This is a genomic window from Actinocorallia aurea, assembly GCF_054783995.1.
This window is the reverse complement of record NZ_BAAGPQ010000011.1, coordinates 54,935-110,473: the sequence shown is the minus strand read 5'-3', so window position 1 is coordinate 110,473 and position 55,539 is coordinate 54,935. Positions and strand designations below refer to the sequence as shown.

55 protein-coding genes (2 of these 55 only partly in view) are annotated in these 55,539 nt (G+C 73.1%); 33 read left to right on the top strand and 22 right to left on the bottom strand.

Going from position 1 to position 55,539, the window contains the following annotated elements; translation table 11 throughout:
- Positions 1-398, top strand: partial view of a WD40 repeat domain-containing protein gene (locus ACYVOM_RS12175; protein ID WP_460303408.1) — the end only. Its footprint begins 1,612 nt before the window's first position; 398 of the gene's 2,010 nt are visible here — the last part of the coding sequence; its start codon lies beyond the left edge, outside the window; its stop codon occupies positions 396-398.
- Between the two features lie 3 nt (positions 399-401).
- On the opposite strand, the gene ACYVOM_RS12170 is transcribed toward ACYVOM_RS12175, so the two are convergent.
- Positions 402-893, bottom strand: coding sequence for an Lrp/AsnC family transcriptional regulator (locus ACYVOM_RS12170; RefSeq protein WP_460303407.1), 492 nt, complete (start codon positions 891-893; stop codon positions 402-404).
- Positions 894-999: 106 nt separating this feature from the next.
- Here ACYVOM_RS12170 and ACYVOM_RS12165 point away from each other — a divergent pair, with 106 nt between their 5' ends.
- Complete coding sequence (locus ACYVOM_RS12165; RefSeq protein ID WP_460303406.1) at positions 1,000-2,214, top strand: amino acid permease; 1,215 nt, start codon at positions 1,000-1,002, stop codon at positions 2,212-2,214.
- Here ACYVOM_RS12165 and ACYVOM_RS12160 read toward each other — a convergent pair.
- Both ACYVOM_RS12160 and ACYVOM_RS12155 read right to left on the bottom strand, forming a co-directional pair.
- A complete protein-coding gene (locus ACYVOM_RS12160; protein WP_460303405.1) occupies positions 2,198-2,632 on the bottom strand; it encodes a GNAT family N-acetyltransferase in 435 nt (144 codons plus the stop codon). The two genes, ACYVOM_RS12165 and ACYVOM_RS12160, sit on opposite strands and share 17 nt — an antisense overlap.
- Positions 2,633-2,817: 185 nt before the next feature.
- Positions 2,818-3,513, bottom strand: a complete 696-nt coding sequence (locus ACYVOM_RS12155) for an IclR family transcriptional regulator (protein ID WP_460303404.1) — start codon at positions 3,511-3,513, stop codon at positions 2,818-2,820.
- A 114-nt stretch (positions 3,514-3,627) separates the two neighbouring features.
- Between ACYVOM_RS12155 and ACYVOM_RS12150 the strand changes: the two genes are divergently transcribed.
- Together ACYVOM_RS12150 and ACYVOM_RS12145 are read left to right on the top strand one after the other, a co-directional pair.
- Complete coding sequence (locus tag ACYVOM_RS12150; RefSeq protein WP_460303403.1) at positions 3,628-4,335, top strand: ArsR/SmtB family transcription factor; 708 nt, start codon at positions 3,628-3,630, stop codon at positions 4,333-4,335.
- Positions 4,336-4,367: 32 nt separating this feature from the next.
- Positions 4,368-5,276: a DMT family transporter gene (locus ACYVOM_RS12145; RefSeq protein WP_460303402.1), complete on the top strand. Its 909-nt coding sequence runs from the start codon at positions 4,368-4,370 to the stop codon at positions 5,274-5,276.
- 105 nt (positions 5,277-5,381) lie between these two features.
- On the opposite strand, the gene ACYVOM_RS12140 is transcribed toward ACYVOM_RS12145, so the two are convergent.
- Positions 5,382-6,134 (bottom strand): SDR family NAD(P)-dependent oxidoreductase, encoded by a 753-nt coding sequence (locus ACYVOM_RS12140; protein ID WP_460303401.1) that lies wholly within the window; start codon positions 6,132-6,134, stop codon positions 5,382-5,384.
- Between the two features lie 84 nt (positions 6,135-6,218).
- Between ACYVOM_RS12140 and ACYVOM_RS12135 the strand changes: the two genes are divergently transcribed.
- On the top strand, positions 6,219-6,833 hold the full coding sequence (locus tag ACYVOM_RS12135) for a TetR/AcrR family transcriptional regulator (RefSeq protein ID WP_460303400.1): 615 nt from the start codon (positions 6,219-6,221) through the stop codon (positions 6,831-6,833).
- Here ACYVOM_RS12135 and ACYVOM_RS12130 read toward each other — a convergent pair.
- The 3 genes from ACYVOM_RS12130 to ACYVOM_RS12120 all read right to left on the bottom strand — a co-directional run bounded on the left by ACYVOM_RS12130 (position 6,815) and on the right by ACYVOM_RS12120 (position 12,222).
- Positions 6,815-9,472, bottom strand: coding sequence for an ABC transporter permease subunit (locus ACYVOM_RS12130; protein WP_460303399.1), 2,658 nt, complete (start codon positions 9,470-9,472; stop codon positions 6,815-6,817). The two genes, ACYVOM_RS12135 and ACYVOM_RS12130, sit on opposite strands and share 19 nt — an antisense overlap.
- Positions 9,473-9,530: 58 nt before the next feature.
- A complete protein-coding gene (locus ACYVOM_RS12125; protein ID WP_460303398.1) occupies positions 9,531-10,787 on the bottom strand; it encodes an ABC transporter substrate-binding protein in 1,257 nt (418 codons plus the stop codon).
- 205 nt (positions 10,788-10,992) lie between these two features.
- Entirely contained in the window at positions 10,993-12,222 is a 1,230-nt protein-coding gene (locus ACYVOM_RS12120; protein WP_460303397.1) for a beta-ketoacyl-[acyl-carrier-protein] synthase family protein, read from the bottom strand.
- Between the two features lie 129 nt (positions 12,223-12,351).
- On the opposite strand from ACYVOM_RS12120, the gene ACYVOM_RS12115 reads away from it, so the two are divergent.
- Positions 12,352-14,712, top strand: a complete 2,361-nt coding sequence (locus tag ACYVOM_RS12115; RefSeq protein WP_460303396.1) for a helix-turn-helix transcriptional regulator — start codon at positions 12,352-12,354, stop codon at positions 14,710-14,712.
- A 130-nt stretch (positions 14,713-14,842) separates the two neighbouring features.
- Here the strand turns inward: ACYVOM_RS12115 and ACYVOM_RS12110 are convergent, their stop codons facing one another.
- Positions 14,843-16,093 (bottom strand): MFS transporter, encoded by a 1,251-nt coding sequence (locus tag ACYVOM_RS12110; RefSeq protein ID WP_460303395.1) that lies wholly within the window; start codon positions 16,091-16,093, stop codon positions 14,843-14,845.
- A gap of 66 nt (positions 16,094-16,159) precedes the next feature.
- On the opposite strand from ACYVOM_RS12110, the gene ACYVOM_RS12105 reads away from it, so the two are divergent.
- The 6 genes from ACYVOM_RS12105 to ACYVOM_RS12080 all read left to right on the top strand — a co-directional run bounded on the left by ACYVOM_RS12105 (position 16,160) and on the right by ACYVOM_RS12080 (position 20,938).
- On the top strand, positions 16,160-16,738 hold the full coding sequence (locus tag ACYVOM_RS12105) for a TetR/AcrR family transcriptional regulator (protein WP_460303394.1): 579 nt from the start codon (positions 16,160-16,162) through the stop codon (positions 16,736-16,738).
- A 173-nt stretch (positions 16,739-16,911) separates the two neighbouring features.
- Complete coding sequence (locus ACYVOM_RS12100; protein WP_460303393.1) at positions 16,912-17,718, top strand: mycofactocin-coupled SDR family oxidoreductase; 807 nt, start codon at positions 16,912-16,914, stop codon at positions 17,716-17,718.
- A gap of 138 nt (positions 17,719-17,856) precedes the next feature.
- Positions 17,857-18,231, top strand: a complete 375-nt coding sequence (locus ACYVOM_RS12095; protein WP_460303392.1) for a DoxX family protein — start codon at positions 17,857-17,859, stop codon at positions 18,229-18,231.
- A gap of 19 nt (positions 18,232-18,250) precedes the next feature.
- On the top strand, positions 18,251-19,123 hold the full coding sequence (locus ACYVOM_RS12090; protein ID WP_460303391.1) for a dioxygenase family protein: 873 nt from the start codon (positions 18,251-18,253) through the stop codon (positions 19,121-19,123).
- Between the two features lie 239 nt (positions 19,124-19,362).
- Positions 19,363-19,941, top strand: a complete 579-nt coding sequence (locus ACYVOM_RS12085; RefSeq protein ID WP_460303390.1) for a hypothetical protein — start codon at positions 19,363-19,365, stop codon at positions 19,939-19,941.
- A gap of 82 nt (positions 19,942-20,023) precedes the next feature.
- Positions 20,024-20,938 (top strand): TIGR03564 family F420-dependent LLM class oxidoreductase, encoded by a 915-nt coding sequence (locus ACYVOM_RS12080; protein ID WP_460303389.1) that lies wholly within the window; start codon positions 20,024-20,026, stop codon positions 20,936-20,938.
- A gap of 65 nt (positions 20,939-21,003) precedes the next feature.
- Here the strand turns inward: ACYVOM_RS12080 and ACYVOM_RS12075 are convergent, their stop codons facing one another.
- Genes ACYVOM_RS12075 through ACYVOM_RS12065 form a run of 3 tightly spaced genes read right to left on the bottom strand, consistent with a single transcriptional unit; the run spans position 21,004 to position 24,528 of the window.
- A complete protein-coding gene (locus ACYVOM_RS12075) occupies positions 21,004-21,810 on the bottom strand; it encodes an NAD(P)-dependent oxidoreductase (protein ID WP_460303388.1) in 807 nt (268 codons plus the stop codon).
- Positions 21,811-21,868: 58 nt separating this feature from the next.
- A complete protein-coding gene (locus ACYVOM_RS12070) occupies positions 21,869-23,071 on the bottom strand; it encodes a CaiB/BaiF CoA transferase family protein (RefSeq protein WP_460303387.1) in 1,203 nt (400 codons plus the stop codon).
- Positions 23,068-24,528 carry an aldehyde dehydrogenase family protein gene (locus ACYVOM_RS12065; protein ID WP_460303386.1) on the bottom strand — a complete coding sequence of 487 codons (1,461 nt, stop codon included), beginning with the start codon at positions 24,526-24,528 and terminating at the stop codon, positions 23,068-23,070. The genes ACYVOM_RS12070 and ACYVOM_RS12065 overlap by 4 nt, the downstream gene beginning before the upstream one ends.
- 172 nt (positions 24,529-24,700) lie before the next feature.
- Here ACYVOM_RS12065 and ACYVOM_RS12060 point away from each other — a divergent pair, with 172 nt between their 5' ends.
- The 5 genes from ACYVOM_RS12060 (at position 24,701) to ACYVOM_RS12040 (ending at position 28,990) form a co-directional block, all read left to right on the top strand.
- Positions 24,701-25,420: an SDR family NAD(P)-dependent oxidoreductase gene (locus ACYVOM_RS12060; RefSeq protein WP_460303385.1), complete on the top strand. Its 720-nt coding sequence runs from the start codon at positions 24,701-24,703 to the stop codon at positions 25,418-25,420.
- Between the two features lie 193 nt (positions 25,421-25,613).
- Entirely contained in the window at positions 25,614-27,272 is a 1,659-nt protein-coding gene (locus ACYVOM_RS12055; protein ID WP_460303384.1) for a thiolase C-terminal domain-containing protein, read from the top strand.
- Positions 27,273-27,342: 70 nt separating this feature from the next.
- Complete coding sequence (locus ACYVOM_RS12050; protein WP_460303383.1) at positions 27,343-28,161, top strand: NAD(P)-dependent oxidoreductase; 819 nt, start codon at positions 27,343-27,345, stop codon at positions 28,159-28,161.
- Positions 28,162-28,180: 19 nt separating this feature from the next.
- The gene (locus tag ACYVOM_RS12045) at positions 28,181-28,492 is read left to right on the top strand and encodes a putative quinol monooxygenase (RefSeq protein WP_460303382.1); all 312 of its coding nucleotides are present in this window, start codon (positions 28,181-28,183) and stop codon (positions 28,490-28,492) included.
- 87 nt (positions 28,493-28,579) lie between these two features.
- Positions 28,580-28,990, top strand: a complete 411-nt coding sequence (locus tag ACYVOM_RS12040) for an SRPBCC family protein (protein WP_460303381.1) — start codon at positions 28,580-28,582, stop codon at positions 28,988-28,990.
- A gap of 13 nt (positions 28,991-29,003) precedes the next feature.
- On the opposite strand, the gene ACYVOM_RS12035 is transcribed toward ACYVOM_RS12040, so the two are convergent.
- Both ACYVOM_RS12035 and ACYVOM_RS12030 read right to left on the bottom strand, forming a co-directional pair.
- Positions 29,004-29,708: an alpha/beta hydrolase fold domain-containing protein gene (locus tag ACYVOM_RS12035; RefSeq protein WP_460303380.1), complete on the bottom strand. Its 705-nt coding sequence runs from the start codon at positions 29,706-29,708 to the stop codon at positions 29,004-29,006.
- Entirely contained in the window at positions 29,698-30,417 is a 720-nt protein-coding gene (locus ACYVOM_RS12030) for an enoyl-CoA hydratase/isomerase family protein (RefSeq protein ID WP_460303379.1), read from the bottom strand. The genes ACYVOM_RS12035 and ACYVOM_RS12030 overlap by 11 nt, the downstream gene beginning before the upstream one ends.
- Before the next feature lie 236 nt (positions 30,418-30,653).
- On the opposite strand from ACYVOM_RS12030, the gene ACYVOM_RS12025 reads away from it, so the two are divergent.
- The 7 genes from ACYVOM_RS12025 to ACYVOM_RS11995 all read left to right on the top strand — a co-directional run bounded on the left by ACYVOM_RS12025 (position 30,654) and on the right by ACYVOM_RS11995 (position 39,010).
- Positions 30,654-32,192, top strand: coding sequence for an AMP-binding protein (locus ACYVOM_RS12025; protein ID WP_460303378.1), 1,539 nt, complete (start codon positions 30,654-30,656; stop codon positions 32,190-32,192).
- 37 nt (positions 32,193-32,229) lie between these two features.
- On the top strand, positions 32,230-33,408 hold the full coding sequence (locus ACYVOM_RS12020) for an amidohydrolase family protein (protein WP_460303377.1): 1,179 nt from the start codon (positions 32,230-32,232) through the stop codon (positions 33,406-33,408).
- A complete protein-coding gene (locus tag ACYVOM_RS12015; protein WP_460303376.1) occupies positions 33,405-34,841 on the top strand; it encodes a FadD3 family acyl-CoA ligase in 1,437 nt (478 codons plus the stop codon). Before ACYVOM_RS12020 ends, ACYVOM_RS12015 begins: the two co-directional genes overlap by 4 nt.
- Positions 34,838-36,538: a methylmalonyl-CoA mutase family protein gene (locus tag ACYVOM_RS12010; RefSeq protein ID WP_460303375.1), complete on the top strand. Its 1,701-nt coding sequence runs from the start codon at positions 34,838-34,840 to the stop codon at positions 36,536-36,538. The genes ACYVOM_RS12015 and ACYVOM_RS12010 overlap by 4 nt, the downstream gene beginning before the upstream one ends.
- A gap of 21 nt (positions 36,539-36,559) precedes the next feature.
- Positions 36,560-36,955 carry a cobalamin B12-binding domain-containing protein gene (locus ACYVOM_RS12005; protein WP_460303374.1) on the top strand — a complete coding sequence of 132 codons (396 nt, stop codon included), beginning with the start codon at positions 36,560-36,562 and terminating at the stop codon, positions 36,953-36,955.
- A 64-nt stretch (positions 36,956-37,019) separates the two neighbouring features.
- On the top strand, positions 37,020-37,976 hold the full coding sequence (locus ACYVOM_RS12000; protein WP_460303373.1) for an LLM class F420-dependent oxidoreductase: 957 nt from the start codon (positions 37,020-37,022) through the stop codon (positions 37,974-37,976).
- Positions 37,973-39,010, top strand: coding sequence for a CaiB/BaiF CoA transferase family protein (locus ACYVOM_RS11995; protein WP_460303372.1), 1,038 nt, complete (start codon positions 37,973-37,975; stop codon positions 39,008-39,010). Before ACYVOM_RS12000 ends, ACYVOM_RS11995 begins: the two co-directional genes overlap by 4 nt.
- Before the next feature lie 77 nt (positions 39,011-39,087).
- Here the strand turns inward: ACYVOM_RS11995 and ACYVOM_RS11990 are convergent, their stop codons facing one another.
- Genes ACYVOM_RS11990 through ACYVOM_RS11980 form a run of 3 tightly spaced genes read right to left on the bottom strand, consistent with a single transcriptional unit; the run spans position 39,088 to position 43,143 of the window.
- Positions 39,088-41,514 carry a tetratricopeptide repeat protein gene (locus ACYVOM_RS11990; protein WP_460303371.1) on the bottom strand — a complete coding sequence of 809 codons (2,427 nt, stop codon included), beginning with the start codon at positions 41,512-41,514 and terminating at the stop codon, positions 39,088-39,090.
- Positions 41,511-41,921, bottom strand: coding sequence for a hypothetical protein (locus tag ACYVOM_RS11985; protein WP_460303370.1), 411 nt, complete (start codon positions 41,919-41,921; stop codon positions 41,511-41,513). Before ACYVOM_RS11985 ends, ACYVOM_RS11990 begins: the two co-directional genes overlap by 4 nt.
- Positions 41,922-41,979: 58 nt before the next feature.
- Complete coding sequence (locus tag ACYVOM_RS11980; protein ID WP_460303369.1) at positions 41,980-43,143, bottom strand: aminotransferase; 1,164 nt, start codon at positions 43,141-43,143, stop codon at positions 41,980-41,982.
- A gap of 92 nt (positions 43,144-43,235) precedes the next feature.
- Between ACYVOM_RS11980 and ACYVOM_RS11975 the strand changes: the two genes are divergently transcribed.
- Positions 43,236-43,424 carry a hypothetical protein gene (locus ACYVOM_RS11975; RefSeq protein ID WP_460303368.1) on the top strand — a complete coding sequence of 63 codons (189 nt, stop codon included), beginning with the start codon at positions 43,236-43,238 and terminating at the stop codon, positions 43,422-43,424.
- Between the two features lie 346 nt (positions 43,425-43,770).
- Here ACYVOM_RS11975 and ACYVOM_RS11970 read toward each other — a convergent pair whose 3' ends face one another.
- Both ACYVOM_RS11970 and ACYVOM_RS11965 read right to left on the bottom strand, forming a co-directional pair.
- Entirely contained in the window at positions 43,771-44,802 is a 1,032-nt protein-coding gene (locus tag ACYVOM_RS11970; RefSeq protein ID WP_460303367.1) for a zinc-dependent alcohol dehydrogenase family protein, read from the bottom strand.
- Positions 44,803-44,807: 5 nt separating this feature from the next.
- Entirely contained in the window at positions 44,808-45,230 is a 423-nt protein-coding gene (locus ACYVOM_RS11965; RefSeq protein WP_460303366.1) for a hypothetical protein, read from the bottom strand.
- Positions 45,231-45,348: 118 nt separating this feature from the next.
- Here ACYVOM_RS11965 and ACYVOM_RS11960 point away from each other — a divergent pair, with 118 nt between their 5' ends.
- The 4 genes from ACYVOM_RS11960 (at position 45,349) to ACYVOM_RS11945 (ending at position 48,571) form a co-directional block, all read left to right on the top strand.
- Positions 45,349-46,152 (top strand): helix-turn-helix domain-containing protein, encoded by an 804-nt coding sequence (locus ACYVOM_RS11960; RefSeq protein WP_460303365.1) that lies wholly within the window; start codon positions 45,349-45,351, stop codon positions 46,150-46,152.
- Between the two features lie 201 nt (positions 46,153-46,353).
- Positions 46,354-46,965, top strand: coding sequence for a dihydrofolate reductase family protein (locus ACYVOM_RS11955; protein WP_460303364.1), 612 nt, complete (start codon positions 46,354-46,356; stop codon positions 46,963-46,965).
- A 53-nt stretch (positions 46,966-47,018) separates the two neighbouring features.
- The gene (locus ACYVOM_RS11950; protein ID WP_460303363.1) at positions 47,019-47,342 is read left to right on the top strand and encodes a YciI family protein; all 324 of its coding nucleotides are present in this window, start codon (positions 47,019-47,021) and stop codon (positions 47,340-47,342) included.
- A complete protein-coding gene (locus ACYVOM_RS11945) occupies positions 47,339-48,571 on the top strand; it encodes an RNA polymerase sigma factor (protein ID WP_460303362.1) in 1,233 nt (410 codons plus the stop codon). The genes ACYVOM_RS11950 and ACYVOM_RS11945 overlap by 4 nt, the downstream gene beginning before the upstream one ends.
- A 112-nt stretch (positions 48,572-48,683) precedes the next feature.
- Here the strand turns inward: ACYVOM_RS11945 and ACYVOM_RS11940 are convergent, their stop codons facing one another.
- The 3 genes from ACYVOM_RS11940 to ACYVOM_RS11930 all read right to left on the bottom strand — a co-directional run bounded on the left by ACYVOM_RS11940 (position 48,684) and on the right by ACYVOM_RS11930 (position 51,076).
- A complete protein-coding gene (locus ACYVOM_RS11940; RefSeq protein ID WP_460303361.1) occupies positions 48,684-49,481 on the bottom strand; it encodes an endonuclease/exonuclease/phosphatase family protein in 798 nt (265 codons plus the stop codon).
- Positions 49,482-49,521: 40 nt separating this feature from the next.
- Complete coding sequence (locus ACYVOM_RS11935; RefSeq protein ID WP_460303360.1) at positions 49,522-50,016, bottom strand: NUDIX domain-containing protein; 495 nt, start codon at positions 50,014-50,016, stop codon at positions 49,522-49,524.
- Positions 50,017-50,086: 70 nt separating this feature from the next.
- Positions 50,087-51,076 carry a 2Fe-2S iron-sulfur cluster-binding protein gene (locus ACYVOM_RS11930; protein WP_460303359.1) on the bottom strand — a complete coding sequence of 330 codons (990 nt, stop codon included), beginning with the start codon at positions 51,074-51,076 and terminating at the stop codon, positions 50,087-50,089.
- A 113-nt stretch (positions 51,077-51,189) separates the two neighbouring features.
- Here ACYVOM_RS11930 and ACYVOM_RS11925 point away from each other — a divergent pair, with 113 nt between their 5' ends.
- The 4 genes from ACYVOM_RS11925 to ACYVOM_RS11910 are packed head-to-tail and all read left to right on the top strand — an operon-like array spanning position 51,190 to position 55,329.
- Positions 51,190-52,587: a class I adenylate-forming enzyme family protein gene (locus tag ACYVOM_RS11925; protein ID WP_460303358.1), complete on the top strand. Its 1,398-nt coding sequence runs from the start codon at positions 51,190-51,192 to the stop codon at positions 52,585-52,587.
- The gene (locus ACYVOM_RS11920; RefSeq protein ID WP_460303357.1) at positions 52,568-53,485 is read left to right on the top strand and encodes an acyl-CoA dehydrogenase family protein; all 918 of its coding nucleotides are present in this window, start codon (positions 52,568-52,570) and stop codon (positions 53,483-53,485) included. The genes ACYVOM_RS11925 and ACYVOM_RS11920 overlap by 20 nt, the downstream gene beginning before the upstream one ends.
- A complete protein-coding gene (locus ACYVOM_RS11915; RefSeq protein WP_460303356.1) occupies positions 53,472-54,560 on the top strand; it encodes an acyl-CoA dehydrogenase family protein in 1,089 nt (362 codons plus the stop codon). Before ACYVOM_RS11920 ends, ACYVOM_RS11915 begins: the two co-directional genes overlap by 14 nt.
- 1 nt (position 54,561) lies before the next feature.
- Positions 54,562-55,329: an enoyl-CoA hydratase/isomerase family protein gene (locus tag ACYVOM_RS11910; RefSeq protein WP_460303355.1), complete on the top strand. Its 768-nt coding sequence runs from the start codon at positions 54,562-54,564 to the stop codon at positions 55,327-55,329.
- A gap of 70 nt (positions 55,330-55,399) precedes the next feature.
- Here ACYVOM_RS11910 and ACYVOM_RS11905 read toward each other — a convergent pair whose 3' ends face one another.
- Positions 55,400-55,539 carry the final stretch of an SDR family NAD(P)-dependent oxidoreductase gene (locus ACYVOM_RS11905; protein WP_460303354.1) on the bottom strand. The gene runs 622 nt beyond the window's last position, so 140 of the gene's 762 nt are visible here — the last part of the coding sequence; the start codon falls outside the window, past its right edge — the gene reads right to left on this strand; it ends in the stop codon at positions 55,400-55,402.

The window sequence follows — 55,539 nt, the reverse complement described above, 5'->3', positions numbered from 1 at the left end:
GATGGCACCTGTTCCACAACGGCGAACCGGCCGTCCACCTCCCGCCGTTCGAGGCGGTCCTCCCGGAGATCGGCGCGGGCATCACCCGGGAGGAGGGCACCTGGAGCCTGCGCCCGTTCCTGGCGCCCGACCGGCCCCTGGCCTCCGGACTGACCGACGGCGGCCTCGCCGGGATCCACCGGGCCATGCACGTCGATCTCGCGCGGGGCCTCGCGCTGAGCCGGGACGCGACCGGGCACCGCCTGGCCGTCTGGCGTCTCGACGGCTCGGCGTTCCACCTCTACGACGCGCTGGGCGAGGCATGGTCCACCCGCTACGCCTTCGCCGATGACGGCACCCTGTGGTTCCACGCTTACAAGCGCGACAGCCTCTACCGGTTGATCCTCCCGGAGGGGTGAGCCTCAGCCGTGGCCGGCGCGCCAGTCCTCGACCGGCAGCGGCCCCCGCCGCAGCGGGCTGCGGATGCTGAACGCGCTGCGCGCCTCGCGCACCGGCCCGATCGCGAGGATGCCGTCCAGCAGCACCCGCTCGTAGGCCGCGAGGTCCGGCACCGCGACCTCCGCGAGGAAGTCGGCGTCGCCGGAGATCGCGTGGACGGCGATGACGGAGGGCAGCGCCATCAGCGCCTCCTCGATGTGCCGCGAGGTCTCGCGGGAGTGCTGGTCGACCTTGAGCGAGACGAACACCGTCAGCCCCAGGCCGAGCCGCTCGCGGTCCAGTTCGGCGCGGTACCCGGCCAGCACGCCGTCCTCCTCCAGCGCCTTGGTGCGCCGCAGGCAGGCCGACGGGGACAGCCGCACCCGCTCGGCGAGTTCGACGTTCTGGAGCCGCCCCTCGCGCTGGAGCACGGCAAGGATCTCTCGGTCCACCCGGTCGTACAAGGGCTTCGGCATGGAATGCACCGTATCGAGGGATCTGTCGCATGGGATGGTGTCAACCGCCATGCTCGGGCCGCACTTCGCCAGCGGATGCTCTGCGATGCGGCGTTTCATGGCTTCCATGACGACGCGTCCCGTATCTGCCGCCGCGGTCCCCGTTCCGTCCCTCTCGGTTCCGCATGCCGTCGCCCTGTACGTCGGCGCGCTGCTCGGCCCGAGCCTCCTCCTGCTGCCCGGCCTCGCCGCCCGCACCGCCGGACCCGCGTCTGTGCTCGCGTGGGCCGGGCTGCTCGTGCTGTCCGCCCTGATCGCCCGGGTCTTCGTCGCGCTGGCCGGACGGGCCGGCTCGGGCAGCGGGGTCGCCGGATACGTCGCCGCCGGCCTGGGCCCGGCCGCCGGGCGGATCACCGGGGCGGTCTTCGTCGCGGGCGTCATCGTGGGCGCCCCGGTCGTCTGCTGGATCGGGGGCGGCTACCTCGCCGACCCCGTCGGAGGAGAGGCCACCGCCACAGGGACCGCCGCCGCGGCACTCGTGCTGCTCGCCGTCGTCCTCCTGCTGCACGTGCTCGGCGCGCGCGTCGCCGGGACCGTCCAGCTCGCCGTCGTCGGCGTCCTGCTGCTGCTCGCGGGCGGTGCGGCGGCGATCTCGCTGGCCCGCGCCCCCGAACTGCTGCCCGCCGCGCACTGGACCCCCTTCGCCCCGCACGGCGCGGGCGGGCTGCTGCGCGCGGCGGCCCTGCTGATGATGGCGTTCGTCGGGTGGGAGGCCGCCGCGCCCCTCACCGAGCGGCTGCGCTCGCCACGCCGCTCGCTGCCCCGGGTCGTCGGCATCGCCTTCGCCGTCACCGCGGCGCTGTACCTGCTGCTGGCCATCGCCGCAGTCAGCGTGCTGGGCCCGGACGGGGGCGGTTCCGCCCCGCTCGCCGCGCTCGCCCGCGCCGCCGTCGGGCCCGCGGGCGGCATCGGCGCGGGCGTGCTCGCGATCGTCCTCACCCTCGCCGCCACCCAGGCCTACCTGCACGGGGCCCGCGCGATGACGGGCCGCCCCCACGCCGTCCCGCTCGCCGCCGCGGGCTGCGGGGTGCCGCTCCTGGCCGGCGCGGGCACCGGCCTGCTGCCCGCCGACCTGCTCGTCGCCCTGCCGACCGCCTGCTTCCTCACCGTCTACCTGCTGTGCACCGCGGCGGCGGTCCGGCTGCTGACCGGTTTCGACCGCGCCGCGGCGGCCGTGTGCTGCGCCGTCGTCGCGGTGCTCCTCGCCGGGCTGACGACCGGGCTGCTGCTCCCGGCGGCCGTCACCGCCATCGCCTTCGCGCGGATCAGGCGAGCGGCTTGACCAGGACGGAGAAGTCGAGATCCGGACGGCGCGGCACGCCGAAGCGCGTGTCGCCGTACGGGAAGGGCCGGATCTCGCCGGTGCGGCGGTAGCCGCGGCGCTCGTACCAGGCGATGAGCTCGGCGCGCAGCGTGATCACCGTCATCTGCATCTCGCGCGCGCCCCACTCCTCGGCGGCCGCGCGCTCGGCCTCGGCGAGCACCGCCCGCCCGACCCCCGCCCCCTGCTCACCCGGCCTGACCGCGAACATCCCGAAATAGGCGGACTCACCCCGCCGCTCCAGATGGCAGCAGGCCACGAGGACCCCGTCCCGCTCCGCCAGCAGCACCCGGCTCCCCGCGAACTCCAGCAGCTCCTCGACCGCCCCGGGATCCGTCCGCTGCCCGTCCAGCAGATCCGCCTCCGTCGTCCACCCCACCCGACTGGCCTCCCCCCGATAGGCCGCCTCCACCAACGCGACGATCCCCTCGACATCCCCCTGCACCGCATCCCGAAAGCGCACCTTCACCCCAGCCCCTGCACCGATGATCACTTCACCCTCTCCTCTCACCGCCCCCACCGTACGACCCTCCCACCCCGCCCCGGCCGCGATCACCCGAACCCTCAGCGGGGGCGGAGGAGGCGGGAGAGGGTGAGGGCCGCGGTGCGGAGGGCGGCGGTGACGCGGTCGGCGAGGGCGGCCAGGGCGTGGCCGTTCTGGTCCAGGACGGGGCAGGCGACGGTGCCGAAGCCGCGTTCGCGGCGTTCCACGGCCACGCCGGATTTGCGGACACCGGTCAGGCGCTGGGTGAGCAGGGAGCGGGGGACGCCTGCCGTGACGCCCGCGTCGATCGCGCCGGAGGAGAGTTCGGTGGGGGAGAAGGCGAGGATGGCCCGGCCCGAGGCGGTCGCGAGGGCGGGGCGGCGGTCGCCCGGGCGCGGGGTCGCGGGGGCGCCCGCGGCCTGGAGGCTGTCGGCGCAGACGACCTCCTGGCCGTCGAGGACCGCGAGCAGCACGCCGAGGCGGATCGCCTCGCGCAGATCGCCCATGAGCGGGGCTGCGGCGTCGCGCAGACCGCGCGGGGCCATCCGGCGGCCGAACTCCAGCATCAGCGCGCCGGGCCGCATCTGGCCCGCGAAGCGCTCCAGCAGCCCGGCGTCGGCGAGCTCGTGGGCCAGCCGGTGCGCGGTCGACTTCGCCAGCCCGGTGCGCCGGGCCAGCTCCGACGGGCCGAGCAGCTCGCCCGGACGGTCGAACGCCTCGAGGATCGCCGCGATCCTGGCGCCCTGGCCCGTGTCACCGCGCGTCCTGGCATGCATGCTGATCAACCTACCTGCCGTGCGGACGGCGCGGACCTGCCTTCGCCGCAGGCCCGGCGGCCCCGCGGCGACCGTTCGGCCGGCGCCGGAACGTCCATCGGGCAGACTGGGGAGATGGGCGACGGCGCGGGCGTGAGCGGCAGACTGGCGGCGCTGGCCGGGCTGCTCGCCGACGAGACGAGGGCCCGGATCTGCGTCCTGCTCCTCGACGGGCGGGCCTGGACGATGACGGAGCTCGGCAGGGCCACCGGGGTCGCGCCCTCGACGGTCAGCGAGCATCTGACGAAACTCGTCGAAGGCGGGCTGCTCGCCCAGGAGCGGCAGGGCAGGCACCGGTACGTCAGGCTCGCCGACGCGCGGGTGGCCCGGCTCGTCGAGGAGCTCGCCGCGCACGTCGCGCCGGAGGCCGCCGCGCCGTCCACCCTGCGGGAGGCGTCCGCGCACGCCGCGATGGCCAGGGCCCGGACCTGCTACGACCACCTCGCCGGACGGCTCGGGATGGCCGTCACCGACGCGCTCGCCGACCGGGGCCTGCTCGACACCGGCGGCGGATTCTCCCTCACCGAGGCGGGGACGTCCTGGTTCGCCGACCACGGCATGCCCCTCGACCGGAAGGCGCGCCGGCCCGTCGCGCGCGGGTGCGTCGACTGGACGGAGCGCCGCCTCCACCTCGCGGGCGTCGCGGGCGCGGCCCTGTGCCGCCGCGCGCTGGACGAGCGCTGGATCGTCCGGATCGGCGGCGAACGCGCGCTCAAGATCACCCCTGAGGGCGAGAGCGCGTTCGGCGGGCTGCTCGGGCTCGACCCCGCGACCCTTCGGTAGCCGCCGAAACATCCCGGGCATACCGTCGGGGCATGAGCACGCACACGGCCGCGGAACGCGGGCCCGACAGGACGGCCCTCGCGGCGGCCGGCATCACCGTCTTCTTCTGGGCTTCGGCCTTCGTCTCGATCCGCAGCGCGGGCGCGCACTACTCGCCCGGTGCCCTGGCCCTCGGCCGGCTGGCCACGGGCGCGCTCGTCCTCGGGATCTTCTGGGCGGTCCGCCGCGAGGGCCTGCCGCCGCGCGCGGCCTGGCCGGGGATCCTCTGGTCCGGCGTCCTGTGGTTCGGCCTGTACTTCGTCGCGCTCAACTGGGGCGAACGCGAGGTCGACGCGGGCACCGCCGCGATGCTGGTGAACGTCGGGCCGATCCTCATCGCCCTGTTCGGCGGCAGGTTCCTCGGCGAGGGACTGCCCAGGACCCTCTTCACGGGCCTCGCCGTGTCCTTCGCGGGCGCGGTGGTCGTCGGCCTCGCTTCCCGGGGGGAGGACGGGGCCTCGGTCCTGGGCGTCGTCTTGTGCCTGGTGGCGGCGCTGACGTACGCGGCCGGAGTCGTCACCCAGAAGCCCGCCCTCAGGCACGCCACCGCCTTGCAGGCCACGTTCTTCGGCTGCCTCATCGGCGCGGTCCTGTGCCTGCCCTTCGCGGGCGTCCTCCTCGACGAGGCTTCGGACGCCCCCGCGTCGGCGACCCTCAACATGGTCTACCTCGGCGTCTTCCCGACCGCCCTCGCCTTCACCACCTGGGCCTACGCCCTCTCCCGGACGACGGCGGGTCGCATGGGGGCCACCACCTACGCCGTCCCCGCCCTCGTCGTCCTCATGGCGTGGGCCTTCCTCGGGGAACTCCCCACCTCCGCGGCCGTCGTCGGCGGCGTCCTGTGCCTCGCCGGCGTGGCCCTCTCCCGCCGCCGCCCGCCCGCCCCCGTTCCTCAGGCCTGATCCGCCGGGCGGATCTCCCGGGCCGCGGGAGCGCGCGTCGCGCTCCTGGCCCGGGACCTCGCTGGACGGCGGGCCGCCGCTGGCGCCCTCCGGGGGTCGTGGCCGTCAGGTGATGGTGAAGCCGCCGTCGACGGTGAGGACGGTGCCGTGGATGTTGGCGGAGGCGGAGCCGGCGAGGAAGACGACGGCGGCGGCGACCTCTTCGGGGGTGCTGAGCCGGCGCGAGGGGATCGCGGCGACCATGCCGTCGAGGTGCTCGCGGATCCGCTGGTTGCGCTCGGTGGAGGTCGGGCCGGGCGCGACGGTGTTCACCCGGACGCCGGACGGGCCGTACTCGGCGGCCCACGAGCGCGTCAGGGAGTGCGCGGCGGCCCTGGTGGCGCTGTAGAGGGCGGAGCCGGGCATGCCGGTGACGGCGTTGATCGAGCCGAGTGTGACGATCGCGCCGTGGCCGCGGGCCGCCATCGCGGGGGCGATCCGGCCGGTGAGCAGCATCGGCGCGGTGACGCTGACGGTGAAGGCCTCGGCGATGTCGGCTTCGGTGAGGTCGGCGGTGGGCCGGGGCATCAGCAGCATCGCGGCGTTGTTGACGAGGATGTCGGGTGTGCCGACCAGGGCGGTCGTCCGGTCGGCGAGGTCGGCGACGGCGGTCTCGCCCCCGGCCAGGTCGGCCCTGACGAAGTCGGCCGCTCCGCCTTCGCCGCGGATCGCCGCCACGGCGGCCTCCCCGCGCGCGGTGTCCCGCCCGGAGACGACGACGTGGACGCCTTCGGCGGCCAGCGCCCGGGCGATGGCCGCGCCGATGCCCGCGGTGGAGCCGGTGACGAGGGCGGTCCGCCCCTTGAGGTCCTGGTCCATGGGATGCTCCCCGAGTTCTGGACTATCTGGTCCAATCACCTTAGGCGATAAACTGGACTGCATAGTCCAAAGGAGGTCCCGAGGATGCCCCCCAGGCTCACCCGCAAGGGCGAGGAGACCCGGCGCCGGATCGTCGAGGGCGCCGCCTCCCTCATGCGCGAGCGCGGCCCCGACGTCTCCCTCGACGACGTCCGCGCCGTCACCGCCACCAGCAAGAGCCAGCTCTTCCACTACTTCCCCGACGGCCGCGTCTCCCTGCTGGAGGAGGCGGCCCGCCACGAGGCCGAGCAGGTCCTCGCCGACCAGCGCCCCGCCCTGGACGACCTCGGCGACTGGCCGACCTGGGAGGCCTGGCGCGAGCAGGTGATCGCCCGCTACGTCGCGCAGGGCCGCCGCTGCCCCTTGCGCGCCCTCCTCGGCCGCCTGACCCCCGAGGACCACGACGAGATCGTCGCCGACCTCTTCGAGCGCTGGCAGCGCGCGCTCGCCGCGGGCGTCCGCCGCATGCAGGACGCGGGCCGCATGTCCGCGGACCTCACCCCCGAAGAGGCGGCCGCCGCGCTGCTCGCGGCGGTCCAGGGCGGCGTCGTCATCCTCCTGGCGACGGGCGACGCCGCCCACCTCCGCCTGGCGCTCGACCTCGTCCTCGACCGCCTGCGCCCTGCCGCTCAGGTGGCCGCTCAGGTCGAGGTGAAGTAGGCCGCGGAGAGGTCCTCGGCGGCGACGTCGGCGCGGGGCCTCGTCCACAGGATCCGGCCGAGGCGCATGAACGCGAGGGTGTCGGCCACGGCGAGCGCCTCCCGCGCCTTCTCCTCGACGAGGAGGAGGGCGGTGCCCTTGTCGCGCAGTTCCGTCAGCAGTTCGAGGATCTGCCCGACGACCAGCGGCGCGAGCCCGAGGGACGGCTCGTCGGCGATGAGCAGCCGGGGCGGGCGGACCAGCGCGGGCGCGAGCGCGAGGATCTGCTGCTCCCCGCCGGACAGGGCGCCCGCCGCGACCCTCCGGCGGGCCGCGAGCGCCGCGAACCGCTCGTAGGCGGCGGCCCGGTCGGCGGCGTCCGGGAGCGAGAGCGCGAGGTTCTCCTCGACGGTCAGGGCCGGGAACACCCCGCGCCCCTCCGGGGCGAGATACAGCCCTTCCCGGGATCTGCGGTGCGCGGGCACACCGGTGATGTCGGCCCCGTCGAGCAGGACCCGCCCGCCCGTCGGGGCCAGCGTGCCCGCGGCGACCGCGCACAGCGTCGACTTCCCTGCCCCGTTCGCGCCGAGCAGTGCCGTCACCGTGCCCGCGCGGACCTCGAGGTCCACCCCGCGCAGCACGGTCGCGTCCCCGTACCCGGCGACGACGCCCTCCAGCCGGAACAGCGCGCCGGGCGTCGCCTCGGGGGCCTTCACCGTGCGGGCCGCGGGAGCGGGCTCGGTCGGCGCGGTCCGGGCGCGGGCGCGGTGGCGCTGCTCCGCGGTCTGCGCGAGGACCCCGTCGGGATGGCGGGCGAGCAGGACGCCGCCGAGCCCGAACAGGATCATCCCGACGTACTGGGAGTCGGTGAACAGCGCGAGGAACTCGGGGAAGAGCACCACGGTGAGCCCGGCGAGCAGCGCGCCCGCGACGCGCCGCACGCCTTGCAGGACCACGACGGCCAGCCAGGTGAAGCCCGTCAGCGCGGGCAGGTCGGTGGCGGTGACGGCCCCGTTGAACGTGGCGAACAGGACGCCGCCGAGCCCCGCGATGCCCGACGCCAGCGCGAACAGGGTGATCTTCGCACGGGTCGCCGAGATTCCCGCGGCGGTCGCCGCCGTGGGCGCGGAGCGCACCGCGAGCACCGCCCGGCCCGACGCCGAGCGCTCCAGGTTGCGGATGAGCAGCGCGACGAGCCCGAGCAGCGCCAGCAGGACGACGACCCGGACGCGGGCGTCGTTGGTGTCGGCGAAGCCGAGGGAGAACGCGGGCAGCGTCCATCCGACGGTGCCGCCGGACAGCCCGTCGATCTGGAAGAGGACCTGTTCGGCGAGCAGCGCGAGCGCCAGCGTCGCCAGGGCGAGCACGCGCCCGCCGAGCCGCAGCGCGGGGAGCGCGACGACCGCCCCCGCGACCACCGCGGCCAGGGTGCCGAGCACGAGGGCGAGCAGGAACGGCACGCCGGAGGAGAACGCCATGCCCGTCGTCAGCGCCGCGAGGGCCGCGAGGGACGCGTGCGCGAGGTTCACCATCCCGCCGAGCCCGGTGACGACGACGAACGAACTGAACACCAAGGCGAGCGCCAGCCCTTGGGCGACCATCCCGACCCAGTACTCATCGCCCAGCGTGAAGGTCCACACAAGGAGGGCCGCCAAGGAGACCGTCCAAGGCAAGGCGCGGCGCAGGGGCGAAAGGTCGGCGAGGTAATCGGGGGGCGGAGCGTCCTCCGCCATCGAACCGGCCACCCGCGCGCGCGAGCGGCCGAGCACGAGCAGCCCGACGAACAGCAGCAGCGTCGGGACGGCAGTGCGCAGCCCCGTCACGGACCCGGCGAAGTCGGCGTAACCGGCGACGAGGTTCTGCACGACGCCCAGCCCGAGCCCTGCCGCGAACGTCACGGGGATCGACTGGAGCCGTCCGAACACCGCGGCCGTCGCCGACGCGAGCAGCAGCACCGTGTACGCGCCGGCGTTGAGGCCGAGCGTGGGCACCGCGAGGACGCCCGCGAGCCCGGCGAGCGCCGAGCCGAGCATCCACGCCCGCGCCGAGGCCGCGTCGGCGTCGACCCCGCGCAGCGTCGCCAGGGTGCGCCGGTCTACTGCCGCGCGCATGCGCAGGCCCAGCGAGGTGCGGCGCAGCAGCACCCACAGGACGGCCGCGGTCAGCGCGCCGAGCGCGAAGACGGTGAGCTGGTCGCTGTCGATGACGACGCCCAGGATCTGCCACGCGTCCGCCGGCTGCGGCCCGAGCCCGCGCGCCGACGCGCCTTCCATGACCTGCGGCAGGTCGAGCCCGAACGTGCCGGTCAGCACGTCGACCACCCACAGGCCGAGCGCGGGCAGCGCGATCGCCAGGCCGATCGTGGCGACGATCTGGGCGGTCTCCCCGGCCGTCGCGAGGCCCTTGAACATCATCTTGTGCAGCGTCCACCCGAGTAGCGGAGCGAAGCCGCACACGGTGACGAGCGCGGCGGGCCACCCCGCCCAGCCGAGCCCCGCCGTGAGCTGGAAGTACAAGAGCGCGCTGAGGAAGCCGACGGCGCCGTGCCCGAAGTTGAACACCCCGGTCGCCGAGAACGACAGCGTCAGACCTGACGCCATCAGTGCGTACACGGCCCCGGTCACCAGGCCGCTCAGGAGGTAGCCGACGAGTTCGGTCACCGATCACCCTTCCGGAGAGGACGGCGGCCCGCCTCCGCGGCGCGGGCCGCCGCGCGCGTCACTGCGTCGAGACGTTGTCGTGGCACTCCAGCGGCTGCGCGACGGTGTAGGCGCCGTTGCGCACCTGCACCAGGGCGCCGCAGCCATTGGACTCGGTCTTGTCCTGCGGGTAGTCGATCTCGCCGAAGCCGGGGTTGCGGTAGCTGAAGTTCTCGGCGGCGGCGAGGAACGACGCCCGGGTGAGGTCCTCGCCCGTCTCGTCGAGGATCTTCAGGAAGATGTCGGCCGCCCAGTAGCCGCTCGCGGTGTGCTGGCTGTACACCGCGTCGGCCCCGGCGGTCCTCTCGATGTCGGCCTTCATCTGCGCGACCTCCGGCACGTCCGACTCGAACGGGGCGAACGTGACGGACGGGTAGACACCCTCCAGCGCGGCGGAGCTGGCCTCGTCGGCGATGAGCTTGGGGTCGTAGGACACCGCGTCGGTGATGGCGCCCTTGAAGCCGGCCTTGCGCAGGGCCGTGTAGAAGCCCGTGTTGAACTTCGTGCCCGACATGACCGACACGACCACGTCGGGTGCCCCGCCGTCGACGCTCTTCATGACCTTGTTCACGTAAGGCGACCAGTCCGTCGGAGGGGCGGCCTGCGGCACGGCGGCCTCGGCCGTGACGGTCCGGAACCCGGTCGCGGCGAAGCCCTTGCCGATGATGCCCACGCCGTACTGGCTGGCGGAGCTGTCCGTGCCGATCAGGTACGCGGACTTGCCTTCGGAGCCGCCCAGCTCCTCGGCCATGAGCGTGCTCCACCACGACTGGGTCTTCGCGGTCTCGGGAGGCGGCACCGAGCAGCCGTTCCAGCCGAACGCGGTCTTCTTGCCGCACCACGGCGGGTTCGTCATCCAGGAGAACCACGGGGTGCCCTGCTGCTCCAGGAACTCGCCGCCGCCGAACGCCGTCGCGACGACGGGCACGACCGCGAAGACCTTCTCGCGCTGGACGAGCTTGCGGGCCGCGGTGACGCCCTTGTCGGGCACCATCCCGTCGTCCTCGGCCCCGATGAAGTCGATCTTCCTGCCGTGCACGCCGCCTTCGGCGTTGGCCCGCTCGAACCGGGCCCTGGCCCCGATCTCGGCCTCGGCGAGGGAGAAGCCGATGGCACTGGTCTTGGTGACCACGCCGCCGACCTTGATCGTCGTCTCGGTGACACCGTTCTCATCGGATCCGGTGGAGGCGGTGTTCTCGGTGGCGCAGCCCGCGGCCACGACGGTGAGGCACACCGCCGCGGCCAGCCGCAGCCCTCTGCCCGCGGTTCGGTTCACGGTTCGGTTCGTGGTGGGGAACAGTCGCATGGGGTGGCTCCGAAACCGTCCACGAGGCCTCCTGGCGGGCGACCAGGCCCCCGAGGACCCCTGTCCTACCCGGCAGGGCCCCTTACGGGCCCGCCGCGCCCACCGCGAGCGTAGATTTCCCTTCCGTGATCGTCAATAATGAAAAACATATACAGTATTCTGATCCTTTCATCGGTCAGTCGGGTCGGGTGAAGGCCAGGACGACGTTGTGCCCGCCGAACCCGACCGCGTTGGCGAGCACCGCCGCAGGGCCGTCCGGAAGCGCACGCGGCTCACCGCGCACCAGGTCAAGGGCCACGTTCTCGTCCGGGTGCGCGAGGTTGGCGATCGGCGGGAGCAGCCCGTCGCGCAGCGCCAGCACGCCGACCAACGCGCCGAGCGCGCCCGCGCCGCCGAGCAGATGGCCCGTCGTCGACTTCGAGGCGGTGACGGCCACCGCGCGCGCGGCGGGGCCGAGCGCCGCCTCGATGCCGCGCGCCTCGGCCACGTCGCCCAGCGGGGTGCCCGTCGCGTGCGCGTTCATCGCGACCACCCGCTCCGGCGGCAGCCCCGCCGCGTCCAGGCAGCGCGTGACGGCCTTCGCGAGGCCGGTGCCCTCGGCCGAAGGCTGGACGATGTCGTGCCCGTCCGCCGAGTGGCCCGCGCCGGCCGCGACCGCGAGAACACGCGCGCCCCGGGCCAGCGCCGACTCCTCCGACTCCAGGACGAGCACGGCGGCGCCCTCGCCGAGCACGAACCCGTCCCGGTCCCGGTCGAAAGGCCGCGAGGCGCTTTCGGGATCGCCGTTGCGGGTGGACATCGCCCGCATCGCGCCGAACGCCGCCATCTGCAGCGGATGGATGCAGGACTCCGCGCCGCCCGCCACCACCACGTCGGCCCGTCCCGCCCGGATCATGTCCGCCGCGTATCCGAGCGCCTCCGCGCTCGACGCGCACGCGCTGACCATCGCGTGCACGCCCGCCCGCGCGTCGAACTCCCGGGCCACCTGGACGGCCGGCCCCTGCGGACCCTGGCGGAAGAACGCGAGCGGCGACAGCGCCTCCCACCCCTGCTCGCGGAGCACGTCGTAGCCGTCGAGCGCGCTGTGCAGCCCGCCGATCCCGCTGGCCACCACCGCGCCGAGCCTTTCGGGATCGACCGCCCCTCGCCCGGCGAGGCCCGCGTCCCGCATCGCCTCGCGCGCGGCCACGAGGGCGAGCCGCTGGCACCGGTCCAGTTCGTCGTCTCCGACGGGCTCGGCGGCGGCCCGCGCGGCGATGCGCACGGGCAGCCCCTCGGCCTCCGCCCACGTGAGCGCCCCGACCCCCGACCGTCCGGCGAGCATCCCCTGCCAGGTGGAGGCCGCATCACCTCCCAGCGGGGTGGTCGCACCCAGCCCTGTGACGACGACACGGGTCGGCTTCATGGTGTTCCTCCTGTAAAGGCGTGCGGCGGTGAGCCGCGGGGCCTGTATCGGGTCGGGTCCCGGGATCGGGATGATGAAGAGCCGCCCCGGAAGGGGCGGGCGCGCGGCGGGAGGGAAGAGGTGCCGACGATGGGGTTCGCCGACGGGACGCCCGGGGGAGCGATCCCCGCATGCGCCGGGGACCGTGCGCGGGCGGGGCGGATCGGCGGTGAGGCGCTGCGTGCGCTGCGCGACGGGCAGGGCGGCGCCCTCCTCGTCAGCGGGACGCCCGGCATGGGCAAGACCGCGTTCCTCGACGGGCTGCGCGCCCGCGCCGCGCACGACGGCGTCCGCTGCCTGTCCGCCCTGGCTGAGCCGGCCGACCGGGAGCGGCCGCTGTCGCTCGCCGCCCAGTTCACGACCGCCGCGCGTGCCCCTGCGGTGGACGATCTCGGCGGGTTCGTGGCGTTCGTGCACGCCATGTCGGACGGCGCGCCCCTTCTCCTGTGCGCCGACGACGTCCAGGACGCCGACGCCGCGTCCCTCGCCTGGCTGCGCCACGTGGTCCGCCGCCCGGATCTTCCGGGCGTCCTCGTCGTGCTCGCCTCCCGAGACCACGCCCTCGCCGCGCGCTTCCTCGGCGGCCCCGTCCGCGTCGTCCGGCTGACGCCCCTCTCCGTGCGCGACACCGCGAAGGTCCTCGCCGAAGCGGGAGTTCCCGGTGGCCGCGCCGCCGACTGGCGGCAGGTCGCCGGCGGCAACCCGCTCCTGCTGCGCGCCCTCCTCACCGATCACGCGACGGCCGCTCCCGTCGGCGACGCCGCGGACGATCCCGCCGACGCCGCGGGCGACCCCGCAGACGCCGCGGCCGCGTCCGGCGACGGGCCGCGGCCGGGGGAGTTCTTCGCGCTGGCCGTGGCGTCGCTGCTGGACGGCACCGCGGGGAGGGCCGCCGAAGGGCTCGCCGTGCTGCGCGCGACAGCCACTCCCGTCAGGCTTGAGCGGCTGCTCGGGCTGGCTCCGGGAACGGCGGCGGTGGCGCTCGGCGAACTCGCCGGACTCGGCCTGACCGACGGTCGGCTGGGGAAGGCCGTGCGGGAGGCCGTCCTTCGCCGGATGGGCCGGGCCGAGAGGGCCGCGCTGGAGCGGGACGCGGCACGGCTCCTGCACGCCGAGGGAATGCCCGCGGAGGTCGTCGCTCGGCACCTCGTCGCCGCCGGGGGCGTCGCCGGGGAGTGGGCGGTGCGGACCCTGCGCGAGGCCGCGGACACCGCCCTGCGCGCGAACGAGCCCGATCGGGCGCTGGCCGTGCTCGGCTCCGCTCGCGACGCGGCGCGTCCCGAGATCCGCGCCGACCTCGCGCGGGCCGCCTGGGAACTCGACCCCGCCTCGGTGCGCGGCGCCTGCGACGCGCTGCTCGCCGACCACCGGCGCGGCGCGCTCGACCGCGACCAGGTGCTCAGGCTCGTTGGCTACCTGCTGTGGCACGGCCGGCCGGGCGAAGCGGGCGAGATCCTCGCCGCTCAGGACGCCGACGCGGGTTTCACGGAGATGCGGCTCTGGTTCGCCTACGCATATCCGGGGCACGGCCTGCGCCACCGGGTCGGCGCGTCCCCCGACGGGCTCCGGCCGCCCGCCGGGATCCGGGCACTCGACCCGTACCGCGACGGCGCCCTCGTCCTGCACGCACTGATCTCCGACGGTCCCACCGAAGGGGCCACGGAGGCCGGGGAGAGCCTGCTGCAAGGACTTTCGCCCCGGGTGTTCCCCGTCGCGCCCGCGATCGCCGCGCTCGCCTCGTTCGTCAGGGCGGCCCGCCTCGACCTCGCCGAAGCCTGGTGCGAGCGGCTCCGCGCCGCCGCGCGGGACCGCCCGCCCCTCGCGCGGGCGGTCCTCGCCGCGGCGAGCGCGACGGTCATGGGCCGGAGCGGGTCCTGGGAGGTCGCCGCGCGGCGCGCCGACGAGGCGCTCGGCCTGGTGTCCCCGGGAGCGTGGGGCGTCGTCGCGGGCATCCCGCTCGCCGCCAAGGCCTGGGCCCGCACCGCGCTCGGCGACCACGACGGGGCGGCTGCGTGCTTCGCGGAGCCGGTGCCCGCGGCGATGTTCGAGGCGCTGCCCGGCCTGCACTACCTGCACGCGCGGGGCGGCCACCACCTCGCGACCGGCCGCCGCCGCGCCGCGCTCGCCGACTTCTCCGCCTGCGGCGACCTCATGGCGTCCTGGCGGCTCGACCTGTCGGCGGCCCTCTCCTGGCGGGAAGGCGCCGCGGAGGCGCTGACGGCGCTCGGCCGTCCAGGCGAGGCCGACGCGCTGCTGCACGGGCGCAGGCCCGATCCGGAGGCGCTGAGCGAGGCGGAGCGCCGTGTCGTCAGGCTCGCCCGCGCGGGCCGGGGCAACCGCGAGATCGCCGAGCTGCTGTTCGTCACGGTCAGCACCGTCGAGCAGCACCTGACACACGCCTACCGCAAGCTCGGCGTCCGCGGCCGGAGCGGGCTGCCCGACGACGTCTGACCCGGTGTGCGCCGGCACTCGCCCTCCCGGCCCGCTCGGCTGCTGACGGCAGGACGCTAGGCGGTGCGCCGGGGGCGGGAGAACCCCTGTCCGGGCCGGGCCGACCCCAGAACCCGCGCTAGGGGCCGGGTCAGCGCAGCGGTTCGGGCTCCGGCGCCGCCATTGGGCGTGGGGCGGTGGCCGGGGTGAGGAAGAAGGCCGTGGCGAGGAAGGCGAGCGGGACGAGCATCGCGCCGCGGAGGCCGACGGTCTCGCCGAGGTAGCCGAGGGCGGGCGGGCCGGCGAGGAAGGCGACGTAGCCGATCGTGGAGACGAGGGCGACGCGGGCCGCGGAGTCGGGGCCGGATTCCCCGGCGGCGGACAGCGCGACGGGGAAGCCGAGCGCCGCGCCGAGGCCCCACAGGATCACCGCGGCACCGGCCAGCACCTGGCTGTCGGAGCCCGCGACGATGGCCAGGCCGATGATCCCGGAGACCGCGCTCGCCGCCAGCACCTTGGCCGTGCCCCACCGCCGCAGCACGGGCCCGCCCGCGAAGCGGCCGGCGGTCATGGCCGCCGCGAACACGGTGTAGACGGCGGAGCCGAGGGCCGGATCGAGGCCGTGCCCGTCGACCATGAGGAGCGGCAGCCAGTCGTTGGCGGAGCCTTCCGCGAGCGCCATGGCCAGGATGACGCCGCCGATGGCCAGGAGCCGGGCGTCGCGCCACGGCGCCGCGCCCCGGACGGCGGTCTCGGCGGTCGTGCGCGGGGATCGCCCGGTGCCGTCGGGGACGCGCGGGATCGCGCACGCGAAGACGCCGAGGGCGACTGCGCCGACGAGGACCAGATGCCAGACGACGGAGAAGTCCACGGCCGTGAAGCCGATCCCGGCGAGGGCGCCGACGACGGTCCCGAGGCTGAAGCAGCCGTGCAGGACGGGCAGGACGGGCCGGGAGATGACCCGCTCGACGTCCGCGCCCTCGACGTTCATCGCGACCTCGGCGCAGCCCATGCCCAGGCCGAACAGGAAGAGCCCGAGGGCGACGAGCCAGCCCGCGCCCAGCGCCGCGCCGAGGCCGACGAGGGGCATGGCCAGGACGACGGCGAGCATCCCTCCGACGATCACCTTGCGGGCGCCGAGCCGGGCGACGAGCGGGCCGGAGCCGAGGATGCCCAGCATCGAGCCGACGGACAGCCCGAACAGGACGAGCCCCATCTCGGCGGTGGACGCGCCGAGATGGTCGCGGATGGCAGGGGTGCGGGTGACCCAGGAGGCGATGCTCAGCCCGGGGATGAAGAACAGGGCGTACAGGGCGAAACGGCGTTGTGTGATGGCGTTGGGCACGAGGAATTCCCAGGCGAGCAGGGCGAACAGGACGAGCGAAGGGGCAAGTGTGGACAAATGTACACACTTTCCTCGGAGAGTTCGGCGCCCCTACGATCGAGGCACGGCGGGAGGGAGGATGGAATGGGCGGCGCACGGCGCGGGGCGGGTGATCCGCAGCGCAAGGTCCGCATCCTCGGGGCCGCGCTCGAGGTGATCGCCGAACGCGGCGTGCACAAGACCACCCACCGCCTCATCGCCGAGCGCGCGGAGGTGCCCCTCGGCTCCCTCACGTACTACTTCGACGGCCTTGAGACGATCTTCGAGCAGGCCTTCGCGCACCTGGCCGAAGAGATGGCGCGCGACTACCGGGAGGCCCTCGCCGGCGCGGGGGACGGGGCCGCGGCGTGCGAGGCCGTCGCCGACCTGATCTGCGGCCCCGAGTACGCCTCGCCCCGTGAGATGACGCTCCTGTTCGAGATGTACTCCTTCGCCACCTTCAACGACGCCGTCGCCGACCTCATGCGCCGCTGGCTCCGCGCCAGCAGGGCCTCCCTCGCCCTGCACTTCCCCCCGGCCGCCTGCCGCGCGCTGGACGCCCTCGTCGAGGGGTGGTCCCTGCACCGGATCGTCGAGCGGGAGCCCCTCGACCGCGCAGCGGTCCTCGCCGCGGTGACGGCCATCGCCGACCGCTTCGGCCCCGGGCCCTCCGGCTCCGTCTGAGCGGTCCGGCCATCGGGCCGGTGCATAACGTGTGCATTGTGCACTTTTGTGTCAGTAAGGGCTTGTGGTGGGTGGGGTGGCCTGGGAAGCTGGGTGACACGTTTCAACGGCTCGGCCGGGTCGCGGCACGAGTGGTCGGGGCGTGCGCCGGGCCTCTCGATGAGGAGGCAGACGTGGGGCGTCTGGACAACAAGGTCGCGTTCATCACCGGTGCGGCGCGCGGGCAGGGGCGGGCGGAGGCCGTGCGGCTGGCGTCCGAGGGCGCGGCGATCATCGCGATCGACATCAACGGCTCGGCCAGCGAGTACGTGAAGTACGCCCCGTCGACCCAGAGCGACCTCGACGAGACGGTCCGGCTGGTCGAGGAGGCCGGGGGCAAGATCCTCGCCAAGCAGGCCGACGTACGCGACCTCGCCGCGATCCAGGCGGTCGTCGACGAGGGCGTCGCGCTGTTCGGCGGACTCGACATCGTGGTCGCCAACGCGGGCATCGTGAACTACGGCCGCACCTGGGAGATCACCGAGGAGCAGTGGCAGGACGTCCTGGACACCAACCTCACCGGTGTCTGGAAGACGATCAAGGCCACCGTGCCGACCCTCATCGCGCAGGGCCGGGGCGGCTCGATCATCATCACCAGCTCCGTCGCGGGCCTGAAGGGCCTGCCCTTCCTCGCCCACTACGCCAGCTCCAAGCACGGCGTCGTCGGCCTGGCCAAGGTCCTCGCCAACGAGCTGGGCGAGCACGACATCCGCGTCAACACCGTGCACCCGCACGGCGTCGCGACCGGCATGAACGACTCCTCGATGACCGACTTCCTCGCGACGTCGCCGATGCTCGGCCCGATCTTCATGCCGACCCTGCCCTACCAGGTGGTCGAGGCCGAGGACATCGCGAACATCGTCGCGTTCCTCGCCTCCGACGAGGGCAAGTTCATCACCGGCGCGCAGCTGCCGGTCGACCTCGGCGCGCTCAACCGCTGACCCGTCGAGCCTGCGCCCCCGGCCTTCGGCCGGGGGCGTTCTGGTTTTCCGGCCCGCCGATCAACTTGACGCTTCAAGTGAACCGCGCCTAGGTTGACACTTGAAAGTTCAAGTGACCCCCGCCAGATCGGAACCCCCGTGAACCTCGCACTGTGGATCGTCGCCGGGCTGCTCGCCGCGGCCTTCCTCGGCGCCGGAGCGATGAAGTCGCTCCAGCCCAAGGAGAAGCTCGCCGAGTCCGGCCTCAAGTGGACCGAGGACTACTCGGCCGGCGCGGTCAAGGCCATCGGCGTCGTCGAGGTCCTCGGCGCGGTCGGCCTCATCCTGCCCGCCGTGCTCGACATCGCGCCGATCCTCGTCCCGCTCGCCGCGACGGGCCTGGCGATCACCATGGTCGGCGCGATCGTCGTGCACGTGCGCCGCAAGGAGAACCAGGCGCTCCCCGCCAACGCCGTGCTGCTGCTCCTCGCGGTCTTCGTCGCCTGGGGCCGCTTCGGCCCGCACGCCTTCTGACCCTCGACGAGAGACCGGCATGATCTTCAACCCCGAAGTCCCCGCGGGGGCCTACGACGCGTTCCTGCCCGAGGCCCTCGTCCGGGCCCGCGCGCAGCGCCCGTGGACCCCCGCCGACGGGCCGCTGCCCGCCCTGTACCTCAGCCACGGCGCGCCCCCGCTGTTCGACGACGGCCCCTGGATGCGCGAACTCCAGGACTGGGCGCTGGCCCTGCCGAAGCCGAAGAGCGTCCTCATCGTCTCCGCCCACTGGGAGGCGCCCCGCCTCTGCCTGTCGGCCCCCGAGGCGAACACCCCGCTCGTCTACGACTTCGGCGGCTTCGACCGGCGCTACTACGAGATGAGGTACCCGACGCCGGACGCGACGGGCCTGGCCGGACGGGTCGCCGCGATGATGCCGGACGCCGACCCCGTCCACCGGCACCGCTCGCGCGGCCTCGACCACGGCGCCTGGGTCCCGCTCATGGCCATGTACCCGCTCGGCGACGTGCCCGTCCTCCAGCTCAGCATGCCCACCCAGGACCCGAACCGCCTCCTCGCCCTGGGCGCCCGCCTCGCCCCGCTCCGCGAGGAGGGCGTCCTGGTCATCGGTTCGGGCTTCATGACCCACGGCCTCCCCTTCATGACCCGCGACATGCTCGAAGGCAAGGTCCCCACGTGGTCCTCCGACTTCGCCACCTGGGCCGGGGAGGCCCTCTCCCGAGGCGACGTCGACGAACTCGCGGCCTACCGCGACCGAGCCCCCGGCATGCCCTACGCCCACCCCACCGCCGACCACTTCATCCCGCTCTTCGTCACCCTGGGCGCGGGCGGGAGGCCCGACGCCGGCATCCGCACCACCATCGACGGCTACATGATGGGCTTCTCCCGGCACAGCTTCGAGACGGTCTGACCGTCTTCGGATGCGCGAGTCCGGGCACGCGGGGCCAGGGCGCGAAAAAGCCCCCGGGCCCGTTGCACGTCGGGCCCGGAGGCATGCCCAGCCTAGCGGCTCCCCGCCCGGGAGGCGGACCGGTTTCACGGCAGGGGACGGGCGAGCCCCGTCACACTCCGGTGCTGCCGTCCGGTTGACCGGGCCCTGCGGTTCTGCCAGGATCTGACCCTTTTCGGGGTGTCGGAGAGGGGTGCCGCATGGGCGGGGACATGATCGGGCGGCGGCTGCGGAAGGCCGCCGGGGCGGGCGCGCTCCTGGCGCTCGCCGTCGCGGGCGCCGTCGGCTGCGCCGCGGAGGAGCCGACGGCGCCCGAACCCGTGGGCCCGCCCGCGGGGGTGACGTTCGAGGCGGGCGGCCCGGAGGCCATGCGGTCGTCGGCCGCGCAGGCGATCACGAAGATCCGCGAGAAGGACGCCGCGGGGCTCGCCGCGCTCGATCTCGACGCGTTCAGCGGTGAGCACGGCGGGGCGCAGTCCGAGGCGGGTGCGCGCTGGCTGGTGGACAGCTTCGCCGAGCCCCTGTCCGGCGACGTCTCCGTCGCGTTCGAAGAGCAGTCCACCGCGGGTGACTCGGCCTGGTTCGCCTGCCTGTCCTACGGCTCGCCGAAGCGGGAGCTGGCCCTCGGCTTCGTCGCCTACAACGTGAAGGACAAGCCCGCCGAATCCGAGGTGACCTACTACTTCCCCGCGAGCACCTACCCCACCGAGGGCGAGCCGTCCTACGAGGCCGCGGGTCCCGAGTCGTTCTGCCGTTCCGGCTGGCTCCGCACCGGGTGACGGCCGGGTCCGGCCGGAAAGCCGCCGGACGAACGGGAATGCATGCTTAACCCATCGGGTTGGTCGGGTTATGACTCTTGGTGTGGTGATCCCGGTGACCGGGACGGCGAACGCCGTCGACGCCGCGGTGGAACGGGCCCGTGCGGCGCGTGAGGCCGGCGTCTCCTCGGCGTGGTTCTCTCAGCAGTTCGCCTACGACGCGATAGCGCTCGCGGGCATCGTGGGACGCGAGGTGCCCGGCCTGACGGTCGGGACCTCGGCGGTCCCGGTGTTCGGAAGGCACCCCCTACTGGTCGGCGCGCAGGCGCAGACCAGCCAGGCGGCCACGGGCGGCAGGTTCGCGCTCGGCCTCGGCCTCGGCGCCCCGGTGTTCGTGGAGCAGGTGTTCGGCGAGGCCTACGCGCGCCCGATCACGCGGCTCCGCGAGTTCCTCACGGCGCTGCGCGCCCACCTGGCCGACGGGACCGTCGACTTCGAGGGGGAGCTGCTGACGGCGCGCACGCCGCTGCCGTCCGCGCTGCCGGGCGCCTCTCCGGCGGTGCCGGTGTACGTCGCGGCGATGGGCCCGCAGGCGCTGCGCGCGACCGGGGAGCTCGCCGACGGCACGCTGCCGTTCCTCGCCGGGCCGAAGGCCCTCTCCGAGCAGATCGTGCCCCGGCTGACCGCCGCCGCCGAGGCCGCGGGACGGCCCGCGCCGCGCGTGATCGCGTTCGTCCCCGCCGTCGTCACCGAGAAGGCGGACGAGGCCCGCGAGGCCGCCGCCCGGCAGACCGCGTTCTACGACCAGATCCCGTCCTACCAGCGCGTCATCGGCTGGTCGGGCGCGTCGAAGGCCGCCGATCTCGTCGAGATCGGCGACGAGGAGGCCGTCGCCGCCGCGATCGCCCGCTACCGCGACGCGGGCGCCACCGACGTCGTCCTCACCCAGACCGACCTCGCGGGACCGGAGGCCACCGCCCGCACGCTGCGCCTGCTCGGCGACCTGTCCTCCGCCTGACCGGCCGACTCCGCCTACCGGCCGCCGCGGACGGCCCCCGACGGAAGGGGCCGTCCGCGCGCGGGTCAGGGGTCGACGCCGTCCAAGGAGGCGAGGACGGTGTGGGCGGGGGACAGGGCGCCGAGGTCGGCGCCCAGTTCGGCGGCCAAGGCACGGGCCACAGCGAGGTCCTTGCCCAGGAACGGGCCCGCGGTGCGGGCGAACTCGGCGACCGAGCGGCGGGAGGCGACCCCGGCGAGGGCGCGGCTCGCGGAGCTGGCGTGGGGGAGTGCGTCGAGGAGGGCCTCCTCGGGGACGCCCAGGGCGGCGGCGAGCCGGACGGCGTCGGCGAGGAGGCCGATGTGTGCGGCGAACAGGGCGTTGTTGACGAGCTTGACGCGCTGGCCCGCACCCAGCGGTCCGACGTGCAGGATCGGGTCGCCATAGGCCGCGAGGACGGGGCGAGCCTGGTCCAACGCCGGGTCGGAGCCGCCCGCGAAGAGCGTCAGCCGGCCCGCCGCGATGTCGTGCGGCCCGCCGCTGACGGGCACGTCGAGAACCTCGACCCCGCAGCCCGCGGCCCGCGCCGCCAAATCCTCGGCGGTGCGCGGGCTGCCGGTCGTGTGCAGCACCAGCACGGAGCCCTTCGGCATCACCGCGACGAGCCCCGGCCCGACGTCGCGTACCTGCTCGTCGGAGTACAGGCACACCACGACCGCGTCCGCCCCCGCCGCCGCCTCCACGACGGACGCGACGGGGGCGGCCCCGTCCCCCGACAGCGCCTCGCGCGCCCCGGCCGTGCGGCCGAGCGCCCGCACCTCGTGCCCGGCCGCGACCAGCCGGCCGACCATCGGACGGCCCATCCGCCCCGCCCCGACGAATCCGACGCGCATCACGCACCTGCCTTTGCTGTGTGGGCCCGGCCCGTCGGACCGGGCGGGGAGGGCGCGGTCAGGTGACGGCGCCCGCGGCCTTGAGGGCGATGATGCGGTCCCAGTCGAAGCCGAGTTCCTGGAGGATCTCCTCGGTCTGGGCCGCGAACTCCGGCGCGGCGGCCGGGGCGGGCGCGGCCACGTCGAACTGGACGGGGTTGGCGACGAGGTCGAGGCCGCCCGCCCGGATCAGGTACTCGTTCGCGCGGATCTGGGCGTCTCCGGCGACCTGGAGGGTGTCCTGGACGGGCGCCCACGGCCCCGCGAGGGTCGCGAACGCGTCGGTCCACTCGGCGAGGGTCCGGCTGCCGAGGACCTCCCGCAGGATCTCGACGGCGTCGCCGGTGTGCTCCGCGATCAGTTCGGCGGTGGCGAAGCGCGGGTCGTCGATGAGCTCGGGACGGTCGATGTGGCGGCACACGTCGGCCCAGAACTTGCCCGGTTGGAGCATGACGAACGACAGGTACCGCCCGTCGGACGTCCGGTACAGCCCGGACAGCGGATTGGCGAGGGAGGCGTGCCCGCCCGTCACCGGCGCCTCCCACGGCCGGTCGAGGAGCTGGGAGAGCGCGATCGCGTGGCCCATCGCCCACAGGCCGCTGCCGAGCAGCGACACGTCCACGACCGACGGCTCCCCGGTGCGCTCGCGCCGGAACAGCGCGGCGGCGATCCCCCCGGCGAGGTTGGTGCCGGAGATCGTGTCGCCGTAGGCGGGCGTCGGGCTGACGAGCCCCTCGACGTTCGGCGGCGTGATGCTCGCGGCGGTCGCGCCGCGCGACCAGAAGGCCGTCATGTCGTAGCCGCCCTTGTCGGACTCCCTCCCGCGCGGTCCCAGCGCGCTTCCCCGCGCGTAGATCGCCTTCGGGTTGACGGCCCGGACGTGCGCGACGTCGATCTCGAACTTCTCCCGCGCCGAGGGCAGGAAGCTGGTGAGGAAGACGTCGGCGCGCGCGATCAGCTCCTTGAGCAGCTCGCGCCCCTCGGGCACGGACATGTCGAGCCCGATGCTGCGCTTGCCCCGGTTGGCGTGCGCGACGTTCGGGTTCTCCTCGCCCTCGACCCGGAACGACCCGGTCTGGCGCAGGCCCCGCTGCGGGTCGCCGTGCACCGCGTGCTCGACCTTGATGACCTCGGCGCCCCATTCGGCGAGCACCGCGCCGGCGGACGGGACGAACCCGTACATCGCCACTTCAAGGACGCGGATGCCTTCGAGCGGCCTCACTTGGCCACCGCCGCGAAGGTCTTGGTCTCCAGGAACTCCTCAAGGCCGTCGCGGCCCATTTCCCGTCCTATCCCGGACTGCTTGTAGCCGCCGAAGGGCGCGTCCGCCGCGAAGTAGTTGCCTCCGTTGATGGAGAACGTGCCCGTGCGGATCCGCCGGGCGACGGCGACGGCCCGCTCCTCGTCGGCGCCGAACACCGCTCCGGAGAGGCCGAACGCCGAGTTGTTGGCGATGCGGACCGCGTCGTCCTCGTCGGTGTAGGGGATGACGGCGAGGACGGGCCCGAAAACCTCCTGCTGGGCGATCTCGCTGTCGGGGTCGACGCCGGCGAGGAGGGTCGGCTCGTAGAAGAAGCCCGGGTCGATGGGGTTGCCGCCGCACACCAGCCTCGCCCCTTCGGCGACCGCGCGCTTGACCATCGCGTCGACCTTGGCGCGCTGCTTCGCGCTGATGAGCGGGCCCATGTAGGTGGCCGGGTCGGTCGGGTCGCCGACCTTCACCCGGGCCATGCCCCCGGCGACCATCTCGACGATCTCGTCGTGCCTGTCGCGCGGCACGAGGAGCCGGGTGGTGAGCGCGCAGCCCTGGCCGGAGTGGGCGCAGACCATGAACGCGGCGAACATCGCGGTGGTCATGACGTCGGCGTCGTCCAGGACGATCATCGCGGACTTGCCGCCGAGCTCCAGGAAGGTCCGCTTCAGGCCGTCGCTCGCGGCCTTCATGATCTGCTTGCCGACGGCCGTCGAGCCGGTGAAGGTGATGACGTCCACGTCCGGGTGCGTGGTGAGGGCCGCGCCGACCTCGGCGGAGGAGGAGCTGAGCACGTTGACGACGCCCGGCGGGATGTCGGTGTGCTCGGCGATGATCTCGCCGAGGGTGAGCGTGGTGAGCGGCGTGTCCGGCGCGCCCTTGAGCACGACGGTGCAGCCCGCGGCGAGCGCGGGGGCGAGCTTCGCCAGCGCGAGCTGGTTGGGGTAGTTGTAGGCGATGATCGCCGCGACCACTCCGGCGGCCTCCCGCTCGACCCAGCGGCGGTGCCGCTGCCCGCGGATCTCCAGCTCGCCCAGGTCCTCGCTCAGCGGGTAGGACCGCAGCAGGTCGGCGTAGTAGCGCACGATGCCGATGGGCTCGTCGAGCTGGGCGCCGTGGGTGAGCGCGCGGGTCGCGCCGACCTCGGCGATGGTGATGGCGCGCAGCTCCTCGGCGTGCTCCACGAGCGCGCGGTGCAGCTGGTCGAGGCAGCGCACGCGCAGCGCCACGTCGGTCGGCCAGTCCGTCTCGTCGAACGCGCGCCGGGCGGCGGCGACGGCCGCGGCGGCGTCGGCGGGGGTGGCGTCGGGCGCGTGGCCGAGCACCTCGCCGGTCGCGGGGTTGAGCGTCGGGAACGTGCCAGCGGCGTCCACGAGCTTGCCGTCGATGAGCAGCCGCCTCGCGGCTGCCGCGTCCTCAGATCCCATGCTGCCTCTCCTCCTCGACTGCGGTGGAAACTATATTCTCACAAACTGCAAATCAAGCCTCCGTCTGGCGAGAATGAACACAGGGCTTCCGGAGCGGAGATCGCGAGAGTACTGTTCTCGTATTCGGAAGGGAGATTCTTGTGATGTGGACGAGGCTCGACGAGGTGCGCCCGTGACCAACGCGATCGTCACCGGAGGCGGCTCCGGCATCGGCCAGGCCATCGCCGCGCGGCTGCGGGCCGACGGGCTGACCGTCGCCGTGCTCGACCTGAACCCCCCGTCCGTCAGAACGGCGAGCGCAGAGCACGCCTACAAGGCCGACGTGTCCGACCGCGACCAGGTCGAGGCCGCCTTCGCCGCGGCCCGCGCCGACCTCGGGCCCGTCACCGTGCTGGTGAACGCCGCGGGCGTCGACGGGTTCCAGCGCTTCTCCCGGATCTCCTTCGAGAAGTGGCAGCGGATCATCGACGTCAATCTGAACGGCGTCTTCCACTGCGTCCAGACGGCGCTGCCCGACATGGAGGCCGCGGGCTGGGGCCGGATCGTCAACATCTCCTCCTCCAGCGCGCACTCCGGCCAGCCCTACATGACGCACTACGTCGCCGCGAAGTCCGCCGTCAACGGGCTCACCAAGGCGCTCGCGCTGGAGCTCGGCCCGGCCGGCATCACCGTCAACGCGGTGCCGCCCGGCTTCATCGACACGCCCATGCTGCGCAAGGCCGAGTCGCGGGAACTGCTCGGCGGCACCATCGAGGACCACATCCAGCGGACCCCCGTCCGCCGCGTCGGACGCCCCGAGGACATCGCCGCCACCTGCGCCTTCCTCGTCTCGGAGGAGGCCGGCTACATCACCGGCCAGATCATCGGCGTCAACGGCGGCCGCAACACCTGACCGGCGGGCCGCAGCACCAGACCGCCCGACGCGTTCGGGCCCGCCGGACCCGGCGCGGTGCGTCAATCGCGGGCGAACCCGCGCCGGGTCCGGCGACACCGCCGTCCGGGGCGGGAGCCATGCCCGCCCCGGACGGTGCCATGGACGACGGCCCGGACCGCCCCGGGCCCGCCGCGAGACCGAGGAGAGCAGCGTGACCCCGTCCCCCGAGCGGCCCTTGCCGGAACCGACCCTCCAGAACGCGTTCTTCTGGACGTCGGGGGCCGACGAAAGGCTCCGCTTCGCCTCGTGCCAGGCGTGCGCGGCGCTCATCCACCCGCCGCAGCCCGTCTGCCGGTACTGCCGGAGCACCGAGCTCGGCGTGCGGGAGGTCTCCGGCCGGGCGACCCTCATCGGGTTCACCGTGAACCACAGGTTCCCGGCGCCGGGCCTGCCGACCCCGTTCACCATCGCGCAGGTGGCGATCGAGGAGGACCCGCGGGTCCGGCTCACCACCAACATCGTCGGCGCGGAGCCCGAGGACCTTTCCCTCGGCCTGCGGATGGAAGTGGTCTTCGAGGAGCACGGGGACGTCTGGCTGCCGCTGTTCCGGCCCGCCGAGGACCAGTCGGGGCCCGTCCCCGTCGTGCACGACGCGATCGAGCCGGAGCGCTTCGGCGAGCACGTCCGGCCCATGATCCGCACGGAGAAGTTCGAGGACAAGGCGGCCCTCACCGGCATAGGCATGTCCCCTATCGGGCGGCGCCTCATGGTCGATCCGCTGTCCCTCACCGTCGAGGCGTGCAGGCGCGCGGTGGAGGACGCCGGGCTCACCTTCGACGACATCGACGGCCTCGCGACCTATCCGGGCGGCGGCGCCTTCGGCGGGTTCTCCGAAGGCGGCGTCACGGCGCTGGAGGCGGCGCTCGGCATCCGTCCCGTCTGGCACCAGGGCGGCCCCGAGACGTTCGGGCCCGGCGGCTCGCTCATCGGCGCGATGCTCGCCGTCGCGGGCGGCCTCGCCCGGCACGTCCTGTGCTTCCGGACGCTCTGGGAGGCCACCTCGATGGAGCTGATGCGGCGCAGGCCGCCCGCGCGTGCGTCGAACCGGGTCGACGGGTGGCTGAAGCCCTACGGCGCGATGTCCGCCGCGCACACCCTCGCCATGAACGCACAGCGGCATTTCCAGCGCTACGGGACGACCCGGGAGACCCTCGGCTGGATCGCCCTCAACCAGCGCGCCAACGCGGCACTGAACCCTACGGCCGTCTACCGCGACCCCATGACGATGGACGACTACCTCAACGCCCGCCCCATCACGACCCCGTTCGGCCTGTACGACTGCGACGTCCCCTGCGACGGGGCCATCGCCGTCATCGTCTCGGCCGCCGACGCGGCCCGCGACCTCGCCAAGCCGCCCGTGCTCGTCGAGGCGGTCGGCACCCAGATCCTCGAACGCCCCGAATGGGACCAGAGCACCCTCACGCACGAGCCCCAGGTCCTCGGCCAGTCCGCCCACCTGTGGACCCGCACCGACCTGCGGCCCTCCGACGTGGACGTCGCCGAACTCTACGACGGCTTCACCTTCAACTGCCTGTCGTGGCTCGAAGGCCTCGGGTTCTGCGGCATCGGCGAGGCCGGGGACTTCCTCGACGGCGGCAAGAACATCGCCCGCGACGGCGTCATCCCGCTCAACACGCACGGCGGCCAGCTCTCGCACGGCCGCACCCACGGCATGGGCCTGGTCCACGAGGCGGTCGCCCAGCTGCGCGGCGAGGCGGGCGAGCGGCAGGTCACGGGCGCCCGCGTCGCGGTCGTGAGCAGCGGCGGCCTCACGCCGAGCGGCGTGATGCTGCTGCGCACCGCGGGCTGAGACGTCCGCCCACACCTTTGGGCCGCGCCGCACGGCGCGGCCCCAGCCGAAGACGAAGGAGACTCCACCGATGCGCGTCGGATTCATCGGCCTCGGTTCCCAGGGCGCGCCGATGGCGCGCCGCATCGCCGAAGCGGGCCACCCCACGACGCTGTGGGCGCGCCGCCCCGAGGCGCTCGAACCGTTCGCGGGCATCCCCGCCGCGGACTCGCCCGCCGCCCTCGCCGCGGCCAGCGACGTCGTGTGCGTGTGCGTGGTGAGCGACGCGGACGTCGAAGAGGTGGTCGAGGGCCCGCACGGGATCCTCGCGGGCCTGGCCCCGGGCGGCGTCGTCGTGGTGCACAGCACCGTCCACCCCGACACGTGCGCCCGTCTCGCCGACCTGGCCGCCAAGCAGGACGTCGCCCTTGTGGACGCGCCCGTGAGCGGCGGCCCGGCCGCCGCGGAGGCGGGCCGCCTGCTGGTGATGGTCGGCGGCGACCCCGACGTGGTGGAGCGCTGCCGCCCGGTGTTCGCCTCCTACGCCGACCCCGTGATCCACCTGGGCCCGCTCGGCTCCGGCCAGCTCACCAAGCTCCTCAACAACACCCTCTTCACCGCCAACCTGGCCGCCGCCGCGGGCACCCTGGCCCTGGGCAGGTCCCTGGGCGTGGACCCGGTGAAGCTCGCCGAGGTGGCCAGCCACGGCAGCGGCGCCAGCTTCGCCCTGGGCCGCGTCCAGGCCGCCGGAGGCACCCTGGCCCCCATGTCCGGCAAGGCGGGCCCCCTCCTGCTCAAGGACGTCACCCTTCTCGCCGACCTCCTCGCCGCCGCCGGCGCCCCCGCCACCATCGCGCTCACCGCCGCCGACGAGGCCCTCGCCCAGATGGGCAACCCGCGCGTCCGCTGACCGCGCCTAAGGTGGGGTCATGAGCGGGATCGGACGCATCATGACCATGCAGGCGCGGCCCGGCAGGGGCGAGGAGCTCGCGAACCTGCTGCTCAAGGTGGCCGAGGGCCTCCAGGGGTTCCCCGGCTGCGAGCTCTACGCGATCACCCGGGAGGACGCGGACGCCGACACCGTCCGCGTCATCGAGGTGTGGCGCGACGCCCAGGCCCCGGAGGCCGCCCTGTCGGCCCCCTCGACCGGCGGCCCTTCCCCCGCCGACGTCCTGGCCCTCCTCGCCGGGCCGCCCGAGCGCGTCGACCTCACCGTGCTGGGCGGCGCGGGGCTGTCCTGACCGGCCGGGGCCACAAGGGCGCGGTCGTCGCGGGCGTGTCCGATTCCTTCAAGATCTGCGGAGCGATCGGTCGGTAGCGTCGTCGGTGTGAACGAGAGCAGCGGTGAATCGCGTCATCTGAGCGTCCGCATCGGCCGGCCGGTCGAGGAGGTGTACGCCTACGCCTCGAACCCGGCGAACCTGCCCGCCTGGGCGCACGGCCTCGGCGGCACGATCGAGCGGATCGGCGACCAGTGGGTGGCGGACTCCTCGCCGCTGGGCCGCGTCGTCGTGGAGTTCGTGCCCGCCAACACCCTGGGCGTCCTCGACCACGACGTCACGCTCCCGTCCGGCGAGACCGTCCACAACCCCGTCCGGGTGCTCGCCGACGGCCCGGCGAGCGAGGTCGTCTTCACCCTGCGGCGGCAGCCGGGCATGACCGACGCCGACTTCGCGAACGACGCCGCCACCGTCACCGCCGACCTCGCCCGCCTGAAGGACCTCCTGGAATCCTCCTGACCCGTCCGGCGCGTCAGGAGGACGTGGGAAGGCGGGCGGCGAAGCCCGCCATGAAGGCCGCGGTGGCGCCGGGGGAGCGGTGGCCGAGGTGGGCCGAGTCGGGCAGGACGCGCAGTTCGACGGGGACGGCGGAGCGGGCGGCCTGGGCGGAGAAGGCGAGGCTGTCGTCGATGAAGGGGTCGGTGCCGGCGACGAGGAGCTGCACCGGGGGCAGGCCGTGGAGGTTGGCGAAGAGGGGGCTGAGGAGCGGGTCGGCCGGACTGGCGCCCGCGGCGTAGGCCTTGGCCTCCGCGCGGAGGGCGGCGGCGTCGTAGGCCGGGTCGGCTCCGGCCTTGACGGCGATGCTGGGGGCGTCGAGCGTGAGGTCGAGGACCGCGGAGGTCAGGATGGCCGCGCGCGGCATCGGCGCGCCCAGGTCGCGCAGCCGGACCAGCAGCGATGCGGCGAGGCCCGCGGCGAGCCGTTCGCCCGCGACGACGACGCTGCCGAGCGTCCGGCTGTACTGGTAGGCGGCCTGGGCGTCTTGGAGAGCGGCGGGGTAGACGGGACGGAACCTTCCGCACACGACCGTCGCGCCCGTCAGCGCGCTCAACCGGCCGGCCGCCTCCAGCCCGGCGTCTTCCGCGGCGGACAGCCGCAGCAGCACCATGCCGCTGGGGAAGTCCGGGTGGACGACGGGGCCGAAGGGGGTCGTGTCGACACGCGCTTCACTTGCCACGGTTCATCACCTTCTCGACGGCGTTCCAGTGGGCGTCGGCGGCCCACAGCCGGGCGAACTCCCCGGCCGACTCCTCGGCGGTGACACCCGGTTCGGTGACCCGCTTCAGCTCCACGCCAGGCCCGTCGGCGAGCGCGCGGGCGAGGGCCCGCCACCCGTCGGCGAACCCGGCGCGCGGCACCACCTGGTCGACGAGCCCGATCCGCTCGGCCTCGGCCGCGTCGAGGACCCGGCCCGTCCCGGCGAGGAGGATCGCCCTGCCGCGTCCGACGAGCCCGGCCAGCCGCTCCGCGCCGCCCCACGCCGGCATGATCGCCAGGGTGGACTGGGTGAACCCGATCCGGACGTCGTCGGCCGCGTAGCGGAGGTCGGCGGCCACCGCGACCTCGGCGCCCCCGCCGATCGCGTGCCCGTTGAGGGCGGCGATGACGGGCGCGGGGAAGGCCGCGATCCTGTCGCACACGCCGCGCATGCGCAGCGCCATCGCGCTCGCCTGCTCCTCGGTGCGCAGCAGGGCGAGTTCCTTGAGGTCGCCGCCCGAGACGAACGCGCGGTCCCCGGCCCCGGTGACGACGAGGGCGCGGGCCCCCTTGGCCGCGTCGAGCGCGTCGTCGAGTTCGTCCATGGTGGCCGGGGCGATGGCGTTGCGCACCTCGGGCCGGTTGATGGTGATGACCGCGAGTCCGCGGTCGAGTTCGAGATCGACCATGAGGTTCTCCAAAACCGATAGTGCCGTTCTCGCCGAGCGCGAACATCGTATCTGGCGCGGTGCTTCCGCTCCAGCCCGGGAGTCCGACGATCAGTGTGCCTCACGGGTCCGCGCGGACGGGAGGGCGGGTGGTTGTGATCTTTCGCAAGCGCGCGAGGCCGTGCCGAGACGGCTGTGGTATTCAAACTCTCTCGGTGGGAGAGTTTGATTCTCACCCCTGAGAGGAGCAGCACGAGATGAGGAAGATCCCCGCTGAGCTGGTGCGGAGGTACGAGGCCGAAGGATGGTGGACCCGGGAGACGATCGGCGATCTGCTCGCCCGGGGCCTGGCCGCCGCTCCCGGCGCGGAGTTCCGGGTCCACTCCGACGTCCGCCCTTACACCGGCACCTTCGCCGAGGTGGAGGACGTCGCCCGAAGGCTCGCCGCCGGGCTGCGCCGCCGAGGGGTCGGCCCCGGGGACGTGGTGGTCTTCCAGCTCCCCAACTGGATGGAGGCGGCCGCGGTCTTCTGGGCGTCGGCCTTCCTCGGCGCGGTCGTCGTGCCCGTCGTGCACTTCTACGGACGCAAGGAACTCGGCTACATCCTCGACCACGTCGAGCCGAAGGTGTTCATCGGCCTCGACCGGTTCGGCCGCCTCGAATTCCACGACGACCTCGCCGCGCGGGTCCCCGTCGTCGGCGTCGTCGGCAGGGACTTCGACGACCTCCTCGACCCCGAACGCCTCGAAGGCGTCCTCCCCGTCGACCCCGACGCCCCCGCCCTCATCGCCTTCACCTCCGGGACGACCCGGGACCCCAAGGGCGTCGTGCACAGCCACCGCACCCTCGGCCACGAGACCCGCCAGCTCTCCGCCTGGTACCCGCCGGAGCGGGGAGCCCAGCTCACCGCCGCACCCGTCGGCCACTTCATCGGCATGGTCAACGCCTTCCTCATCCCCGTCCTGGACGGCTCGCCCGTCAACCTCGCCGACGTGTGGGACCCGGGCAGGGCCCTCGCCCTCATGAGGTCCGACGACCTGCGCGTCGGAGGGGGCGCGACGTACTACATCACCAGCCTCCTCGACCACCCTGACTTCACCCCCGCCCACCTCCCCGCGATGAGGTACGCGGGCCTGGGCGGCTCGTCCGTGCCCTCGGCGATCACCTCGCGCCTCGCCGGCCTCGGCATCACCGTGTTCCGCTCCTACGGCAGCACCGAGCATCCGTCCATCACCGGCGCGGCGCACACCGCGCCCGAGGAGAAGCGCCTGTTCACCGACGGCGCGGTGCTGCCCGGCGTGGAGCTGCGGCTGGCGGAGAACGGTGAGATCCTCAGCCGCGGCCCCGACCTCTGCCTCGGCTACACCGACCCCGCGCTGACCGCCGCCGCGTTCGACGCCGAAGGCTGGTACCGCACCGGCGACATCGGCGTCCTCGACGACGACGGCTACCTCACCATCACCGACCGCCTCGCCGACTTCATCATCCGTGGCGGCGAGAACATCAGCGCGCTGGAGGTCGAGGAACTCCTCCTCACCCTCGACGGCGTGGCCGAGGCCGCGGTCGTCGCGGCTCCCGACGCGCGTCTGGGCGAGCACGCCGCAGCGGTCCTGCGCATGCGCCCCGGCGCGGACCTGCCGAGCCTGGACGAGATGCGCCACCACCTGGAGAAGGAGGGCCTGGCCAGGCAGAAGTGGCCCGAGGAGATCCACGGCGTGGCCGACTTCCCGCGCACGCCCAGCGGCAAGATCAAGAAGTTCGTGCTCCGGCGCGATATTGCCATGCGCGCCAAGTGAGAATAGCATTCTCATAGATCGCAAAGGAGGATCTGCTATGGCTTCGCGTGCGCTGCCCTATCCGCTCTTCGACGCGGACAACCACCTGTACGAGACGCGGGAGGCGCTCACCAAGTACCTGCCCGAGGAGTACCGGGGCGTCATCGAGTACGTCGACGTCCGCGGCCGCACCAAGATCGCCATCCGCGGCCACATCAGCGAGTACATCCCCAACCCGACCTTCGACAAGGTCGCGCGCCCCGGCGCGATGGAGGAGTACTTCCGCGTCGGCAACCCCGAGGGCAAGGACCGCCGGGAGATCTTCGGCAAGGCGATGGACGCCATCCCCGCCTTCCGAGAGCCCGGCCCGCGCCTGGCGCTCATGGACGAGATGGGCATCCACCAGACGCTCATGTTCCCCACGCTCGCGAGCCTCATCGAGGAGCGCATGCGGGACGACCCGGCGCTCATCCACGTCGTCATCCACTCGCTCAACCAGTGGCTGCACGAGACCTGGTCCTTCAACTACCAGGACCGCATCTTCACCACCCCCGTCATCACCCTCCCGTTCGTCGACAAGGCGATCGAGGAACTGGAGTGGGTCGTCGAGCGCGGCGCGCGGGCCATCCTGATCCGCCCCGCGCCCGTCCCCGGCCTCGGCGGGTCCCGCTCGTTCGGGCTTGAGGAGTTCGACCCGTTCTGGGAGAAGGTCGTCGAGCACAAGCTGCTCGTCGCGCTGCACTCCTCGGACTCCGGCTACAGCCGCTACGCCAACGACTGGGAGGGCGGCAACCGCGAGTACCTGCCCTTCGCGCCGAACGTCTTCCGCATGATCGGCGAGTGGCGGCCCATCGAGGACGCGGTGTCGGCGCTCATCTGCCACGGCGCGCTCTCCCGGTTCCCGGACCTGAAGGTCGCGGTCATCGAGAACGGCGCGTCCTGGGTAGGCCCGCTCATCAAGACGCTGAAGGACCTGTACAAGAAGATGCCGCACCAGTTCCTCGAGGACCCGGTGAAGGTGCTGCGCCGGCAGGTCCACATCAGCCCGTTCTGGGAGGAGGACATGGCCGAGCTCGCCGACCTCATCGGCGTCGAGCGCGTCCTGTTCGGCTCGGACTACCCCCACCCCGAGGGCCTGGCCGATCCCGTCACCTACGTGGACGAGCTCAAGGGCCTCTCCGAGGAGGACCAGGCCAAGATCATGGGCGGCAACATGGCCAGGCTGATCGCGGGATGACCCCCCTGCCCTGGGACACGATCCCCCGCATGGTGCTGAGCGCGGCCGACCGCTTCGGCGACGCCGAAGCCGTCGTCGACGGCCCGCTCAGGCTGACGTTCGCCGAGCTCACCGAGCGGATCCGCGTCGCCGCGGGGGCCTTCGCGTCCGCCGGGGTGGACAAGGGCGACAGGGTCGCGCTGTGGGCCCCGAACTCCGCCGAATGGATCATCGCGGCGTTCGGGGCTCTCACCGCGGGCGGCGTCCTCGTCCCGGTGAGCACCCGCTTCAAGCAGCGGGAGGCCGAGGACGTCATCGTGCGCAGCGGCGCGAAGCTGCTGCTCGTCCAGGAAGGCTTCCTCGGCCAGGAGTACGCCGCGCCCGAGGGCGTGCCGCTCCTGGATCTGAAAGGCGGGTTCCTCGCCGACGGAAAGCCGTTCCAGCGGGACGTGGCCGCCGACGACATCGCCGACATCATCTTCACGTCGGGGACGACGGGGCGGCCCAAGGGCGTCATGATGCGGCACGCCCAGAACCTGCGGCTGTACGCCGAGTGGTGCGACCAGGCCCAGCTCCGCGAGGGCGACCGCTACCTCATGGTGAACCCGTACTTCCACACGTTCGGGTACAAGGCGGGCATGATCGCGTCGCTGATCCGCGGCGCGACCATGCTGCCCGTGCCCGTCTTCGACGTGGACACGGTGCTCGACCTCGTGGAGCGGGAGAAGGTGACGGTCCTGCCCGGTCCGCCCACCCTCTACCACTCGCTGCTCGCCGCGCCGCCGGGCCGCGACCTTTCGACCCTGCGGGTCGCGGTGACGGGATCGGCCGACATCCCCGTCGAGCTCATCCGGCGGGTCCGCGAGGAACTGCCATTCGAGCACATCATGACCGGCTACGGGCTCACCGAGGCGGGGACGGCGACCGCGTCCCGCCCCGGCGACACCTTCGAGCAGATCGCGACGACCGTCGGCACCCCCTGCGACGGCGTCGAGATCCGCATCGCCGAGGACGGCGAGGTCCTCATCCGCGGCTACACCGTCATGGCCGGGTACCTCGACGACCCCGACGCCACCGCCGAGGCGATCGACCCCGACGGATGGCTGCGCACCGGCGATCTCGGCGAACTCGACGACGGCGGCCGACTGAAGATCATCGGCCGGAAGAAGGACATGTTCATCGTCGGCGGGTTCAACGCCTACCCGGCCGAGATCGAGGGGTTCCTCATGGAGCATCCCGCGATCGCGCAGGCCGCCGTCGTGCCCGTCCCGGACGAGCGGCTCGGCCAGGTCGGCAAGGCGTTCGTCGTGCCGCGCGGCGAGGTGAGCGCCGCGGAGATCATCGCGTGGAGCCGCGAGCGGATGGCCGGGTACAAGGTGCCGGCCTCCGTCGAGTTCCGCACCGAGCTGCCGCTGGGCGCCACCGGCAAGGTCGACAAGGCGCTCCTGCGATGACGCACCGGACCGGACCGGTCGTGCACGGTCCGGTCCCGGACCCGTTCTGCACCGTCCGGGTTCACCGAACCGTCGCCGGGCGGCCCGAGGCCCGCCCCGAGAGAGAAATGTGGACGATGACCGACCCCCTGGCCCAGACCTCGTCCGGCATCCCGGTGAAGCCCGTCTACGGGCCCGCCGACCGGCCCGTGGAGCCGCCGGACCCCGGCGTCTTCCCCTTCACCCGAGGCAACTTCCCCACCGGCTACCGGGGACGTCTCTGGACGTTCCGCCAGTACTCGGGCTTCGGGACGCCCGAGGAGTCCAACGCCCGCTACCGGTACCTGCTCGACCAGGGCGGCACGGGCCTGTCCGTCGCGCTGGACCTGCCGACGCAGTGCGGCTACGACTCCGACGACCCCGAGGTGGGGGAGGAGGTCGGCCGGGTCGGCGTCGCGGTGGACACCCTCGCGGACGCCGAGATCCTCTTCGACGGCATCCCCCTCGACAAGATCAGCACGAGCTTCACCATCAACGGGACCGCCGCGATCCTGCTCGCGTTCTACGTCGCCGCCGCCGAGAAGAAGGGCGTGCCGCGCACGAAGCTGACGGGCACGATCCAGAACGACATCCTCAAGGAGTACGCCTCGCGCGGCACCTGGATCTGGCCGCCGGAGCCGTCGCTGCGCCTCATCGCCGACACCATCGAGTTCTGCGCCGCCGAAGTGCCCCGGTTCAACGCGATCTCCGTCGCGGGCGCGCACTTCCGGGACGCGGGGGCCAACGCAGTCCAGGAGATGGCCTTCACGCTCGCCGACGGCGTCACCTACTGCGACACCGTCATGGAACGCGGACGCATGACGATAGACAAGTTCGCGCCCCAGATCTCCTTCTTCTTCTACACCCACGGCGACTTCTTCGAGGAGATAGCCAAGTACCGCGCCGGACGCCGCCGCTGGGCGACGATCGTGCGCGAGCGGTACGGGGCTTCCAGCGACAAGGCGTCCATGTTCCGGTTCGGGTGCGTCGCGGGCGGCGCCTCGCTCTACGCGCCGCAAGCGCAGAACAACCTTGTCCGGGTCGCCTACGAGGCGCTCGCTTCGGTGCTCGGCGGCGTCCAGTCGATGTTCACCGCCGCGTGGGACGAGCCGTTCGCGCTGCCCAGCGAGGAGTCCGCGACGCTCGCGCTGCGCACCCAGCAGATCCTCGCGCACGAGACCGGCGTCGCCCGCGTCGCCGACCCGCTCGGCGGCTCCTACTTCATCGAGGCGCTCACCGACGAGACCGAGGCGCGCATCAAGGAGATCATGGCCGATCTCGAAGCGCACGGCGGCATGGTCCGCGCCATCGAGGACGGCTATCTCCAGGGGCTCATCGCCGACGAGGCGTACAAGCTGCACAAGGAGGTCGAATCGGGCGAGAAGCCCGTCGTCGGCGTCAACAGGTTCGTCTCCGACGAGCCCGCGCCCGACCTCGCCACCTACGAACTCGACGCCGAAGGCCGCGCCCGCCAGTTGGAACGCCTCGCGAAGGTGAAGGCCGACCGCGACGGCGGCCTCGTCAAGGAGACCCTCGCGGCGCTCTCCCGGGCCGCCGAAGGCACCGAGAACCTCATGGGCCCGCTCATCGAGTGCGCAGGCGCCTACTGCACCGTCGGGGAGATCACCGCGGCGCTGAAGGCGGTCTGGGGCGAGTTCCGGCAACCCGTCGTTTTCTGAGTGCAGCCTTTAGGAGCGTTGATGCAGACCCGAGTGCTCGTCGCCAAACCCGGCCTCGACGGCCACGACCGCGGCGCGAAGATCGTCGCCCGCGCGCTGCGCGACGCCGGATTCGAGGTGATCTTCACCGGGATCCGGCAGAAGGTCGATGACATCGTCGCGATCGCCCTCCAGGAGGACGTCGCCGTCGTCGGACTGTCGATCCTCTCCGGCGCGCACGTCGCGCTCACCGCCCGCACCGTCGAGGCGCTGCGGGCCGCGGACGCCGGCGACATCGCCGTCATCGTCGGCGGCACCATCCCCGCCGCCGACGTCCCCAGGCTCAAGGAGGCGGGCGCGGCGGCCGTCTTCCCCACCGGCACGCCGCTGGACGCCCTCGTCACCGAGATCCGCGCCCTCACCGGCGCCTCCGCGTGACACCGCAGCACGACAGGACCCGCGCCCCCGAGGGCGCGGCACCGATTCGAGACCAGGAGGCACTGTGCGCGTCGGAGTGATGATCGGACCCGAGCGCGGGGCGGCCGAGCGCAAGCTCGGCCGGATGATCGAGGACATCAGATGGGCCGAGGCCGCGGGCATGGACACCGCGTGGATCCCGCAGGTCCCCACCGACTTCGACGCGCTCATCACCGTCGCCCTCATGGGCGTCGCGACCGAGCGGATCGAACTCGGCACCGCGGTCGTGCCGCTCCAGGCCCAGCACCCGATCGCGCTGGCCCGCCAGGCGATGGCCGCGCAGGCCGCCGCGCACGGCAGGATCGCGCTCGGCGTCGGCCCGTCGCACCACTGGATCGTGCGGGACATGCTCGGCCTGCCGTACGAGAAGCCCGCCTCCTACACGCGCGACTACCTGGAGGTCCTGAACGCCGCGTTCGCCGGCCCCGGCCCCGTCGACGTGGAGAACGGGACCTTCACCGTGCACAACCCGCTCGACCTCGCGCCGACCGAGCCGATCCCGGTGCTGGTCGCGGCGCTCGGCCCGGTGATGCTCCAGCTCGCGGGCGAGCACGCCGACGGGACCGTCCTGTGGATGGCCGACGAGCGGGCCATCGGCGAGCACATCGCGCCGAAGATCACCAAGGCCGCCGAAGGGGCCGGACGGCCCGCGCCCCGGATCGTCGCGGGCGTCCCGGTGTGCCTGTGCGCGCCGTCGGAGGCCGACGCCGCCCGCGAGCGCGCCAACCGGATCCTGGGCGAGGCCGAGATCTCCCCCAACTACCAGCGCCTCCTGGAGAACGGCGACGCCCGCGACGTCGGCGACCTGTGCGCGGCGGGCGACGAGTCGGCCATCCTGGAGCGGCTGAAGCGCTTCGCCGACGCGGGCGCGACCGACGTCTCGGTGCGGCTCCTGCCGATCGGGTCGAACCGGGAGGAGCTCATCGCGTCGAAGACGCGGACCCGCGAGATGATCTCCGAGATCGCCAAGGAACTCCGTTGAGCGGACCGCTGGCGGGCATCCGCGTCCTGGAGGTCGGCCACATGCTGGCCGGCCCCTACGCGACGATGATGCTCGCCGACCTCGGCGCGGAGGTCACCAAGATCGAACCGCCGACCGGCGACATCTCACGGCAGGTCTCCGACTCCTACTTCGCCAGCCTCAACCGGGGCAAGCGCAGCGTCCGCCTCGACCTCACGACCGCCGAGGGGCGCGCCGCCCTCGGCGAGCTGGCGCGCGACGCCCACGCGCTGCTCGTCAACATGAAGCCGTCGGCGATCCATAGGCTCGGGCTCACCTACGAGGCGTTGCGGCAGTACAACGACAAGCTCGTCTGCGTCGCCCTGACGGGCTTCGGCCTCGACGCGGGCGACGACCCGGCCTTCGACTACATCGTTCAGGCCGCCACCGGCGTGGCCTCCCTAACGGGCGACCCGGACGCGCCTCCCACGCTTCCCGGCTACTCCTCCGCCGACAACTCCTCGGGCCTGACGGCGGCCTTGGGCCTCCTCGCCCAGATCGTCTCCGGGCGCGGCGGCCAAGTGGAGGTCAACCTCCGCGACGTCATGCTCTCCCAGCTGAACTACCGCGCCTCGGCCTACCTCAACGACGGCGTCGAACCCCGCCGCCTCCCCAACGGCGCCCACTCCTTCTACGTCCCCGCCCAGCTCTTCCCCACCGCCTCCGGATGGCTCGCCCTCTTCATCACCCACGACCGCTTCTGGAAGTCGTTCGCCGCCGAGGCCGGCATCGAAGGGTTTCCCACCATGGCGGAACGCGCGGCGCAACGGGATGAAGTCCTCGCCGTCGTCACCGAGGCACTGCGGCGGGACACCGCCTCGTCGTGGGAATCCCGCCTCCGTCCCACCGGCGTCCCCGTGGCCGCCGTCCGCACCCTCCCCGAGGCCCTCGCCGCCCACCCGGAAATGATCGTCTCAGCCGGCCCCTACCGCCTGGTCGGCCCCTCCATCCGCACCCCAGGCCACCCCCCGTCCTTCGCCCCTCCTCCCCACCTGGGCGAACACGACCCGGCGTGAGGGGCGTCGTGGAACGACAGACCCGGGCGCCGTTGGGGCGGAAAGGAACGTCCGTCACCTTCGCTGCGGTCGGGTGGTCAGGTCTCGGAGGGCAGGTCGCTGAGGCGGGTGCGGCGGGCGGCGGCCGGTTCCGGGATGCCGAGGCCCTCGTAGATCTCGGCCGCCAGGGTCAGGTGGCGGCGGGCCTCGGGGAACTCGCCTTCGGCGACGGCGAGTTCGGCGAAGGCGGAGAGCGCATCGGCGACGCCCTTGCCGTCGCGGCCGCCGCCCGCGCGGAAGGCCGCCAGGGACTCCTCGTAGGCTCGGCGGGCCTCGGCGAATCGCCCTTCGGCCCGTTCGACGTCGGCGAGCACGCGCAGCGCGTAACCCAGACCGGCGCTGTTGCCCAGCCTGCGGTTGAGGTCCACCGACCGGACGAGCGCCTCGCGCGCCTCGGCGAGGCGGCCCCGCTGACGCTCGGCGTCGCCGAGTCCGCGGAGCATGTTCGCCTGCACGCGCAGATCGCCCAGCTCTTCGGCGAGGTCGAGGGCCTTGGTGAAACTGCCGACCGCGGTCTCCAGCCGTCCTTCGACCCGGTCGAGATGTCCGAGGCCGCGCAGCGAGTTCGCGTGGCCGTGCAGGTCGCCGATGCCCTCGTAGATCTCGATCGCCCGGAGGTAGAAGTCCCGGGCCTCCGTCCGGTGCTCGAGCATCCGCTCCACGTCGGCGATCCCGCGCATGGCCTGCGCCTCGCCCCGGCGGTCCGCGACGGCCGCGCAGAGCTCGCGCACCTCGCCGAAGACCGTCCGCGACTCGGGATACCTGCCCTCGTGGAGCAGCACGTTGCCGATGCCCCACAGCGCGTTGGCCTCGCCGCGCCTGTCCCCTTCGCTCTCGTAGAGGTTCTTCGCCCGACCGTAGGCGTCTCTGGCCTCGTCGAGCCTGTCCTGGGTGCGGTGGATCTCGCCGAGTCCCCACCAGGTGTCGGCTTCGGCACGTCTGTCGTGATGGTCGCGGAAGATGTCGCGAGCCCGCGTGTAGCCGTCGATCGCCTCGTCGTAGCGGCCCTGCACCCTGCTCTCGTGCGCGAGCCCGCGCAGTGCCCTGGCTTGCCGGTGTTCGGCCTTGTCGTTCTCCGCCATGGACAACATATTCCGCCAGATGTCGCTGTTAACCGTGCGGTACCCCAGCCAGCCGCCGAGCGCGGTGGCCACCTCGGCCATGTCCCAGGAGAAGTCCTCACCCATGCCGGCCGCCGCGAGGGTGACCGCTACGAGGTTGCCGTGCTCGGCGCTGATCCAGGTGCGCGCCTCGCGGATCTCCTCCGGGGACGACGCCCGGACCAGCGCGTCGAGAGCTGCGACGGCGGCCGGGCCGAGCCGCGCGGAGATGCGGTGGAGGACTGCCGAGCGGGTCGCCTCGTCCTCGGGCGCGAGGGCGCGGGCGTAGGGCAGGTAGACGTCGTGGAAGCCGTAGCGCCCGTCCCCCATGCGTTCGAGCAGGTGCCGGGCGCGCAGTTCGGCGACGCGGCGCCGGGCCTCGTGCCGGGGCAGCCCGCCGAGCGCCGCCGCGAGGTCCACCGTGAAGTCGCGGCCCGGGTGCAGGGCGAGCAGGCCGAGGAAGTCGCGCTGATCGTCGGTCAGCGCCCTGCGGGACAGCTCGAACGCCTTGCCGATCGCCTCGTCGACGGACGGCAGGCCGGCCAGCGGGTGGCTCGCGTCCGCCATGTCCGCCAGCAGCTCCGCCGGGTCGGTGCCGTCGGACAGGACCGCGGCGACCGAGTTCAGCGCCGCCGGGATGTTCCCGCAGGCCCGGGAGATCTCGGCGAGGACCGCGCCGCGCGGCGCGGGCACGGCCTCCGTCCGCCTTCCCGTCAGCAGCTCGACCGCGTGCGCGGAGGGCAGTCCGCCCAGCTCCACGTTGGTGACCCTCGCGTCGCTGAAGGAGTGCCGGCTGGTGATCAGGACGAGGCACCCGGGGTAGCCGGGCAGCAGGCACTCGATCTGCTCGAACGACGCCGCGTTGTCGAGCAGCAGCAGCGACCTCTTGCCGCGAAGCCAACCCCGCCAGGCGCCCGCGCGGGTCGCGAGGTCACCGGTCGGATCGGTGCCGATCGCCGCCCACGAGAGCATGCGCTCCAGCGCCGCGTCCGCGCTGAGCGGCTCCGCGCCCGGGGTGTGGCCGAGCAGGTCGAGTTCGTACTGGACGTCGGGGAACTGGTCGCGCAGGTGGTGGGCGGCGGTCCGGGCGAGCGCCGACTTGCCGACGCCGCCCAGCCCGACTACCGCCCTGCACTCCGGTGCGGCAGGTGACACGGGGGCGCGCAGCGCGTCGAGTTCGGCCACCCGGTCGACGAGCGCGCCCGGCGAGCCCGTGAGCGTGTGCCGGATCCCGGCGCCGATCGCACGGGCTGGCGCGTTCTGGGTGATGACGTTGTTGCTGCCGATCACCACGATGCCGTGCAGATCACCGGCGGTGGCGACCTCGGGAGCAGCCCTGCGGCCGCGCCATGGCCATCCGCTCACCGGTTCCGGTCCTGGGCGTCCGCCCGGCCGTCGCCGATGGCGGCGATGCCGGAGATCGAGCCGCCCGCCTTGATGGTGCCCTGCGGCGGCGGGCCGCCCTGGCCGTCCGGTGCGGCGTGGTCGCCTTCGCCGCCCTGCCGCGCGCCGCCCGCGTGGCCGATCGCCGCGATGCCGCTGATGTCGCCACCGGCCTCGATCCCCGCCGAGCCGGCGGGCGCCGAGCCGTCCCGCCTGAACGAGAGGACCGCCAGGACGAGCCCGACGGCGGCGATGCCCAGGCCGACGACGCTCGCCACCTTGTCCGCGTTGTCCAGCCCGATCGCCCTGACGGCGAATCCGGCCGCCACGATGGCGGCCCCGCCGACGACAAGCCCGGCCCACAGGCCCCACCGCCCAGTTGCACGCATGGCCCCGATTCTCGACCGAAACCGCGCGCGCCGCCCGGCCTCCGCTGTCCAGAAACGGTCAGGGCGCGGGGTCGGAGCCGAAGGCGTGGAGGCGGTCGGTGAGGGTGGTGATCGCGGACGGGGCGGCGTTGCTGACGCTGACGCGGAGGGTGGCGCGGTCGTCGGGCAGGAAAGCGGTGCCGGGCAGGACGAGGACGCGGTGTTCGGTGAGGAGGCCGCGGACGACGTCGCGGGTGGGGCGGTCTTCGAAGGGGTGCCGGATCCAGGCGAAGAAGCCGCCGGTCGACAGCAGCTCGAAGCCGCCTGGACGGGACGCCATGGCCGCCTCCAGAAGCGCGCGCCGGTCCGCGACCTCGCGTACCCGCGCGGCGCGCCACGCCGAGGCCCGCGTCAGGCCCGCCCACGCCGCCTCCTGGCCGATGCGGGGCGCGCAGATCGCGGCGCAGTCCATCAGCTTGCCCGCCTGCCGCAGCAGCGCGGGCGAGCCGACGACGGCGCCGACCCGGTAGCCGGGCAGCGCGAGGTCCTTCGAGAACGAGTGCAGGGTGACCACGGCGTCGTCCCAGTCGGGCTCGGCGTACAGCGTGTGGGAAGGGCCCACGGCGTCGCGGAACGAGCGGTACGTCTCGTCGAGGACCAGCGCGACGTCGTGGCGGCGGGCCAGCGCGGCGAACGCCGCGATCTCGCGGGGCTCGATCGTCACGCCGGTGGGGTTGCCCGGCGTCACCAGCACGATCGCGCGGGTGCGGGGAGTGAGGAGCGCCTCGGCGTCGGCGGCGCGCGGCACCAGGTCGGGCCCCGGCTCCAGGAAGACGGGCGTGATCCCCTGCATTCGCAGCCACATCGCGTGGTTGAAGTAGTACGGCAGCGCCAGCACGACCTCGTCGCCCGGTCCTGCCAGCGCGGTCGCCGCGACGCAGAACGCCTGGTTGCACCCGGCCGTCACCATGACGTTCCGCGCCTCGACCGGCCCGCCGTGCTCGCGCCGCAACTCCGCCGCGAACGCCTCCCGCAGCTTCGCCAGCCCCGGCACCTCCGTGTAGGCCCCGCCCCGCCCGTCGCGCGCGACGGCCGCGACGTGCTCCACCACCTCCGCCGCCGCCGGATAGGGCGGCGCCGCCTGCGCCAGATCCAGGACCTCGCCCCCCACCCCCTCCGCCATCGCGGAGATCTCCTCGATCGGCGAATCCACCTCCCCGACCACCTGCCCGTTGAACCGCACCGCACCCCTCCCGGCCCCGAGTCCCGGCCCCCACCCTCCCATCCTGATCTTCCGCTGGCTTTCGCCTCCTACCACCCACTACCGTTTCGGCCATGTCAGCATTCCTCGTCCTTTTTGTCTTTATCTCCCTCTCGATGTTCTGGTGGCTGAAGACCCGCATCACCGACCTGCGCCGCACCGTGGCCCGCCTGGAGCACAACACCCGACTCCTCCTGACCCACCTCGGCGTGGAGCCCCCCACCCCGGACAGCCCGAAGCCGACCCGAACCGCCCACTCCTGAGCCGTTCGAGGTGAGTCTCCTGAGCGCCCCGACCGCCTTCCAGACCCGGCCCGTCACCGCGCCGGACCCATGAACCGTCACCCCCGTCCGCTAACGTGCGACACACCTGATGGCCGGTCAGATCCCCTCGTTCGAGGGGTCCGCGGCAACGGGGGGTGGGAGTACGCTCCCGGATCCGTCCCGGAGCAGAAAGCCCTGCCCCACCCCCCTCCGCGCGGCGGCCGGCCGGACCCCGGACGCACCCGCCCCCGCCACCATCAGCGCCACGCACAGCGGCCGCGCCGTGATCCGGCGTCCCCGGCCCGTCCCGCTGCGATCAGCGCCCCCGGCCGCGCATGCGCGCCGGCTATCTGATCTTGATGATCACCTTTCCGAACGGGCTGGCCGACGCGTAGTACCCGTACGCCGCCGCGGCTTCTTCGAACGGGAACACCCGGTCGAGGACCGGTCGGAGCCGATGCTCGGTGATGAGGTCGTTCATGGCGAGGAACTGGGCGCGACTGCCGACGGCCAATGCGCGGACCGTAGCGGCGACGCCGAACAGCAGACGAGGGTCGACCGGTGGCCAGTCGCCGGAGACGGACCCGACGAAGGCGATGTGCCCGTCGACGGCGACCGACTTCAGCGACTGCTCCAGCGTTCCGGCGGTGTCGACGACGCGGTCGACCCCGCGCCCGGCGGTGAGTTCACGCGTGGCGGCGTGCCAGTTCGGGACGTCGCGGTAGTTGATCACCTCATCGGCTCCCAGATCGCGAAGGCGCTGTTCCTTGTCCGCGCGGCTTGTCGTGGCGATGACCTTCGCGCCCAGGAGTTTGGCGAACTGCACCGCGAACAGCGACACGCCGCCGGAACCGGTGACCAGCATGGTCTGTCCGCGCTGGATTCCGCGGCCGTCGCCGGTCAGGGCGTTCCATGCCGTGACGGCTGCGCAGGGAAGAGTCGCCGCCTCGGCATAGGAGAGGTGGTCGGGGATGCGCACGAGCGCGTCCTCGGGGAGAACGGCCACCTCGGTCAGCATTCCGTCGAGCGAGCCGCCCAGCTGTGGCAGGTACGCCGGTTCCAGCCGGCCGTCCAGCCATCGCGGGAACAGCGCGGCGGCGACGCGGTCGCCCAGGCGCACCCGCCGGACATCCGGACCCACGGCGACGACCTCGCCGGCACCGTCCGAGACCGGTATGACGTCCGGTTTGACGGGCAGCACGTACTGCCCGCGTAGCACCAGAAGTTCGCGGAAGCTCAGTGAGGTGGCGTGGACCGCGACCGCGACCTCCCCCTCCGCGGGTGTGCGAGGTCTGTGCGTGCGCAGCGACAGGCCGTCGATCCCGCCGCCGGCGGTGGCGTGGTAGCTGCGCACCATCGATGGGTGTATCGCCGTCATCGCGGTCATCCCTCGATGAACTGGTAGTCGCTGACGATCCGGCCGTCGGGGCCGAGCATGAGGATCTCCAGCCCGACGCCGGTGACCTCGCCCCCGCCCCGGGGCGCCATCTCCCAGTTGAACTTGACCACGTCGTGGAGCCGGTCGGCGTTGCCGCGCGACCGGAAGACGAAAGTGCCCGGCGCGACGAACTCCTCGTGGGCGCGAGTCACCCGGAACTCCAACGCGCGGTGCCCGCGCGCCTCCAGAAGGAGACGGTCGAAGCCCAGCCCTTCGGCGGTCTGCAGGATCTCCGTGGGGGGCTGCAGCACATGGACCGCGTCGGCGGACCACAGCTCGCGGATCGCGGTGCGGCGGCGCTCCGCATCGGGTTCGTTCCATACGGCGACGTAGCGGTCAGTGAGGTCGTGGATGTCGTGGTCGGCCATGGTCGGTCCTCTCGGTCGCGAATGATCGGTGTGGCGACGACCTTGCTGCGCCGACCGTCGCGCGGCAATTCCTCGCAGGGAATCGCCGATCAGCAGCCGACTGGGTTACACAAGAGGAGTGATCAGTGAATCGACCAGAGGCGGGCTCGCCGGAGCGTTGCGTGAGTGGCGCACTCGGCGGCGGGTCAGCCAGCTGGACCTGGCCATGCGTGCCGGAACCACGCAGCGGCACGTCAGCTTCATCGAGAGCGGACGGTCGGTCCCCGGCCGATCAATGATCATTCGGCTGGCCGAATCCCTGGAGGTGCCGATCCGCGAGCGCAACGAACTGCTCCTCGCGGCCGGATTCGCACCGGTCTACCCGCAGACCCGCCTGGACGATCCCCGGCTCGAACCGATTCGCACCGCCCTCGAACGGATCCTGGACGGCCACCTGCCGTACCCGGCGGTCGTCGTCGACCGGCACGGTGACCTCGTCTCGGCCAACACCGCCTTCGGCGCCCTCACCGCCGGTGTGGCTCCGCATCTGCTCGTACCGCCGGTGAGCGTTCCCCGGGTGCTGCTGCATCCGCAGGGCCTCGCGCCGCGCATCGTCAACCTCGACGAGTGGGCGTGGCACATCATCGACCGGATCCAGGCCGAGAGCGTGCGCAACCCGGACGACCGACTCCAACGCCTGGCCTCGGAACTCACCGACCTGGCACCACCACGTCTCCGCGAGTCACCGCACCACCTCGGCTTCGCCGTGCCGCTGCGTCTTCGGGCACATGATCCGGCCGACGGCAGGGAGCTGACGCTCATCACCACGCTCACCCATTTCGGCACCGCTGTCGACGTCACCGTCGCCGAACTACGACTCGAGGCGTTCCTGCCGGCCGACCAGGCGACCAGTGCCATGCTGGCCGAACTCCTCGAGCGGTGACAGATCCGCCGACCGCAGCCCCGCGCACCTACTGAACCGCGCCGTCGCCGCGAGGCCGTCGTGCAGTCGGACGCTGACGACCGGGCGTCCCGGAAGATTCTGCAAAGAAATCCCGGACGTGGTGTCGGATCGGGGTGGTGCTGTTCGTAGCAGGGGTGAAGCCGCCCACCACGGGCAGCGCCAAGGCAAGGATTCGCGATCATGAAGCTGACGACCATGACTCAGGTCACCCTCGATGGAGTGATGCAGGGAAACGGCGGCGCGTCGGACGACCGCAGGAACGGCTTCGAGCGCGGCGGATGGGCCCTGGGGAAGGGCGACGACGAGACCAGGACGTTCATCACGCAGACCTACCAGCGCGCCGAGGCGTTCCTGTTCGGCCGGCACACCTACGAGCTGTTCGCCCGCTCGTGGGGATCGATCGACCAGATGCGCGCGCATCCCATCGGCGTGGCCTTGAACGAGGCCCCCAAGTACGTGGCCTCGGCCATGCTCACCGCCCCGCGTTGGCAGGACACGACAGTTCTCCGCGGTGACCTCGCGGCGGCCATCGGCGAGCTGAAGGCCAAGCCCGGGGGCGAGCTGCAGGTGCACGGCAGTGGCATCCTGATCCGGTGGCTGCTGGAGAACGACCTGGTCGACGAGATGATCCTGATGACCGTCCCGGTGGTCGTCGGCCAGGGGGCGCGGTTGTTCCCCGACGCGGGCCCGGATCTTGCGCTCGAGCTGGTCGAATCGCGGGTCGACGCCAAGGGCGTGTCGATCCAGGTCTACCGGCCGGCCGGGCGCCCGCAGTATGCGCCAACGGCCTGAATACACCGACCACCGAACCATGCCGTCTTGGCACCACAGGAGTTGATCTTCAGATGCGATACCTGGTTTCCGTGATCGACGACAGGAGCGATCCTGGCAGCACGGACAGGCGGCCTGCCATCAGCGCGTTCAACGAACGACTGATCGCCGAGGGCTACTGGGTCTTCTCCGGCGGACTTGCGGACACCGACGCGGCCACGGTCATCGACAACCGGGGCGAGCAGGCGGTGTTCAGCGACGGGCCTTTCATAGAGTCGAAGGAATATCTCGCCGGCGTCTGGGTGTGGGAGGCCCCCGATCTGGATGCGGCGCTCAAGCTCGCCGCCGAGGCGTCGAAGGTCTGCGATCGGAAGATCGAGGTGCGGCCGTTCCAGTGAGTGACGTCGAGGACGTGATCACCCGGGCCCACCACGACGAGTGGGCCCGGGTGGTCGCCGCCCTGAACAGGCGTTTCGGTGACCTCGACATCGCCGAGGAGGCGGCCGCCGAGGCGTTCGCGGCCGCCGTCGAGCGGTGGCCGGCCGACGGTACGCCCCCCAACCCCGGTGCCTGGCTGACCACCACCGCCAACCGCAAGGCCATCGACCGGATCCGCCGCGAGAACAAGCGCGACCACAAGCACAAGGAGGCTCGGCTGGTGTACGACGAACCGCCGGAGCCGGTCGGCGCCATCGACGACGACCGGCTCCGGCTGATCTTCACCTGCTGTCACCCGGCGCTGGCGATGCAGACCCGCGTGGCGCTGACGCTGCGCATGGTCGGCGGGCTGACCGTGCCCGAGATCGCCCGCGCCCACCTGGTGGCCGAGACCGCCATGGAGCGGCGGATCACCCGCGCGAAGGCCAAGATCAAGGCGGCCCGCATCCCCTATCGGGTACCGGCCGCGGAGGATCTGCGGGCACGCGTGTCCGGCGTACTCGCCGTGCTGTACCTGGTGTTCAACGAGGGCTACCTGGCGACCGGTCCCGACACCGATCCCGTACGCCATGGCTTGACCGCCGAGGCGATCCGGCTCACCCGCCTGATCCGTGCCCTCATGCCGGGCGACGGCGAGGTGGCCGGGCTGCTGGCGCTGATGCTCCTCACCGAGGCCCGCCGCACCGCCCGGGTCTCGGCCGACGGCGCACTGGTCCCCCTGGCTGAGCAGGACCGCGGCGCCTGGGACACGGGTCTGATCGCCGAGGGCCACCGGCTGGTGCGCGAGCGCCTCGCCGCCGCCGCTGCCGGAGAGGCTCCGGGCCGCTACCAGATCCTCGCCGCGATCAACGCCGTGCACACCTCCGCCCGCGACATCCGCGACACCGACTGGTCACAGGTCCTCGCCCTCTACGACCAGCTCGTCCGCCTCGATCCCTCGCCGATCATCGCCCTCAACCGGATCATCGCGGTCGCCGAACTCGACGGCCCGCAGGTGGCCTTGGCGGCCGTCGACCGCCTTGAGGACGGGCTGGCCGGCTATCACGCCTACCACGCCACCCGCGCCGAGCTGCTGCGCCGGCTGGGCCGAAGCCGGCAGGCGTGCGCGGCCTACGTCAGAGCCATCGAACTGGCGGGCAACACCGCCGAGACCGCCTACCTGACCCGCCGCCGCGACCAACTGCGATAGCACCCCCAGATCCCGACCAGAACCCCGGACGCGATGGGCTGCAGGGCCGGGGGGCCGGGCTCGTCGGCGAGACGTCCAGATCCGCGCCGGGGAATGCGAAGCGGCGCACGGGTCACAGGTCCAGGAGGAGGGGGCGGTGGTCGGAGACTTCGGGGGTGGTGACGATCTCGAAGTGCTTGACGGCTGAGGGGTCGGAGATGAGGAGGTAGCTGGCGTGGCGGGTGGGTTTGGGGTAGTGGGAGGTGCGGGTGTCGGCGTCGCGGACGAGGTCGGTGAGGCCGAGGCCGGCGAGGACGTCGAAGGTCTCGCTGTCGGGCAGGAGGTTGAGGTCGCCGGCGACGACGGTGAGGTCGTCGGCTTCGCGGGCCGCGGTCACGAGGGCGGCGAGGCGTTCGGCCTGGGCGCGGCGCTGCGGGTTGTCGGATTTGCCGTCCGGGGTGCGGAGGCCGTGCAGGTTCACGACGGTGACGAACCGGCCCGTCGCGCGGTCGTGGACGCGGACGGCCAGGGCGTTGCGGGGGCGGTCGCCGGTCGGCCAGGCGTCGCGGTGCTCGACGTAGGAGCCGTGGACGAACGACGACCGCACGCCGACGAGCGGCAGCTCCACGGACACGAACGTGGCGAGGCCGAAGTGCTGCGGGTGGACGTTCCCCGAGGAGTCCCGGACGGGGCCGGTGTCGCTCACCGCGAACAGCCCCTGGTGCCGGGGGAGGCGGGCGGTGACGTCGGCCATGAGGTCGGCGCGCTGGGGCATCGCCCGGTCGGCGTCGGCGAAGTCGGTCCAGCCGCCGACGCCGGGCGCGTGGGCGACCTCCTGGAGGCACAGGATGTCGGCGTCGCAGGTGCCGAGCCAGGGGGAGAAGGTGTCGAACAGCGCGCCGCCCCACGCGTTCACCGAGATGATCCGCACCGGAGAAGCCTAGATCAATGGGCCGTGCGGGAGCCGAGCGTCATCGCGCGGAGCGCGCGAAGAACTCGGCGGCGACCCGCGTGTGCAGCGGGAAGGCCAGCTCCCGCGGGCCGTCGATGACGACCCGCTCGGACACCTCGTCGTTGACCGCGAACGCGGGAAGGGCGGACGCGGCGGTCTGCGGCCCGATCGCGAAGACGAGCAGCGTTCCGTCCGGCGCGCTGTGCACGTCGAAGAGGGAGACCGCGCCCGCGTCGACGACGACGCCCGTCTCCTCCCGCAGCTCCCGCACCGCCGCGGCCTGCCAGGACTCGCCGTGGTCGATGAACCCGCCGGGCAGCGCGAGCGACCCCACATGCGGCGGCACCCCCCGCCGCACCGTCAGGAGCCCGCCGCCCACCGGCAGCAGCAGCAGCGCCACCGGCACCGGGTTCAGGTAGCTGCAGTTCCCGCAGGCCGCGCACACCCGAGGCCACCCGGCCCCGTCCGCGAACGGCGAGCCGCAGAAGGAGCAGTGCGAGTTCCGCGTCGTCACGGCCCGACCCTAGCCGCGCGAAGCCCGCAGGATCGGGCTTTCGGAGATCTCGGCGGCGGATCCGGCCGCGTCACTCCCAGACGACGGTGACGTTCGGGGTGTCGGGGACGGCCTGGCAGGTGAGGACGTAGCCCTCGGCGACCTCATCGGGCTCCAAGGCGTCGTTGACGCGCATGGTGGCGGAGCCTTCGGTGAGGTGGGCCATGCAGGTGGCGCAGTTGCCGGCCTCGCAGGAGAAGGGCGGGGCCAGGCCGGCGCGGCGGGCGCTCTGGAGGAGGGTCTCGCCGTCTTTGCGGGTGACCGAGGCCTTCTTGCGGCCCAGCCGGATCGTCACCGTGCCTTCGATCTCCTCGCCGGGCTCGGGCAGGGGGGCCGCGCCGCCGAAGCGTTCGACGAAGACCTTGCCGGGGCCGGGGAGGACGGATTCGACGAGGTCCATGAAGGGGTCGGGGCCGCAGATGTAGGCGTCGGCGGTGACGTCGCCGCCGACGAACTCCTTGACGGCGGCGGGAGTGAGGAAGCCGCCTGCGCTGTCGTAGTGGCGGACGTAAGAGAAGCGGTCGGGGTGGGCTGCGGCCAGCGCCGCCAAGGGCCCCTCGAACAAGGCGGAGTCGGCGTCCCGGTCCGCGCAGAGAAGGCGGACCCTGCGGGACGTGGAGGCCAGGGCGCTCTTGGCGAGGGAGAGGATCGGCGTGATGCCGCTGCCGCCGGAGAAACCCAGGAGCGGGGCGTCGGTCTCGCGGAGGCAGAAGACGCCGAAGGGGCGGGTCAGCTCCAGGTGGTCGCCTTCGGCGACGTGGTCCAGCAGCCAGTTGGAGACCCTGCCTCCGGGGACGCGCTTGACGGTCGTCGTCAGCTCGCCGTCGGTCTCGGGGGCGCTCGACATCGAGTAGGAGCGCAGCAGATCCTCCCCGTCCATGGCGACGCGGAAGGTGCAGAACTGGCCCGCGCGGTAGGTGAACGGCCCCCCGTCCGGCTTCAGCGCGAACGTCGCGGCGTCTGCGGTCTCGCGGACGATCCGGGCCACCCGCGCGCGCTGGAACAAGGGGGGTCTCGGCATGGGGGTTCTCCTTCTGGTATGAAAGTTCTAGTTAAGCGAGAATACTATTCTCGTCACCGAGATGGGAGGCTTCCAATGGCGCCGAGGAACCCGCCGCGCGCGGGAGCGCGCGCATGACCCGCGCCGCCCTCGTCTTCGAGGAGGAGGAGTACTCCGCGGCGCGGCTCGAAGAACTCGCCGACGGGCTCGCCGCGGCCCTCGCCGCGCGGGGTGCGCTGCCGGGTCAGCGGGTCGCGCTGATGTCGTCGAACCGGCCGGAGTTCGTCGTCGCGGTCCTCGCGATCTGGCGGCTGGGCGCGGCGGTCGTGCTGTTCAGCCCGGCCTGGAAGCGCGCCGAGGTCGACCACGCCCTCGCGATCACCCGGCCCGCCCACGCGGTCGGCGACCACCCCGTCCTGGCCGAGGCGATGCCCATGCTCCACCTGGACGACCCCGTACCGCCCGGCACAGGGCCGTTCCCCGGGGCGGACCCTGAGGCCGACGCCGTCCTTGTGTTCTCCTCCGGCACGACGGGCCTGCCCAAGGCCGTCCGGCACACCCACGCCTCGTTCGGCGCGGCCGTCGCCCACTGGCGCGACGCCCTCGGCCTCACCGAGGACGACCGCATCCAGGTGACGACGCCCCCGTCGCACATCCTCGGCCTGCTCAACATCGTGACCGCCCTGGAGACCGGCGCGTGGACGCGGCTGCACCGCCGCTTCGACCTCGACGCGATGCTCCGCGGCATCCAGGACGACCGCGTGACGATCGAGATGGCCGTCGCACCCATAGCGCTCGCCCTTGCAGCCCATCCGGACCTGGAGTCCTACGACCTGTCGTCCCTGCGCTACATCATGTGGGGCGCCACCCCGGTCACCCAAAGCGTCGCCGAGGAGGTCACCCGACGGACCGGCGTAGGGTTCCTGCCCGCCTACGGCGCCAGCGAGGTGCCCGTCATCGCCTGCAACCCCCTCATCGGCGGCAGGCTCGACGCGGCAGGGCGGGCGGTGCCCGGCGTCGAGGTCCGCGTCGTCGACCTCCTGACGGGCGAGGCGGTCAAGCCCGGCGAGACCGGCGAGATCCAGGTGCGCGCCGAGTCCGTCATGGCCGGGTACCTCCCGGAAGAGGCCACCGTCGGCGCGCTCGTCGACGGCTGGTACCGCACCGGCGACGTCGGCAGCGTCGACGCGCGCGGCTGGATCCGGCTCACCGACCGCTCCAAGGAGATGATCAAGGTCCGCGGCTTCCAGGTCGCGCCGGCCGAGGTCGAGGCGGTCCTGCACGGGCATCCCGCGGTCGCCGACTGCGCGGTCTTCGGCGAGCCCGACCCCGCCGACGGGGAGGCGATCGTCGCCGCGGTCGCCGCCTCCGCGCCCGTGGAGCCCGCCGAGCTGATCGCCCTCGTGGCCGCGAGCCTCGCCTCCTACAAGCGGCCGAGCAGGGTCGTGCTCGTGCCCGAGATCCCCCGCCTGCCCTCCGGCAAGGTGCTCCGCCGCGTGCTCAAGGAGACCCATGGACGCACGACTCAGTGAAGAGCAGGCCGAACTGCGCGCCGCCGCCGCCCGCCTCGCCGACGACCTCGGCCCCGGCTCCGTCCTCGACCTCGACGACGCCGAACGCCTCGCCCGCCTGGAGAAGGCGGTCGCCTCGACGGGATGGCGCGCTCTGCGCGGCGACGGCGCCTCCGGCGTGGAGGTCGCGCTGGTCGCCGAGGAGTTCGGGCGCGGCCTCGTCGACGTGCCCTTCCTCGGCCCCGCGCTCGCCGACGACCTCCTGCGGCACGCCGTCGGCGTGGAGGCCGCAGCGCCCGGCTCGTGGACCCTCGCCGCAGACGCCTCCGCGATGGACGCGCGCGGCGCCGCCCGCGTCGTCACGCTCTCCGGAAGGCGGCTCCTCGCGGGCCGCGTCGGCGCTCTCGTGCCCGGCGCGGACCTGACGCGCCGGGAGGCGGAGGTCGTCGGCCCGCTGGAGCAGCTCGCGGAGCTGCCCGCCGAAGCCGTTGACCGGTTCCGGGCGCTCGCGCTCGTCGCCACGACCGCCGACCTCGTGGGGGCCGCGCGCGGCGCGCAGGCCCTTGCCGTCGACTACGCGAAGGTGCGCGAGCAGTACGGGAAGGCCATCGGGGCCTACCAGGCGGTCGCGCACCTCCTCGCGGAGTCCCTGGCGCTCATCGAGGGGTCGGTGAGCGTCCTGCGGCACGCGGCCTGGGCCGTCGACGAGCTGCCCCCCGCCGAGGCGCTGAACGCCGCCCGGATCGCCAAGGCGTACTGCGCGCGCGCCGCCCGGACCGTCGCGGAGACCGCGATCCAGGTCCACGGCGGCATCGGCAACACCTGGGAGTGCCTCGCCCACGTGCACCTGCGCCGCGCGCTGGCCTCGACCCACCTGTTCCCCGTAGGCCTGGAGGAGATCGACCTTGGACTTTCGTGACTCGCCGGACGAGGCGGCCTTCCGGGCCGAGCTGAGGACCTGGCTCACGGGCAACGCTAAGAAGTTCGCCGTCACCGGCGACGACTACTGGCGCAAGGCGGGGGAGTGGCATCGCGCGCTGCACGGCGCGGGGTTCTTCGGCGTCACCTGGCCGAAGGAGTACGGCGGACGCGATCTGCCGCCCGTCTACGACGTCATCCTGGACGAGGAACTCGCGTTCGCCGGGGCACCGCCAAGGCCGAGCCTCGGCTACCTCGTCCACGGGCTCGGCCGCCACGGCAGCCCGGAACTGGCCCAAAGGTTCCTGCCCGGCATGATCGACGGGAGCGAACGCTGGTGCCAGGGCTTCTCCGAGCCCGGCGCAGGCTCCGACCTCGCTTCCCTGACGACGACGGCCGATCGCGTCGGCGACGCGTACGTCCTGCACGGCCACAAGATCTGGACGAGCTACTCCGACGTCGCCGACTGGTGCCTCCTGCTCGCCCGCACCGACCCCGAAGCCCCCCGGCACAAGGGCATCTCGGCCTTCGTCGTCGACATGCACCAGCCCGGGATCGAGCAGCGCCCGCTGAAGATGATCAACGGGGTGACCACGGAGTTCGGCCAGGTCCTCTTCGACGGCGCCCGGGTCCCGGCGAGCCACATGGTCGGCGTGCCCGGGGAGGGCTGGAAGCTCGCCATGACCGTCGTCGGCCATGAGCGGGAGCCTTCGACGCTCGGGTACGCGGCCCGGTACGGCAAGCTCGTCCGGCAGATGGCCGCCCAGACGACGGGCCGGGTCCCCGAGGAACTCGCATGGGCCGCGGTCCAGGCCGAGATGCTGCGCTTGCACGTCAGACGACGGCTGTCGGAACAGCTCGACGGCGTCGTCCACAACTCCGACGGGTCCCTCGACAAACTCCTCATGACGTGGACGGAGCAGGCCGTCGGGCACGCGGCCCTGGCCGTCGGGGGAGTGAAGGACCCCGAGCTGCTCTCGGCCTACCTGTACAGCCGCGCCCAGAGCGTCATGGGCGGCACGTCGCAGATCCAGAAGAACATCATCGCCGGCCGCATCCTCGGACTGGGAGCCTGACATGTACGACCTTCCGGAAGAGATCCAGGTCAGGGCCGAGGGCCCGCTCCGCTTCATCACCCTCAACCGGCCGGACGCGCTCAACGCCGTCAACGACGCCCTGCACAGCGGGCTCGCCAAGCTGTGGCCGCAGCTCTCGGAGGACCGCGACGCGCGCGCGGCGGTCCTCACCGGGGCCGGACGGGCGTTCTCGGCGGGCGGCGACTTCGCCTACCTCGCCGAGTTGAAGGACGACGCCGCGCTGCGCGCCAGGACGATCGCGCACGGCCGCGAGATCGTGCTCGGGATGGCCCGCTGCCGCGTCCCGGTGGTGACCGCGGTGAACGGGCCCGCCGTCGGGCTCGGATGCAGCCTGGTGGCGCTCAGCGACATCGTCTACATGGACGCCTCGGCCTACCTCGCCGACCCGCACGTCCAAGTGGGACTCGTCGCGGCGGACGGCGGGCCCTTGACGTGGCCGCTGCACACGAGCCTTCTGCACGCCAAGGAGTACGCGCTCACGGGGGCCCGTATCTCCGCGGAGCGGGCGGTCGCGATGGGGCTGGCCAACCATGTCGTCGAGGACGCGTTGAAGGAGGCGACTTCTACGGCCGAGCGTATGGCGACCCTGCCCCGCCAGGCCGTCGAGTCCACCAAGCGGCTGCTCAACCTTCACCTGGAGAGGGCCGTCCTCAACACGCTCGACTACGCGATGACGTCGGAGGAGCAGTCCTTCCAGACCGAGGACTTCGCCGCCATCGTGACCCGGCTGAACGCCAAGAAGGGCTGACCCGCGCGCCTGCCGCGGGCAAGGACCGCCGGAGGGCTCGGACGCGCCGAGCCGGGCCCTCCGGCACCGGCTACCTGGGCGGGAAGCGCAGGGCGCCGTCGAGGCGGACGACCTCGCCGTTCAGGTAGTCGTTCTCCAAGAGGTGCTGGACGAGCGCGGCGTACTCGGGGGACCGGCCCATCCGGCGCGGGTGCGGGACCTGCGGGCCCC

Excerpts from the sequence above, each read along its gene's own strand:
- ACYVOM_RS12135 (WP_460303400.1), top strand. The coding sequence starts at position 6,219 with ATGCCCCCCAGGCTCACCCGCAAGGGCGAGGAGACCCGGCGCCGGATC.
- ACYVOM_RS12115 (WP_460303396.1), top strand. The coding sequence starts at position 12,352 with ATGGGGTTCGCCGACGGGACGCCCGGGGGAGCGATCCCCGCATGCGCC.
- ACYVOM_RS12025 (WP_460303378.1), top strand. The coding sequence starts at position 30,654 with ATGAGGAAGATCCCCGCTGAGCTGGTGCGGAGGTACGAGGCCGAAGGA.
- ACYVOM_RS11955 (WP_460303364.1), top strand. The coding sequence starts at position 46,354 with ATGAAGCTGACGACCATGACTCAGGTCACCCTCGATGGAGTGATGCAG.
- ACYVOM_RS12165 (WP_460303406.1), top strand. The coding sequence starts at position 1,000 with ATGACGACGCGTCCCGTATCTGCCGCCGCGGTCCCCGTTCCGTCCCTC.
- ACYVOM_RS12120 (WP_460303397.1), bottom strand. The coding sequence starts at position 12,222 with ATGAAGCCGACCCGTGTCGTCGTCACAGGGCTGGGTGCGACCACCCCG.
- ACYVOM_RS12150 (WP_460303403.1), top strand. The coding sequence starts at position 3,628 with ATGGGCGACGGCGCGGGCGTGAGCGGCAGACTGGCGGCGCTGGCCGGG.
- ACYVOM_RS11965 (WP_460303366.1), bottom strand. The coding sequence starts at position 45,230 with ATGGCCGACCACGACATCCACGACCTCACTGACCGCTACGTCGCCGTA.
- ACYVOM_RS11925 (WP_460303358.1), top strand. The coding sequence starts at position 51,190 with ATGACCCGCGCCGCCCTCGTCTTCGAGGAGGAGGAGTACTCCGCGGCG.
- ACYVOM_RS12085 (WP_460303390.1), top strand. The coding sequence starts at position 19,363 with ATGGGCGGGGACATGATCGGGCGGCGGCTGCGGAAGGCCGCCGGGGCG.
- ACYVOM_RS12020 (WP_460303377.1), top strand. The coding sequence starts at position 32,230 with ATGGCTTCGCGTGCGCTGCCCTATCCGCTCTTCGACGCGGACAACCAC.
- ACYVOM_RS12015 (WP_460303376.1), top strand. The coding sequence starts at position 33,405 with ATGACCCCCCTGCCCTGGGACACGATCCCCCGCATGGTGCTGAGCGCG.
- ACYVOM_RS12155 (WP_460303404.1), bottom strand. The coding sequence starts at position 3,513 with ATGCATGCCAGGACGCGCGGTGACACGGGCCAGGGCGCCAGGATCGCG.
- ACYVOM_RS12145 (WP_460303402.1), top strand. The coding sequence starts at position 4,368 with ATGAGCACGCACACGGCCGCGGAACGCGGGCCCGACAGGACGGCCCTC.
- ACYVOM_RS11975 (WP_460303368.1), top strand. The coding sequence starts at position 43,236 with ATGTCAGCATTCCTCGTCCTTTTTGTCTTTATCTCCCTCTCGATGTTC.
- ACYVOM_RS12050 (WP_460303383.1), top strand. The coding sequence starts at position 27,343 with ATGCGCGTCGGATTCATCGGCCTCGGTTCCCAGGGCGCGCCGATGGCG.
- ACYVOM_RS12030 (WP_460303379.1), bottom strand. The coding sequence starts at position 30,417 with ATGGTCGATCTCGAACTCGACCGCGGACTCGCGGTCATCACCATCAAC.
- ACYVOM_RS11910 (WP_460303355.1), top strand. The coding sequence starts at position 54,562 with ATGTACGACCTTCCGGAAGAGATCCAGGTCAGGGCCGAGGGCCCGCTC.
- ACYVOM_RS12005 (WP_460303374.1), top strand. The coding sequence starts at position 36,560 with ATGCAGACCCGAGTGCTCGTCGCCAAACCCGGCCTCGACGGCCACGAC.
- ACYVOM_RS11970 (WP_460303367.1), bottom strand. The coding sequence starts at position 44,802 with ATGACGGCGATACACCCATCGATGGTGCGCAGCTACCACGCCACCGCC.
- ACYVOM_RS12075 (WP_460303388.1), bottom strand. The coding sequence starts at position 21,810 with ATGCGCGTCGGATTCGTCGGGGCGGGGCGGATGGGCCGTCCGATGGTC.
- ACYVOM_RS12045 (WP_460303382.1), top strand. The coding sequence starts at position 28,181 with ATGAGCGGGATCGGACGCATCATGACCATGCAGGCGCGGCCCGGCAGG.
- ACYVOM_RS11985 (WP_460303370.1), bottom strand. The coding sequence starts at position 41,921 with ATGCGTGCAACTGGGCGGTGGGGCCTGTGGGCCGGGCTTGTCGTCGGC.
- ACYVOM_RS11950 (WP_460303363.1), top strand. The coding sequence starts at position 47,019 with ATGCGATACCTGGTTTCCGTGATCGACGACAGGAGCGATCCTGGCAGC.
- ACYVOM_RS12010 (WP_460303375.1), top strand. The coding sequence starts at position 34,838 with ATGACGCACCGGACCGGACCGGTCGTGCACGGTCCGGTCCCGGACCCG.
- ACYVOM_RS12090 (WP_460303391.1), top strand. The coding sequence starts at position 18,251 with ATGATCTTCAACCCCGAAGTCCCCGCGGGGGCCTACGACGCGTTCCTG.
- ACYVOM_RS12065 (WP_460303386.1), bottom strand. The coding sequence starts at position 24,528 with ATGGGATCTGAGGACGCGGCAGCCGCGAGGCGGCTGCTCATCGACGGC.
- ACYVOM_RS12105 (WP_460303394.1), top strand. The coding sequence starts at position 16,160 with ATGGGCGGCGCACGGCGCGGGGCGGGTGATCCGCAGCGCAAGGTCCGC.
- ACYVOM_RS11920 (WP_460303357.1), top strand. The coding sequence starts at position 52,568 with ATGGACGCACGACTCAGTGAAGAGCAGGCCGAACTGCGCGCCGCCGCC.
- ACYVOM_RS11930 (WP_460303359.1), bottom strand. The coding sequence starts at position 51,076 with ATGCCGAGACCCCCCTTGTTCCAGCGCGCGCGGGTGGCCCGGATCGTC.
- ACYVOM_RS12140 (WP_460303401.1), bottom strand. The coding sequence starts at position 6,134 with ATGGACCAGGACCTCAAGGGGCGGACCGCCCTCGTCACCGGCTCCACC.
- ACYVOM_RS12170 (WP_460303407.1), bottom strand. The coding sequence starts at position 893 with ATGCCGAAGCCCTTGTACGACCGGGTGGACCGAGAGATCCTTGCCGTG.